At 60.8% G+C, this 56,335-nt stretch carries 52 protein-coding genes (1 of these 52 cut by a window edge); 14 read left to right on the forward strand and 38 right to left on the reverse strand.

Going from position 1 to position 56,335, the window contains the following annotated elements; genetic code table 11:
* Positions 1-165: 165 nt before the first annotated feature.
* On the forward strand, positions 166-768 hold the full coding sequence (locus tag ACXAH0_RS16490) for a LysE family translocator (protein ID WP_475192971.1): 603 nt from the start codon (positions 166-168) through the stop codon (positions 766-768).
* Between the two features lie 327 nt (positions 769-1,095).
* On the opposite strand, the gene ACXAH0_RS16495 is transcribed toward ACXAH0_RS16490, so the two are convergent.
* The 3 genes from ACXAH0_RS16495 to ACXAH0_RS16505 all read right to left on the reverse strand — a co-directional run bounded on the left by ACXAH0_RS16495 (position 1,096) and on the right by ACXAH0_RS16505 (position 4,173).
* A complete protein-coding gene (locus tag ACXAH0_RS16495; protein ID WP_475192975.1) occupies positions 1,096-2,634 on the reverse strand; it encodes a tripartite tricarboxylate transporter permease in 1,539 nt (512 codons plus the stop codon).
* Positions 2,635-2,646: 12 nt separating this feature from the next.
* Positions 2,647-3,078, reverse strand: a complete 432-nt coding sequence (locus tag ACXAH0_RS16500) for a tripartite tricarboxylate transporter TctB family protein (protein ID WP_475175701.1) — start codon at positions 3,076-3,078, stop codon at positions 2,647-2,649.
* A 105-nt stretch (positions 3,079-3,183) separates the two neighbouring features.
* Positions 3,184-4,173 (reverse strand): Bug family tripartite tricarboxylate transporter substrate binding protein, encoded by a 990-nt coding sequence (locus ACXAH0_RS16505; protein ID WP_475192979.1) that lies wholly within the window; start codon positions 4,171-4,173, stop codon positions 3,184-3,186.
* Positions 4,174-4,391: 218 nt separating this feature from the next.
* Between ACXAH0_RS16505 and ACXAH0_RS16510 the strand changes: the two genes are divergently transcribed.
* From ACXAH0_RS16510 to ACXAH0_RS16520, 3 genes are read left to right on the forward strand one after another with little or no spacing between them, the layout of a single operon-like run.
* Positions 4,392-5,063 (forward strand): response regulator, encoded by a 672-nt coding sequence (locus ACXAH0_RS16510; protein WP_475175692.1) that lies wholly within the window; start codon positions 4,392-4,394, stop codon positions 5,061-5,063.
* Positions 5,050-6,468, forward strand: coding sequence for a sensor histidine kinase (locus ACXAH0_RS16515; RefSeq protein WP_475192984.1), 1,419 nt, complete (start codon positions 5,050-5,052; stop codon positions 6,466-6,468). The genes ACXAH0_RS16510 and ACXAH0_RS16515 overlap by 14 nt, the downstream gene beginning before the upstream one ends.
* A complete protein-coding gene (locus ACXAH0_RS16520; protein ID WP_475192990.1) occupies positions 6,465-7,535 on the forward strand; it encodes an ABC transporter substrate-binding protein in 1,071 nt (356 codons plus the stop codon). Before ACXAH0_RS16515 ends, ACXAH0_RS16520 begins: the two co-directional genes overlap by 4 nt.
* 57 nt (positions 7,536-7,592) lie before the next feature.
* On the opposite strand, the gene ACXAH0_RS16525 is transcribed toward ACXAH0_RS16520, so the two are convergent.
* Positions 7,593-9,719, reverse strand: coding sequence for a TonB-dependent hemoglobin/transferrin/lactoferrin family receptor (locus ACXAH0_RS16525; protein WP_475192996.1), 2,127 nt, complete (start codon positions 9,717-9,719; stop codon positions 7,593-7,595).
* A gap of 252 nt (positions 9,720-9,971) precedes the next feature.
* Between ACXAH0_RS16525 and ACXAH0_RS16530 the strand changes: the two genes are divergently transcribed.
* From ACXAH0_RS16530 to ACXAH0_RS16545, 4 genes are read left to right on the forward strand one after another with little or no spacing between them, the layout of a single operon-like run.
* Positions 9,972-11,060, forward strand: coding sequence for a hemin-degrading factor (locus tag ACXAH0_RS16530; RefSeq protein WP_475193004.1), 1,089 nt, complete (start codon positions 9,972-9,974; stop codon positions 11,058-11,060).
* Complete coding sequence (locus tag ACXAH0_RS16535; RefSeq protein ID WP_475193010.1) at positions 11,057-11,953, forward strand: heme/hemin ABC transporter substrate-binding protein; 897 nt, start codon at positions 11,057-11,059, stop codon at positions 11,951-11,953. Before ACXAH0_RS16530 ends, ACXAH0_RS16535 begins: the two co-directional genes overlap by 4 nt.
* A gap of 8 nt (positions 11,954-11,961) precedes the next feature.
* A complete protein-coding gene (locus ACXAH0_RS16540; RefSeq protein ID WP_475193013.1) occupies positions 11,962-13,095 on the forward strand; it encodes a FecCD family ABC transporter permease in 1,134 nt (377 codons plus the stop codon).
* Between the two features lie 14 nt (positions 13,096-13,109).
* Positions 13,110-14,015: a heme ABC transporter ATP-binding protein gene (locus ACXAH0_RS16545; protein ID WP_475193020.1), complete on the forward strand. Its 906-nt coding sequence runs from the start codon at positions 13,110-13,112 to the stop codon at positions 14,013-14,015.
* Here ACXAH0_RS16545 and ACXAH0_RS16550 read toward each other — a convergent pair.
* The 13 genes from ACXAH0_RS16550 to ACXAH0_RS16610 all read right to left on the reverse strand — a co-directional run bounded on the left by ACXAH0_RS16550 (position 13,997) and on the right by ACXAH0_RS16610 (position 28,490).
* A complete protein-coding gene (locus tag ACXAH0_RS16550) occupies positions 13,997-15,466 on the reverse strand; it encodes a mannitol dehydrogenase family protein (RefSeq protein WP_475193025.1) in 1,470 nt (489 codons plus the stop codon). The genes ACXAH0_RS16545 and ACXAH0_RS16550 overlap by 19 nt on opposite strands.
* 3 nt (positions 15,467-15,469) lie before the next feature.
* Positions 15,470-16,243, reverse strand: a complete 774-nt coding sequence (locus ACXAH0_RS16555) for an L-iditol 2-dehydrogenase (RefSeq protein WP_475193030.1) — start codon at positions 16,241-16,243, stop codon at positions 15,470-15,472.
* Positions 16,240-17,244: an ABC transporter ATP-binding protein gene (locus tag ACXAH0_RS16560; RefSeq protein ID WP_475193035.1), complete on the reverse strand. Its 1,005-nt coding sequence runs from the start codon at positions 17,242-17,244 to the stop codon at positions 16,240-16,242. The genes ACXAH0_RS16555 and ACXAH0_RS16560 overlap by 4 nt, the downstream gene beginning before the upstream one ends.
* A 14-nt stretch (positions 17,245-17,258) precedes the next feature.
* Positions 17,259-18,089, reverse strand: a complete 831-nt coding sequence (locus ACXAH0_RS16565; protein ID WP_475193038.1) for a carbohydrate ABC transporter permease — start codon at positions 18,087-18,089, stop codon at positions 17,259-17,261.
* Positions 18,090-18,102: 13 nt separating this feature from the next.
* Complete coding sequence (locus ACXAH0_RS16570; protein ID WP_475175651.1) at positions 18,103-18,969, reverse strand: carbohydrate ABC transporter permease; 867 nt, start codon at positions 18,967-18,969, stop codon at positions 18,103-18,105.
* 97 nt (positions 18,970-19,066) lie between these two features.
* Complete coding sequence (locus ACXAH0_RS16575) at positions 19,067-20,368, reverse strand: ABC transporter substrate-binding protein (RefSeq protein WP_475175647.1); 1,302 nt, start codon at positions 20,366-20,368, stop codon at positions 19,067-19,069.
* Positions 20,369-20,530: 162 nt separating this feature from the next.
* Positions 20,531-21,487, reverse strand: a complete 957-nt coding sequence (locus tag ACXAH0_RS16580; protein ID WP_475175643.1) for a sugar-binding transcriptional regulator — start codon at positions 21,485-21,487, stop codon at positions 20,531-20,533.
* A gap of 1 nt (position 21,488) precedes the next feature.
* A complete protein-coding gene (locus tag ACXAH0_RS16585; protein WP_475193043.1) occupies positions 21,489-22,166 on the reverse strand; it encodes an HAD family hydrolase in 678 nt (225 codons plus the stop codon).
* Positions 22,167-22,285: 119 nt separating this feature from the next.
* The gene (locus tag ACXAH0_RS16590; protein WP_475175636.1) at positions 22,286-22,954 is read right to left on the reverse strand and encodes a DUF1523 family protein; all 669 of its coding nucleotides are present in this window, start codon (positions 22,952-22,954) and stop codon (positions 22,286-22,288) included.
* A complete protein-coding gene (locus tag ACXAH0_RS16595; RefSeq protein WP_475193046.1) occupies positions 22,954-24,318 on the reverse strand; it encodes a DUF6638 family protein in 1,365 nt (454 codons plus the stop codon). The genes ACXAH0_RS16590 and ACXAH0_RS16595 overlap by 1 nt, the downstream gene beginning before the upstream one ends.
* On the reverse strand, positions 24,315-26,243 hold the full coding sequence (locus tag ACXAH0_RS16600; protein WP_475193051.1) for an AAA family ATPase: 1,929 nt from the start codon (positions 26,241-26,243) through the stop codon (positions 24,315-24,317). The genes ACXAH0_RS16595 and ACXAH0_RS16600 overlap by 4 nt, the downstream gene beginning before the upstream one ends.
* Before the next feature lie 29 nt (positions 26,244-26,272).
* Positions 26,273-27,403 (reverse strand): hypothetical protein, encoded by a 1,131-nt coding sequence (locus tag ACXAH0_RS16605; RefSeq protein WP_475193057.1) that lies wholly within the window; start codon positions 27,401-27,403, stop codon positions 26,273-26,275.
* A gap of 10 nt (positions 27,404-27,413) precedes the next feature.
* Positions 27,414-28,490, reverse strand: a complete 1,077-nt coding sequence (locus tag ACXAH0_RS16610) for a hypothetical protein (RefSeq protein ID WP_475193060.1) — start codon at positions 28,488-28,490, stop codon at positions 27,414-27,416.
* Between the two features lie 631 nt (positions 28,491-29,121).
* On the opposite strand from ACXAH0_RS16610, the gene ACXAH0_RS16615 reads away from it, so the two are divergent.
* The 3 genes from ACXAH0_RS16615 to ACXAH0_RS16625 all read left to right on the forward strand — a co-directional run bounded on the left by ACXAH0_RS16615 (position 29,122) and on the right by ACXAH0_RS16625 (position 32,210).
* Positions 29,122-29,952, forward strand: a complete 831-nt coding sequence (locus tag ACXAH0_RS16615) for a GNAT family N-acetyltransferase (RefSeq protein WP_475193063.1) — start codon at positions 29,122-29,124, stop codon at positions 29,950-29,952.
* A gap of 209 nt (positions 29,953-30,161) precedes the next feature.
* Positions 30,162-30,584 (forward strand): hypothetical protein, encoded by a 423-nt coding sequence (locus tag ACXAH0_RS16620; protein ID WP_475193068.1) that lies wholly within the window; start codon positions 30,162-30,164, stop codon positions 30,582-30,584.
* A 78-nt stretch (positions 30,585-30,662) separates the two neighbouring features.
* Positions 30,663-32,210, forward strand: coding sequence for a polyamine aminopropyltransferase (locus ACXAH0_RS16625; protein ID WP_475193071.1), 1,548 nt, complete (start codon positions 30,663-30,665; stop codon positions 32,208-32,210).
* Between the two features lie 23 nt (positions 32,211-32,233).
* Here the strand turns inward: ACXAH0_RS16625 and ACXAH0_RS16630 are convergent, their stop codons facing one another.
* The 17 genes from ACXAH0_RS16630 to ACXAH0_RS16710 form a co-directional block, all read right to left on the reverse strand.
* Positions 32,234-32,629 carry a RidA family protein gene (locus tag ACXAH0_RS16630; protein WP_475175604.1) on the reverse strand — a complete coding sequence of 132 codons (396 nt, stop codon included), beginning with the start codon at positions 32,627-32,629 and terminating at the stop codon, positions 32,234-32,236.
* A 20-nt stretch (positions 32,630-32,649) separates the two neighbouring features.
* Positions 32,650-33,336: an ABC transporter ATP-binding protein gene (locus ACXAH0_RS16635; RefSeq protein WP_475175602.1), complete on the reverse strand. Its 687-nt coding sequence runs from the start codon at positions 33,334-33,336 to the stop codon at positions 32,650-32,652.
* Positions 33,333-34,082: an ABC transporter ATP-binding protein gene (locus ACXAH0_RS16640; protein ID WP_475193073.1), complete on the reverse strand. Its 750-nt coding sequence runs from the start codon at positions 34,080-34,082 to the stop codon at positions 33,333-33,335. Before ACXAH0_RS16640 ends, ACXAH0_RS16635 begins: the two co-directional genes overlap by 4 nt.
* Complete coding sequence (locus ACXAH0_RS16645; protein ID WP_475193078.1) at positions 34,075-35,058, reverse strand: branched-chain amino acid ABC transporter permease; 984 nt, start codon at positions 35,056-35,058, stop codon at positions 34,075-34,077. Before ACXAH0_RS16645 ends, ACXAH0_RS16640 begins: the two co-directional genes overlap by 8 nt.
* Positions 35,055-35,975: a branched-chain amino acid ABC transporter permease gene (locus ACXAH0_RS16650; RefSeq protein WP_475193082.1), complete on the reverse strand. Its 921-nt coding sequence runs from the start codon at positions 35,973-35,975 to the stop codon at positions 35,055-35,057. Before ACXAH0_RS16650 ends, ACXAH0_RS16645 begins: the two co-directional genes overlap by 4 nt.
* Positions 35,976-36,262: 287 nt before the next feature.
* Positions 36,263-37,885, reverse strand: coding sequence for an AMP-binding protein (locus ACXAH0_RS16655; RefSeq protein ID WP_475193085.1), 1,623 nt, complete (start codon positions 37,883-37,885; stop codon positions 36,263-36,265).
* Between the two features lie 3 nt (positions 37,886-37,888).
* A complete protein-coding gene (locus ACXAH0_RS16660) occupies positions 37,889-39,043 on the reverse strand; it encodes an acyl-CoA dehydrogenase family protein (protein WP_475193089.1) in 1,155 nt (384 codons plus the stop codon).
* On the reverse strand, positions 39,043-39,843 hold the full coding sequence (locus ACXAH0_RS16665; RefSeq protein WP_475193091.1) for an enoyl-CoA hydratase family protein: 801 nt from the start codon (positions 39,841-39,843) through the stop codon (positions 39,043-39,045). The genes ACXAH0_RS16660 and ACXAH0_RS16665 overlap by 1 nt, the downstream gene beginning before the upstream one ends.
* Positions 39,836-40,306, reverse strand: a complete 471-nt coding sequence (locus ACXAH0_RS16670; RefSeq protein ID WP_475175581.1) for a MarR family winged helix-turn-helix transcriptional regulator — start codon at positions 40,304-40,306, stop codon at positions 39,836-39,838. Before ACXAH0_RS16670 ends, ACXAH0_RS16665 begins: the two co-directional genes overlap by 8 nt.
* Positions 40,303-41,046 carry an SDR family NAD(P)-dependent oxidoreductase gene (locus ACXAH0_RS16675; RefSeq protein WP_475193093.1) on the reverse strand — a complete coding sequence of 248 codons (744 nt, stop codon included), beginning with the start codon at positions 41,044-41,046 and terminating at the stop codon, positions 40,303-40,305. Before ACXAH0_RS16675 ends, ACXAH0_RS16670 begins: the two co-directional genes overlap by 4 nt.
* A complete protein-coding gene (locus tag ACXAH0_RS16680; RefSeq protein WP_475193097.1) occupies positions 41,043-43,340 on the reverse strand; it encodes a bifunctional salicylyl-CoA 5-hydroxylase/oxidoreductase in 2,298 nt (765 codons plus the stop codon). Before ACXAH0_RS16680 ends, ACXAH0_RS16675 begins: the two co-directional genes overlap by 4 nt.
* 323 nt (positions 43,341-43,663) lie before the next feature.
* Entirely contained in the window at positions 43,664-44,866 is a 1,203-nt protein-coding gene (locus tag ACXAH0_RS16685) for an ABC transporter permease (protein ID WP_475175572.1), read from the reverse strand.
* Between the two features lie 2 nt (positions 44,867-44,868).
* Entirely contained in the window at positions 44,869-46,011 is a 1,143-nt protein-coding gene (locus ACXAH0_RS16690) for an ABC transporter permease (RefSeq protein WP_475193100.1), read from the reverse strand.
* Positions 46,011-46,718, reverse strand: coding sequence for an ABC transporter ATP-binding protein (locus ACXAH0_RS16695; protein WP_475175567.1), 708 nt, complete (start codon positions 46,716-46,718; stop codon positions 46,011-46,013). Before ACXAH0_RS16695 ends, ACXAH0_RS16690 begins: the two co-directional genes overlap by 1 nt.
* Complete coding sequence (locus tag ACXAH0_RS16700; protein ID WP_475193102.1) at positions 46,715-47,827, reverse strand: efflux RND transporter periplasmic adaptor subunit; 1,113 nt, start codon at positions 47,825-47,827, stop codon at positions 46,715-46,717. Before ACXAH0_RS16700 ends, ACXAH0_RS16695 begins: the two co-directional genes overlap by 4 nt.
* 93 nt (positions 47,828-47,920) lie before the next feature.
* A complete protein-coding gene (locus tag ACXAH0_RS16705) occupies positions 47,921-49,075 on the reverse strand; it encodes a helix-turn-helix domain-containing protein (protein ID WP_475193105.1) in 1,155 nt (384 codons plus the stop codon).
* A 133-nt stretch (positions 49,076-49,208) separates the two neighbouring features.
* On the reverse strand, positions 49,209-50,105 hold the full coding sequence (locus ACXAH0_RS16710; protein ID WP_475193110.1) for a LysR substrate-binding domain-containing protein: 897 nt from the start codon (positions 50,103-50,105) through the stop codon (positions 49,209-49,211).
* A gap of 114 nt (positions 50,106-50,219) precedes the next feature.
* Here ACXAH0_RS16710 and ACXAH0_RS16715 point away from each other — a divergent pair, with 114 nt between their 5' ends.
* On the forward strand, positions 50,220-51,275 hold the full coding sequence (locus tag ACXAH0_RS16715; protein ID WP_475193114.1) for a saccharopine dehydrogenase family protein: 1,056 nt from the start codon (positions 50,220-50,222) through the stop codon (positions 51,273-51,275).
* Between the two features lie 19 nt (positions 51,276-51,294).
* Positions 51,295-52,794 carry an L-piperidine-6-carboxylate dehydrogenase gene (gene amaB, locus ACXAH0_RS16720; RefSeq protein ID WP_475193116.1) on the forward strand — a complete coding sequence of 500 codons (1,500 nt, stop codon included), beginning with the start codon at positions 51,295-51,297 and terminating at the stop codon, positions 52,792-52,794.
* Between the two features lie 39 nt (positions 52,795-52,833).
* Here amaB and ACXAH0_RS16725 read toward each other — a convergent pair whose 3' ends face one another.
* Genes ACXAH0_RS16725 through ACXAH0_RS16740 form a run of 4 tightly spaced genes read right to left on the reverse strand, consistent with a single transcriptional unit; the run spans position 52,834 to position 55,859 of the window.
* Entirely contained in the window at positions 52,834-53,667 is an 834-nt protein-coding gene (locus ACXAH0_RS16725) for an amidohydrolase family protein (protein ID WP_475193120.1), read from the reverse strand.
* A complete protein-coding gene (locus ACXAH0_RS16730; protein ID WP_475193124.1) occupies positions 53,664-54,092 on the reverse strand; it encodes an RbsD/FucU family protein in 429 nt (142 codons plus the stop codon). Before ACXAH0_RS16730 ends, ACXAH0_RS16725 begins: the two co-directional genes overlap by 4 nt.
* Positions 54,082-55,134, reverse strand: a complete 1,053-nt coding sequence (locus tag ACXAH0_RS16735) for an aldo/keto reductase (RefSeq protein WP_475175549.1) — start codon at positions 55,132-55,134, stop codon at positions 54,082-54,084. The genes ACXAH0_RS16730 and ACXAH0_RS16735 overlap by 11 nt, the downstream gene beginning before the upstream one ends.
* Complete coding sequence (locus ACXAH0_RS16740; protein WP_475175547.1) at positions 55,131-55,859, reverse strand: GntR family transcriptional regulator; 729 nt, start codon at positions 55,857-55,859, stop codon at positions 55,131-55,133. Before ACXAH0_RS16740 ends, ACXAH0_RS16735 begins: the two co-directional genes overlap by 4 nt.
* A gap of 111 nt (positions 55,860-55,970) precedes the next feature.
* On the opposite strand from ACXAH0_RS16740, the gene ACXAH0_RS16745 reads away from it, so the two are divergent.
* Positions 55,971-56,335: the start of a UxaA family hydrolase gene (locus ACXAH0_RS16745; protein ID WP_475175546.1), read on the forward strand. The gene runs 1,159 nt beyond the window's last position; only the first 365 of its 1,524 coding nucleotides appear in the window; its start codon is at positions 55,971-55,973; its stop codon lies beyond the right edge, outside the window.

Below are 56,335 nucleotides of genomic sequence, written 5' to 3' on the forward strand. Positions count from 1 at the left end.
CCGGACTGCTTCTGCGCGAAACTCCGCGCCGTGACGTGATGCCATGAACATTCTCCTTTGTGGCAAAATACCAAGTCAAAGGAGCGGTACAAATCCGGGACAGGTCCAGATGCAAGTGATCGCAGGCGACGCCACCAGCTGAACAATCAGACGGACACCAACCTCATGGACATCTCTCACCTTGTCACGTTCAATCTCGCGCTGCTCGTGGCAATCGTTAGTCCAGGCCCCGCTCTCCTGATTACAATGCAGAACTCTTTGTCCTCTGGAAAGTGGGCGGGCATTGCGACAGGGGCCGGCTTGGGGGTGGTGGGGGCTCTTTGGACCGCCATCGCCTTGCTTGGGATGGATGTGATTTTTGCAACCGCTCCATGGGCTTATCTGGTTATCAAAACCATCGGCGCTTCGTATTTACTCTATGTCGCCTATTGCATGTGGCGTGGCGCATGCACCACTGCTGTGGCTGATGTCAAACCCAAGTCCCATGCGTTCAGGCAGGGTATGGCAATCAATGCGCTCAATCCGAAGACGGTGTTGTTTGCCGCCGCCATTCTGGCGGCAATATTTCCCTCGAACCTGACCGTTTCCGAGAACCTCGCCATCATCGCCAACCATTTTATATTTGAGATAGCCTTTTATTCGGCATTGGCATCGGGAGTGAGCCGCAAAGCCGTGCGTGACGGTTACTTCGCCGCAAAGTTCTACATTGACCGTATCGGGGCAATTGCTTTGGGGGGGCTGGGCGCCAAATTGCTCCTCAGCAAGTAGCTCGCCGTACTCATTGCAGACGGACAAACAAGCCGCGGCATCGGTTGGAATGGGCTCGAAACGCTCCTACGCTGCGTACGACGCGAACCGCCGCTTTTGGGCCGAGAGCAATTCTCAGCCCGTGCGCTTCCATCTCAGCCCTTCACCGCGATCGCAATGGATTCCGCTGCCGGGATTGGCCCGCGACGCAGCCCCACCCGACAAAACGGCTCGGGACGGGTCTCACCAGCCGCCCGATTGGGCGCGTGCCATCCAACCGGCCCCCAACGCAAAAAACGCCCTCTCCATCCGGACAGGGCGTTTTCTGCGGTGCGGATGTGTGTGCCGTCAGTCGGTGGTCGAGCCTTCCTCGTCCTTGGCCATGCGCATGCGGGATTTCAGGACCCGGCCGAACAGGATCGGCAGCACGAAGCCGATAATGGCGAGGCTCCACAGGACCAGTGACAACGGGCTGTCGATCAGGGTCCACCAGTCACCATTGTCGATGGTGATCGCCCGGCGCAGGTTGTTTTCCATGGCATCGCCCAAAAGCGTTCCCAGAATGATCGGCACCAGGGGCACATCCAGCTTGCGCAGCACCCAGCCCATCACCCCGAAGCCGATCATGACCATCAAGTCGAAGGACGAGCCGGAAATGCCGTAGATCCCGACAAAGCTGACCATGGCCACGATGGGCATGAGGATGCGCGGCGGAATCAAAAGCACCCTTGTGAACAGGCCGATCATCGGAATGTTCATGGCCAGAAGCATGAAATTGGCGATGAACAGGGCGGCGATCAGCCCCCAGACCACATCCGGCTGCTGGGTGAAGAGCAGCGGGCCAGGGGTGATGTTGAGGGCGAGCAGGACCGCCAGAAGCACGGCGGTCGTGCCGGAGCCGGGAACCCCGAGGGCCAGCATGGGCACCAGAGCGCCGCCCGCAGCCGCATTGTTGCCCGCTTCAGGTGCGGCAACCCCGCGCGGATCGCCGGTGCCGAAGGTCTTGTCCTTGTCGACCAGCTTCTTTTCCATGGTGTAGGAAATGAACGAGCCAAGGGAAGCGCCCGCGCCTGGCAGAACCCCGGCGATGAAGCCAAGCACACTGGTGCGCAGCACGGTCGGGGTGCAGGATTTCAGCAGCTGAAAGCTGGGCATCAGCCGCCCGACCGAGACCTTGTGGGCGCTGGCATCCGCGTTGCCATGGCGGTGTTCCAGAAAGAGGAACACTTCGGAGAGGGCAAACAGGCCGACAATCGCGACCAGGAAGTCGATGCCGTCATAAAGATGGACTTCGCCAAAGGTGAAGCGGGGTACGCCGGTCTGGGTGTCGACGCCAACGGTGGCCAGCCCGATGCCGAGGGCGGCCGCAAAGGCGGTCTTGGCCTGGTTGGTGGAGGCAACCCCGCCAAGGGTGGCAAAGGCAAGGGTGAAGAGGGCGAAATATTCCGCCGGGCCGAACAGTAGCGCGATCTTGACCAGTTGCGGGGCCAGCAGGATCAGGCCCCAGGTGGCCAGAAAGGCGCCGACAAAGGAGGCAATTCCGGACAGCGACAGGGCCTCGCCAGCGCGCCCGTTGCGGGCCATGGGATAGCCGTCGAGACAGGTCATCATGGCCGGTTCGTCGCCGGGAATGTTCAGCAGGATGGAGGAGATCCGTCCGCCATACATGGCCCCGTAATAGACCGAGGTCAGCAGGATCAGAGAGGGGGTGGCGCCAAGCCCGAGGGTGAAGGCGAGCGGGATCAGGATGGCAACGCCGTTGGACGGGCCAAGACCCGGCAGGGCGCCCATCATGGTGCCGAGAAAACAGCCGAGCAGGGCCAGCAGCAGGTTCTGCCAGGTCAGGGCGATGACAAAGCCGTCGGCCAGGGAAGAGAGAGTGTCCATGAAAGCCTCCCGTCAGAAACCGAGGGGGCCCTTGGCCAATGACAGGCCGAGGGCAAGGTGGAAGACGGCATAGATGCCAATGGAGGTAAGGCTACCGGTAACAACCGAGGCCAGCGGGCCGGAGCCGAGGCGCCAGGTCAGGTAGGTCGCGGCAAGGGCGGTGGCAAAGACGAACCCGATCACCGGCAGCAGCTGGGCGTAGAGGATCATCACCACCACGGCGGCGGCCACTTCCACGAGGCGGCCGAGGCTGGGCCAGTCCGGCCCCGTGTCGGGCTTAAGAATGATAACGAGAGACGACAGTCCGAGAACTGCTGCGATGATGAGTGGGAAAGCCTTGGGACCGACCGCGTCGGACAGGAAGCTTTCTTGGATCAGGAGCGCGGCCCAGGCATATCCGAGTGCAAGGAGAAGCCCGACCACTCCGAAGATGCGGTCGCTCATGGATACCTTCCAGCGGCGGCGCGCCGGACGGGGCCGCCTATTCAGGAGCTGAGAAAAAGAAACGGGGGGCACGGCCGGTGCCCCCCGAGGCTGGAGATGGCAATTTTATTTGATGATGCCGATCTCTTTGGAGATGTCTTGGATCTGTTTCACGGATCCGGCGACGAATTGCTCGAATTCTTCGCCCTGCAGGTCGAGCGAGGCAAGACCATTGGCAGCCATCACGCCTTTCCACTCGTCGCTCTTATACAGATCGGAGATCTTGTTCACCCAGGAATTATAGGCGTCGTCGGACATTTTGCCGGGGGCGTAAAAGCCGCGCCAGTTGGCGCCGATGGCGTCGATGCCCTGTTCCTTGGCGGTCGGGAAGTCGGAAAATTCACCGGGAAGACGCTCCGGCGCAAGAACGGCAATCACCTTGATGTCGCCGCTGTCGACAAATCCTTTCGCTTCGGAAATGTCGCCGGTGAAAGCCTGGACCGACCCGGCGAGCAGCTGAGTCACAGCTTCGCCGCCACCATCAAAGGCGATGTATTTGACCGAGCGCACGTCCTTGATGCCATAGGCATTGGCGGCGATCAGGACCTTCAGATGATCCCAGCCGCCAACGGCAGAGCCGCCTGCCACAGACACGGAGGTCGGATCGGCCTTGATCTGGTCCAGAAGCTCGGGAAGCGTGTTGACCGGGCTATTGGCGGCAACTGCAATCACGCCATAGTCGGCGCCGATGGACGCCACCCAGCGGACCTGGTCCATGGTGTTGCCCGGAAACGCGCCTTGGGCGAGGCGGGTGGCTGTTGCGGATGATGCGGCAACGATCAGGTCGTTGTCACTGTCGCGCTTGTTCACCACTTCGGCAAAGGCGACCCCGCCGCCGCCGCCAGCCAGGTTCACCACCTGCATGGTCTTGCCGATCAGCTTGAGATCCTGGAGAGATTTGCCCACCTGGCGGCAGGTGAAGTCCCAGCCACCGCCCGGATTGGCCGGAGCGATACATTCCGGATTTTCCGGCTTGTAATCGGCAGCGGTGGCGCCGAAAGCGGACGCGCCAAGAAGGGCCGCCGCCAGAAGAAGGCGGGTGGATTTGAATGCCATGATGTGTTCCTCCACAAAGTCAGGCGTTTGATGCCTTTTTCAAATTCGCTGAACCGTCCGGGTGCAGGGCTTCTGGCATCAGCCTGAGGCAAGCCGGGCCGGTTGGCGAATATTTCAACAGCCTAGCGCCAAACCCTGTCACCAACCTGTCAAGCTTTGCCGCCGCGCTTGCATGGGGCGCTCAGGCGGGCAATGTTTGGGGCTGGGAGGAACCTTACGTGCGCCTTTTGCTCGTTGAAGACACATTTGACATGGCCGAGGCCATTATGATCCGCCTGGAGCGGAGCGGCATGGCCTGTGATCTGGCCAAGACGCTGGAAGAAGCGCGTGCCTGCCTGGAAGTGCAGCGCTATGACGTTCTGGTGCTGGATATCAATCTGTCGGACGGTTTGGGCACGGATCTTCTGAAGGAGCTGCGATCCCAGGGCGACCGGACGCCCGTTCTGATGCTGACGGCGGAGTTTTCCGTCGACGAGCGGGTGTCTTCGCTCAATTCCGGGGCCGATGACTATCTGGTCAAGCCGTTTGACCACCGGGAGCTGGAAGCCCGTCTCCGTGCGCTCTACCGGCGGGAACAGGGGGACAAGGCGGAGGAAGTCACGCTTGGCAATCTGAGTTTCAACGCTTCGGCCCGGGTGGTGCGGGCCGATGGCAGTCCGTTGACGCTCACCCGCCGGGAATTCGCGCTGCTGGAGCTTTTGATCCACAACCGCGGCAAGACCTTGAGCAAGGAACGCCTGTTTGAGGGGCTGTTCAGTTTCGAGGAGACGGATGTGGGCATGAATGCGCTGGAACTCTATGTCGCCCGGCTGCGCAAGAAGCTGGCCGGCTCGTCGGTACGGATCGAGACCCAGAGGGGCCTCGGCTACAAGCTCCATGTTGAGGCCTGATTTCCTGCGCGCTCTGGCGCCAAAATCCCTGACCGCCCGGGTGGCGCTCGGGGTTGCCTTCCTTTTGATCTTTGGGGGGATGCTTGTGGCGATTGCCGCCTTTGCCTATGGGCGCGAGGCGGCGCGGACCGCCTATGACAGGCTTCTGCTTGGTGCGGCCAATGACATTGCAGCCTCTATCACCGTGCAGAATGGCAAGCCAGAGCTGGAACTGCCCGTCTCCGCGTTTGATCTGCTGGGTTTTTCCAAGGATGACCGGATCGGCTACCGGGTCATCGGCACCGATGGCGCGACCCTGACCGGCTATGACGGCATTTCTCTGCCCGATGGCCGCAAGGCGGTTCAGAACGGGTTTTTTGATGGTGTGTTTTTCGGCGAAGCGGCGCGTTTTGCCGTTGTCTCGCGCCGCTTTGCCGAACGCAGACTGAATGGTACGGTGCAGGTGATCGTCGGCCAGACGCTGCTGGCGCGCGATGCCATGGCCTATGACATTACCCGAAAGGCGCTTTATGTGCTGGCGGCGTCCGGATTGGCCATGGCGCTGCTTGCGGGCCTTGTGGTCCGCTCCGTGCTGCAGCCTTTGGAAAAGATCACCAGACGCCTGACAGGCCGCGATCCCCATGACCTGACGCCCATGGACACGGATGTGCCCCGGGAAACGGCTGTCCTGATCAGTGCCCTTAACGGGTTCATGGCGCGGCTGGACCGGCAGATGATGTCCATGCGCCACCTGATTTCCGATACGGCCCACCAGCTGCGCACGCCGGTCGCTGCGCTGCGGGCGCAAGCGGGCCTGTTGGCCGAGGAAACGGATCCGGTGCGTAAGGAGAAGATCGCCGGGCGCCTGCAAACCCGGTCCGTCAGCCTCGGGCGTCTGCTGGACCAGATGCTGAGCCAGGCTCTTGTCATCCATCGCGGCGACAGCGCGCGCCGGGAAGAGGTGGATTTGCGGGACATTGCGCTGGATGTGACCGATCAGGACGACCATGGGGTTCTTTATCCGGAGATGGATGTGGGGCTGGAGATCGGCGAGGCCCCGGTTCTGGTGACGGCCGACGCACCATCCTTGGAAGAAGCTCTGAAAAACCTTTTGGCCAATGCGCTCAAACACGGGCGCTCCCCGGTGCGTGTGGGCGCAGGTCATGTGGAGGGACATGCCCAGCTCTGGGTGCAGGACGCGGGCCCGGGCCCGGCACCGGAGATCGTGTCCGGCCTCGGCAACCGCTTCAACCGGAAGGGACCGGCGCGCTCCTCGGGCTCCGGACTGGGGCTTGCCATCGCCCATGCGGCCGCTGATTCCTTTGGCGCGCATCTGGTCCTGGAGCCAGGGCGAGATGACGGGTTCCGTGCAGCTCTTGTTTTCGGTCAGTCTTCAGTACTGGCGCCGGAGCGGGGGCGCTCATGAGATGCCTCAAGGTCTTGCGGGCGGGTCTGGCCGGTCTGGGGCTGCTGCTGGCGGCAACGCTTGCGCAGGCCCAGGAAATGACGGCCCGGTTCGGGGAGCCCTCTGCCGCAACGGTGCTGCTGTTGCGTTCCACTACGGATCTTGCCGTCTTCGCTCCGGTCGTGGAGGCCTTCGTGCGCACCCGGCCGGGCACCGGATTGATCTATGAACAATGGGGCTCGAATGCGCTTTATGATCTGACCTTGAAGGAGTGCCGGGAGGGACAGAGCGGCGCGGATCTGGTGATCAGTTCCGGGGTCCACCAGATGGTCAAGCTGGTCAATGATGCCTGCGCGGCGTCCTACCGGTCGCGGGCAACGGAACGGCTGCCGGATGCGCTGCGCTGGCGCGATGAAATCTGGGGCATCACCCGTGAACCGGCGGTGATTGTCTACAACAAGGATCTGGTGCCGGAGGGGGACGTGCCGCAGTCGCGCTTTGATCTGCTTGATCTGTTGCGGCCCGTCTATACGCCCTATGCGGGCCGGGTTGCCACCTATGATATCGAGCGGTCGGGGCTTGGGTATCTGTTCGCCTTTTCCGATGCCCAGGAGGCGTCAACCTTTGGCGCGCTGCAGGAATCTTTCAGCCGCTCCGGCGCCGTCTCCACCTGCTGTTCGGCGGACATTATCCGCGGCGTTGCGGAAGGGCAGTATCTGATCGCCTATAATGTGCTCGGATCCTATGCGCAGGGCTATCAAAAGGAAGATAGCCGCATCGGCATTGTCCTGCCTTCCGACTATACGCTGGTGCTTTCGCGGGCGCTGATGATCCCCAAACAGGCGGCCCACAAAGGAACGGCGCAGGACTTTCTGGAGTTTCTGCTGTCGCCGCAAGGCACGATCGAACTGCGCAAGGCGCTGCTCATCAGTCCGATACTGGAAGCGGCGGAGGGCGGGGAGGGCGAGGCCATCAGCCTGACGGCGCTGCGTCCCATCGGCCTTGCACCGTCGCTGATGGTGGCACTGGACAAGATGACCCGAAACATGTTTCTGCGCCGCTGGCGCTCCACCTTTCCCGGGCCGTAAGCGTCAAAAGAAACCGCCGCCCGGAGAGGGCGGCGGCAGAGCGTTGCCAGGCGACTTTTACCAGCTGAACTGCTTTGCCATGGTCAGCTTGAAGGTGCGGCCCGGAGCCGGGTCGCCGGCCAGATTGTTCTGGTACTGCTTGTCGAAAATATTCTCGACGGAAGCTCTCAGCTCATAGCCGGACATCAGGCCTTCCTGGGGTGTCCAGTTCGCAAAGATGTCATGCACGCCGTAGCCGGGGAACGGCCCGTCCGTCGTTCCGGTTTTCATGCCTGCCGCAAAGAGGCCGCGCCAGCCGAACTCGACATTGTGGTCCGGCCAGCGGCCGCCGAGGGTCATTGCCAGTGTATCGGCTGGAATGGAGCTGAGTGTTTCGCCCGTCTCCTTGTCTTCACCACGGATCACGCTGTATGCGAGAGACGCAAAGACATAGTCGGCATCATAGGCTGCTTCCACCTCAACACCATAAATCTCCGCTTCATCGATATTGACGTAATAGACAACCGGTGTGCTCTGGCCGGTATTCGGGTTGGCTGCAATGAGATCGGTCAGATCATTGTAAAAGCCGGTGGTTTTGAGCTGGAAACTGTCATTGTTCGCCACAATGTCCATGAAGGAGAGGGAGAAGCCCGCTTCAACAGAGTTGGACTGTTCCTTTTCAAGATCAAGGCTTGCAAAGCGGCCGCCGGGATAGGTCCTGTTGGCGCCGGTGGAAAACAGTTCATCCAGGGTTGGTGCCCGCTCCGTGTGAGCGACAGATCCGAAGACAGCCAGATTGTCATTGATCTTGAAGAGCGCGGCCAGTTTGGGAGAGAATGCGACTTCGAACTGGTCTGAGGCGTCTTCAATCGAGCTGTCGGGCTGCAGGTTGATCAGGTCAACACGCGCACCAGGGGTGATGGTGAGGCGGTCGTTCCAGATGAACTCGTTCTGGGCAAAGATCCCGAGTTTCGTATCTGTTCCTTCCGGATGGAACCCAATGGACCCGCTTTCCGCGTTGGCGATTCGTTCCTGATAGGATAGCTGCGTTCCTAAGGTCAGGAAGTTCTCAAAACCAGTGCCGGAAAACGCGAACGTATTGTCGATTTTACCTTGCCAGGTCCGATAGCTGTAATCGGAATCTTCAAACAGAACCGAGGGTGTGGTTGAGGACGCGTCTTCCTGATCCACGGCCGTGTCAGAGAAGGACAGGGCAACGTTCAGATCCAGGAAAGGATTATCCGATGCCGGGTTGTCATAGCTGAACACAACTGTCTGATCAGTGATGTCACGGTCGATGGTTCCGAAGGCCGAGATCGTCCCGGTCTGCGAATATTGGGTGTCATCCAGATCGCTTTGCCAGCGTTGGTAGGACAGGCGGATGGATTGCTCTTCATTGTCACCAAAGTGATGGATCACCTTCGCCAGACCGGATGCGGATTCAAAGCCTGACCCCAGGATTGTCGAGCCGTCGCCAGTCTCGTAGTCCGATGCGCGCCGGAAGGTGCCGTTCAGCAGATATTCTGTCCGTTCGTTGATCCGCCCGGCAACAATGCCGGAGGACATGAAGCCGTCCTTGTTGGAATCGAACATGCCCTTGACCTTGACGGCCAATCTTTCACCGTCCTCAAGGAAGTCACTGGCGTCTTTGGTGGTGAAGTTGATCACGCCGCCAAGAGCGCCCGCCCCATAGAGCGTTGAAGAAGCGGATCCGCGCAGGATTTCAACCTGTTTGTAAAGTTCCGGATCGGAGAAAAACGACCCGACACGGTACTGTTCAAAGAACTTGTTTGCTCCGTCGACCGTCACGATGATTTTCGATTCATCGGAGGCGTTCAGATCCCCGATCCCGCGAATGTTGAAGGACTGGCCGCCGACACGGTTGCTGCCCGTCATGGTCACGCCGGGGACCTCCCGGAACAGGTCGCCGATTGTGACGGCTTGCTCGGAATCGATGGCTTCCTGATCCAGAACCGTCACGGCCTGGGGTGTGTCATAGGCCACCTTGTCGACACCGGCACCGACCACAATCAATTGCAGCTTTGTATTGGCCGTTTCCGCCGTCTCATCCACGGCGGTTTCCGGCGTTTCTGAAACCGGTATGTCTTCGCTCAGGTCCTGCGCGCTGGCAAGACCGGTATTAACAAGAACCCAAAGCGCTACACCGCTCGCTAGCCGCGAACGGTTCGATTTAATTCGCCCCATAAATTTCTCCAAGAATGCGGGTGGCCGCGTCCTTGCCCCGTCCCCTCAAACGGTGCTTAAAATGAGTTGTTAACTCAAGTATTGAATTTCATATGAAACATGAATATAGGAGTCAAGTATTAAGCGGTGCCTTTCTGGATCCTGTCCTAGATTGGAAGGGTTCAAAAAAGATGTTTCTTTTCAATCCTCTGTTGGGGGTTTTGGAACAGGTTCGCTTGTGAGTTCGGTCGAAGTCAACGAAGGCAAAAGTTCATGAATGCCGGTCACGGTTCTCCTGAAAACAAACCGAGTGCTGCCGAGATACGGGACGCACGCACCCGCAACCCGAAAGCGCGTGAGCGGGATCTTGCCCAGTCCCTGGGGATCTCTGAAGCGGAACTTGTGGCCGCCTTTACCGGCCACGGCGTCACGCGGATTGCGCCCCGGTTCGAGGTGCTGTTTCCCGGCCTCAAGGGGGTGGGCGAGGTCATGGCCCTGACCCGCAATGACAGCGCGGTGCATGAAAAGATTGGCGTCTTCGACAATTTTGTAAATGGCGAACGGGCCGCTCTGATGCTGGGGGACCAGATCGACACGCGCATGTTCCCGGCCAAATGGGTCCACGGCTTTGCGGTTGAAAAGACCGATGGCAAGGATATCCGCCGGTCGCTGCAGTTCTTTGATGCGCACGGGGATGCCGTGCAGAAGATCCATGCGCGCCCGGCAACGGATCTCGCCGCCTGGCGCAGCCTGATTGCCCGTTTGGCCCTCGACGACCAGAGCGCCGATGGCCTTCCGGACCTGGCGCCGGCCCTGCCGTTTTCCCGCAAACCGGTGGCCGACGGCGTTGCCGCGAAATTGCAGAGCCGGTGGCAGGGTCTGACCGACGTGCACCAGTTCCACGGGTTGTTGAAGGAGTTGGATCTTGACCGGCTCAGTGCTTTTGAACTGGCCGGAGAGCGCTGGGCCTGGCCGCTGGATCTGGGGGCTGTCTCCGCCATGCTGCGGCTTGCCGCGTCCGAACGCATTCCGATCATGTGTTTTATCGGCAACCGGGGCTGCATCCAGATCCATTCCGGCACGATTGAAAATGTCGTCAGCAAAGGCCCCTGGATCAATGTCATGGACCCGACTTTTCACATGCATCTGCGCACAGACCATATCAGCGATGTCTGGGTGGTGCGCAAACCGGCGGATGTGGGCCATGTGACCTCGCTGGAAGCCTATGACAGCATGGGCCAGCAGATCATCCAGTTCTTTGGCCTGCGCGGGGAGGGCAATGCGGAGCGGGCCGACTGGCGAGGCCTTGCCGAAAACCTTCCCAAACTTGACCGGGCCGTTGCCCTAGGAGCCGCAGAATGAACTTTTTCAACCGTCCCCAGATCCTGGGCCTCACTGCCGCCATCTCTTTGACCGCCGCAGCCGTGTTCTTCCCGGCAAGCTCGCTCTTTGCGGCCGATGTCTCTGGAGCCGAAGCCAAGCGGATCGTATCCGTTGGCGGCTCCGTGACCGAGATCGTCTTTGCCCTTGGCGAAGAGGACCGGCTGATTGCCCGGGATTCGACCAGTGTCTACCCGCGCGAGAGCTTCAATCTGCCCGATGTCGGCTATATGCGTGCGTTGTCACCGGAAGGGGTTCTGTCGGTCGAGCCGGACCTTGTGCTGCTTTTGAAAGGCAGCGGACCGGAAGAAACGCTGGATGTCCTGAAACAGACCGGACTGCCCATTGCCGATGTGCCTGAAACCTATACGGCCGAGGGGATTCTGGACAAGGTGCGCACGGTGGGCCATGTGCTTGGCGTTGACAGCAAGGCTGAAGCGCTTGCGGTCAAGCTGGGCCAGGATCTGAAGGCAGCGGAAGCGGCGGCGGCGGATCTGTCCTCCGGCAAGCGGGTGCTGTTCATCCTGTCGGTCCAGGGCGGGCGGATCATGGCCTCGGGCACGGGCACGGCGGCCGATGGCATCATCCGTCTGGCCGGGGCGGACAATGCCCTGACTGGCTTTTCCGGTTACAAGCCGCTCAGCGACGAAGCGCTATTAAGCGCAGCGCCGGATGTGATCCTGATGATGGACCGCAGCGGCAATCATGGCAGTTCGGCTGAAGACCTGTTCAGCCATCCTGCGCTGGCCCAGACCCCGGCCGGGCAGGCAAAACGGCTGATCAAGATGCCGGGCCAGTATCTGCTCGGCTTCGGTCCGCGCACCGCCGGTGCGATCCGGGAGCTGGCCGAAGAGCTGGCCAAGACAGAGGGCTGACCGGCACCATGAAGGACGTGGCCCCCGCCCTGCGGCAGACCCCGCCGCGCGGCTTTCCCGGCCTGAGGCTGGTCAGGAATGGCAACCGGGAAGGTCTGGCGCGGGCCGTCATCGCCGCACTGGTGGGCCTTGTGCTGGCCATGATGCTTGCCAGCCTTGCGATTGGTCCGATCCCGGTGAAGGTGTTTGACATCTTACCCCACGCCGCCGGTTATTTTTTGCCGCCACAATCCGGGGCCCCGGACGGGGTGTCCTTGCGCGACTGGATTGTCGTCATGGAAATCCGCCTGCCGCGTGTGGTGCTCGGGGCCCTGATCGGGGCCGCGCTGGCGGTCTCAGGTGCCGTTATGCAGGGGCTTTTCCGCAATCCGCTGGCCGATCCGGGCATTGTCGGGGTTTCCGCCGGGGCCAGTCTCGGCGCTGCGTCCTTCATCGTTCTGGGGGGATCGGTGCTGGCCCCGGTGGTGGCCGTTCTGGGACTGTTTGCCCTGCCGCTTGCCGCCTTTGCCGGTGGACTGGTGACCACACTTCTGCTCTACCGGATCGGCACGCGCGGCGGCATCACATCGGTGGCAACGGTGCTCCTGGCCGGGATTGCCCTTGGCGCGCTCGCCTTAGCAGCCACCGGCCTGCTGATTTATATGGCGGACGATCAGCAGCTGCGGGATCTGCAATTCTGGATGCTGGGCTCGCTGGCCGGATCAAACTGGCAAAAGGCGCTGTCCTGTGCCCCGGTCATCCTGATCATGCTGGCCTTTGTGCCATTTCTGGCGCGGGGCCTGAACGGGCTGACCCTGGGCGAGGCTGCCGCTGCCCATACCGGCATCCGGGTGCAGCGGCTGAAGAATCTCTGCATCCTGATGGTCGCCGGAGCCACGGGCGCGTCGGTGGCCGTCAGCGGGGGCATCGGCTTTGTCGGCATCGTTGTGCCCCATCTTCTTCGCCTGACCATCGGACCTGATCACCGCTATCTGCTGCCCGCATCCGCCCTTTTGGGGGCGTGCCTGTTGCTGGCCGCCGACACGCTCAGCCGGACGGCCGTGGCCCCGGCGGAATTGCCCATCGGCATCATCACGGCGTTTGCCGGGTCTCCGGTCTTCCTCTGGATCCTGCTGCGCAAGCGTGGTCTGACCGGGCTTTAGGAGAGACAGGAAAGATGACGGTGGCACAGGTGGCAGATCAATCCGGCGGATCCGCACATGATGAGGTGCGATGCCTGAGTGTGAACCAGCTTTCGGTCACCATTGGCAAGGCACAGATCGTGTCCAGCCTGAGCTTTGAGGCCCGGGCCGGTGAGCTTCTGGCAATCATCGGCCCGAGCGGGTCCGGCAAGACCACCTTGCTGAAGGCGGTCACCGGAGAATTGCCTTATCGCGGTCAGGCCGTGCTGGCGGGGGCGGACATTTGCGGCCTGACGCCGGAAGCCCAGGCAGACCGGCGGGGCGTCTTGCCTCAGATCAGCCAGATCGCCTTTGCCCTGACGGTTGCCGAAGTGGTTTCGCTTGGCCTGAGCGGGCTGCGGCTGGACCGGCCGGGCAAGGCCCGGCGCATTGGCGAGGCGCTTGAGAAGGTCGGTCTTGGCGGGTTCGAGGCGCGCAGCTATCAGGATCTGTCCGGCGGCGAACAGCAGCGTGTCCAGCTGGCCCGGGTTCTGTGCCAGGTCTGGGAGCCGGTGCCGGATGTTGGGCCGCCGCGCTGGCTGTTTCTGGATGAGCCTGTCTCCAGCCTCGACATCAAACATCAGTATCAGATCATGGCGCTGGCTCGGGACTATGCCGTGCGGGGCGGTGGGGTGGTCGCGGTCATGCATGACCTCAACCTGACAGCCGCCTTTGCCGACAAGATCCTGGTGATGCAAAAGGGCCAGCGGCTGGCCTTCGGCGCACGGGACGAAGTGATGCAAGCGGATCTTTTAAGCCGTGCCTATGATTTCCCGCTGGCGCTCGTGCCGTGTCACGAAACCGGACGCCCGGTTGTCGTGCCAAGGCACCAGGGTGAGGGGCACAGGAGAGGACAGGCCCGGCTCACTGACACAGGGCAGGCCTATCCGCCGTCAGCGTAATCCATCAGGGTTTTGCCGACGCCGTGTGTTTTCAGTTTGCTGACAGCTGCCTGAAAGGCCTCCAGATAGGCCGGGTGGGTCCCGAGTGCACCAAACAGGGCGGGCATCTCGGCGTCATTTCCACCCGTAAAGACCTCGCGGGCCCAGTTGTTCAAAAGGCCGGCCTTTTCGTCTTCCAGCACCAGATCCCGCCCGGCCTCGTCATGGCCGAGGCAATAGCGGCACCACAGGGCGGTTTCCAGTGCCAGACCGGTGACTGGCAGGCCTTGATCCAGCCGGTCCTGAAGTGTTGGCAGAATGAATTTCGGTTGCCGGTTGGAGCCGTCGAGGCACAGCCGGGGGATTGTGTCCCCAACGGCCGCATTGGAAAACCGCCCGGTGATGGTGCTGAGGTAATCCTTGAAGCTGACGCCTGGAATGGCTGGGACCGTTGGCAGGATTTCCTCCGTTTCCAGTCTGGTGAGATAGGCCGCAATGCGCGGGTCCGCCATGGCGTCATGAACAAAATGGTGTCCCAGAAGCGCGCCGGGATAGGCAATGGCCGCGTGGCCACCATTGAGTATGCGCAGCTTCATCAGCTCATAGGGGGCGACATCCTCCACGAATTCCACGCCGACTTTCTCAAGTGCAGGACGCCCTTGCGGGAAGGTGTCTTCAAGCACCCATTGGCGGAAGGGTTCGCAGACCACCGGGGCGGCATCGGTGAGGGCAAACAGATCGCGCACCAGGGTGCGTTCCCGGTCCCCCGTCGCAGGGGTGATGCAGTCGACCATTCCGTTTGGGAAGGCAACATTGTCTGAAATCCAGCTGGCCAGCTCGTTTGAAATTGCCTGGGCATAGCCGGTCACGGCCTGCCGGGCGACATGGCCGTTTTCCGGGAGATTGTCGCAGGACATGACGGTGAAAGGGGCAAGGCCTTTCTGGCGCCTGTGGTCAAGGGCGGCTGCCAGAACGCCGAATACGGTCTCCGGTTGATCCGGTTGGCTCAGGTCTTTCACAATCGCCGGATCTTTGATGTCAAACCCGCCATTGTCCGGATCGACAAAATAGCCGCCCTCCGTGATGGTGAGCGAGACGATGCGGATATCCGGCGCGCACAACCTGTCAATGAGAGCTGCAGGCTCGGCTGCAACAAAGTCGATCATCGAGCCGCAGATCTGCGCGCTCAAGGCGGCCGGATCGAGCTCGACCACCGTTGTCAGCCAGTCCTGGCCTTGAAGGCGGGTTCTCATTGTGGCGTCGGACGGCATGAGACCGGCGCCGACAATGGCCCAGTCGAGATCTTCTCCCAACGCGAACAGCCGGTTCAGATAGATTGCCTGATGGGCGCGGTGGAAATTGCCGACACCGATATGCACGATGCCGGGGCTCAGGCGGCTGCGGTCATAGGGCAGCGTGACCACGGTGTCAGGCAGCTGATCAAGGGTGCTTGCGGTCAAGGTGATGGTCATGGTTCAGCTCATCCAGTTGCCGCCGTCGACATTGTATGTCTGGGCGACGATGTAATCGGCGTCGGAAGAGGCGAGGAAGACGGCCATGCCTGTCAGATCATCCGCCGTGCCCATGCGGCCGAAGGGAACGGTCTTGCCGACGGCCGCTTTCTTTTCCCCCGGTCGCAAACCTTCATGCTGCGCAAAAAGAGCATCAACCCCGTCCCAATGGTCGCCATCCACGACGCCGGGGGCGATCGCGTTGACGTTGATCCCGTGGTCGATCAGGTTGAGCCCGGCTGACTGGGTCAGGCTGATGACGGCTGCCTTTGTCGCACAATAGATCCCGACCAGCGGTTCGCCCCGCCGCCCTGCCTGGCTGGCCATGTTGATGATCTTGCCGCCCTTGCCCCGGGCGATCATCGATTTTGCCGCTGCCTGCAGCGTGAACAGGGTCCCGGCCACATTGATATCGAACAGCCGGGCATAGCTGTCCCGGGTGATGTCCACGATGGGGGCAAGATCAAACAGCGCGGCATTGTTGATCAGGATGTCCAGGCCGCCAGCGGTCTCTTCGACTTGGGAGACAGCGGCGTCGATGGACGCCTGATCCGTGACATCAAGAGAGACGGCATAAGCGCCTTTGCCGATCTCCGCCGCCGCAGCTTCCGCGCCCTGCCGGTTGATATCGGCAAGGGCGACTGTTGCCCCCTCGCGCACATAGCGGGCCGCAAAGGCTTTGCCGATGCCGCGCGCTGCGCCGGTGATGAGTGCGGACTTTCCTTCAAGGCGCATCATGCGATCCTCAATCCCTGTGTGTCGAAACGATGGATCTTCTCCGGATCCGGTGTGAGGTGGACCCGGTCGCCATGGCGGAAGGCAATCTCGCCGGTGGAGCGCACAGTGACCGGCGTGTCCAGCCCGTCAATGTCGACATATAAAAACGTATCGGAGCCCAGATGTTCGGAAACGCCCACGGTGCCGGCCCATGGGCCGTCCTGCGGGGAGGCGGTGATATGCTCGGGCCGGATACCGATCGAGTCGGCCTTGTGACCGGTGGAAAAGGCCCCGCTCAGAAAGTTCATTTTCGGGGAGCCGATAAAGCCCGCCACGAAGCGGTTGCGCGGCGTGTGATAGAGGTCGAGCGGGGTGCCGACCTGTTCGATCAGGCCGTTTTGCAGGACTACGATCTTGTCTGCCATGGTCATGGCCTCAACCTGATCATGGGTCACGTAGATCATGGTGGTTTTCAGCGACTGGTGCAGTTCGGAGATTTCCAGGCGCATATTCACCCGCAGGGCCGCATCCAGGTTGGACAGGGGCTCGTCGAAGAGAAAGGCGGCGGGTTCGCGCACGATGGCCCGGCCAATGGCGACCCTCTGGCGCTGGCCGCCCGAGAGCTGGCCCGGGCGCCGGTCCAGATAGTCCGTCAGGTTCAAGACCTGTGCTGCCGCTTCCACCTTGCGGTCCTGCTCTGCCTTGTCGAGGCCGGCCATTTTCAGGGGAAAGGCAATGTTCTTGCGCACGGACATATGCGGATAAAGCGCATAGGACTGGAATACCATGGCCAGGCCGCGCTTCGCCGGCGGGGTGCCGGTCGCGGTCTGGCCGTCAATCACGATCTCGCCGGAAGTAACATCCTCCAGACCGGCGATCAGCCGCAGCAAGGTGGATTTGCCGCAGCCGGAAGGGCCGACAAAAACGACAAATTCGCCATCGTCAATCTCAAGGTCGAGCGGCGGGATCACCTTAACGTCGCCGAAGCTCTTTGTGATCTGTTTGAGTGTGATCTGACCCATGTGTCTACGATCTCCTATTTCACGGCGCCGAAGGTCAGGCCACGGACGAGCTGTTTCTGGCTGAACCAGCCAAGGATGAGAATGGGGGCAATCGCCATGGCCGAGGCTGCGCTCAGCTTGGCGTAAAACAGGCCTTCCGGGCTGGAATAGCTGGCGATGAAGGCGGTGAGGGGAGCGGCTTTTGCAGCTGTCAGGTTCAAGGTCCAGAAGGCTTCGTTCCAGGCCAGGATGATGTTGAGCAGCAAGGTGGAGGCAATGCCCGGCAGGGCCATGGGCGTCAGAATGTAGAGAATTTCTTCTTTCAGTGTCGCCCCGTCCATGCGGGCGGCCTCCAGGATCTCCCCGGGGATTTCCTTGAAATAGGTGTAGAGCATCCAGATGATGATCGGCAGATTGATCAGCATCAGGACCAGCGTCAGCCCGAAGCGTGTGTCCAGAAGATCCAGCTTGATGAACAGAAGATAGATCGGATAGAGCACACCAACGGCGGGCAGCATCTTGGTCGACAGCATCCACATGAGGATGTCCTTGGTCCGTTTGGACGGGACAAAGGCCATGGACCAGGCGGCCGGAATACCGATCAGAAGGCCCGCAAGCGTGGACCCGCCGGCCAGGATGACCGAGTTCCAGAGATAGCGCATGTAGTCGGACCGCTCCTGAACGACCGCGTAATTGTCCAGGGTCCAGTCGAAGAAGAAAAACAGGGGCGGATCATTGATCGCCTGGGCTTCTGTCTTGAAGCTGGTCAGGATCGTCCAGAGGATCGGAAAGAAGATCAACAGACCGATGGCCCAGGCGGCCAGGGTATTCATCATCTTGCGGCGGGATGTGACAGCGCGGGCCATTTGCGTTCCCTCCTCAGGCGTCCAGGTTCTTGCCGACAATGCGCATCAGGAAAAGTGCAATGATGTTGGCGAGGATGATGGCGTAGACACCGCCTGCCGACCCGAGCCCCACATTCTGGCTTTCCAGAACCCGTTGGAAGATCAGGTAGGTCAGGGTGCGGGTGCCGAAGGCGCCGCCGGTGGTGACGAAAATCTCTGCGAAGACCGCCAGCAGAAAGATGGTCTGGATCAGAATGACGATCGTAATGGCGCGCGCGAGATGGGGCAGCACAATATAGATGAACCGGGCGAGGGGCGGCGCCCCATCCATCTCGGCTGCTTCCAGCTGCTCCGTGTCCAGGGACTGGATTGCGGTCAGCAGAATAAGGGTCGCAAAGGGCAGCCATTGCCAGGAGACAATCAGAATGATCGAAGCCATCGGCGCATCACTGAGCCATTCAACCGGCTGGGCTCCGAAGGCTTTCCACAAATGGGCAAACAGGCCGTTGACCGGGTCCATGAACATGTTTTTCCAGACCAGGGCCGACACGGTGGGCATGACAAAAAAAGGCGCGATGACCAGGATCCGGACGATGCCCTGTCCCCACATGGGCTGATCCAGCAGCAGCGCGAGCAAAACGCCGAAGACGATGGTGATCACGAGAACGCCGCCCACAATGACCAGCGTGGTCTGAATACTGGGCCAGAAGGCACTGGAGGAAACAAAGCGGGCGTAGTTGCTGAAGCCCACCCAGCCGAGATCTCCCCCCCGCAACGGCAGATATTTCTTGAAGGAGAAATAGAGCGTCATCGTCAGGGGGATGAGCATCCAGCCGAGCAAGAGGATCACAGCCGGGGCCATCATGATGCGCGCAGCGGAGCGGGAGTGCCGGGTCGCCATGGATACCTGACCTGTTGACCGGAGACCGGTCCTGCGGGTTCTTTTCAAAGGATGCGGATGTTCGGGAGGGCGGGGTTTCCGCCCTCCCGGCGGCGGCTCAGTAGCCGGCCGCTTCCATTTCTTCAGCCGTGATGGACTGCGCCTTGGCCAAGGCTTCTTCAGCGCTTTGCTGTCCGGCAAGGGCTGCGGAGAATTCCTGACCGACCTGGCTCGCAATCCCGGCAAATTCGGGAATGGCCACGAACTGAATGCCGATATAAGGGACAGGCTTCACGGTCGGCTGGGTCGGATCAGCGGAGTTGATGCTGTCCAGGGTCATCTTGGCAAAGGGCACTTTCTGGTATTCCGGGTTCTCGTAAAGAGACGTCCGGGCGCCGGGGGGGACATTGGCCCAACCTTCTTCGGAGGCGACCAGCTCGATATAGTCTTTGGAGGTGGCCCATTCGATGAACTGCTTGGCGGCGGCTTCCTTCTTGGTGCCAGCGGGGATCGCCAGGGCCCAGGCCCAGAGCCAGTTGCTGCGCTTGCCAAGGCCATTGTCGGGGGCAAGGGCAAAGCCGACCTTGTCGGCAACCGAAGAGTCTGCCGGGTTCGTCACGAAAGAGGCGGCTACGGTCGCGTCGATCCACATGCCGCATTTGCCCTGCTGGAACAGGGACAGGTTTTCATTGAAGCCGTTGGTGGAAGCACCTGGAGGGCCGGCTTCCTTCATGAGGTCGAGATAGAAGGTCAAGGTTTCCTTCCATTCCGGGCTGTCGAATTGCGGCTTCCAGTCCTCATCGAACCAGCGGGCACCGAACGAGTTGGAGGTTGCCGTCAGGAACGCCATGTTCTCGCCCCAGCCGGCCTTGCCGCGCAGGCAGATGCCGTAGATCTCATTGTCCTTGTCGGTCATCTTGCGGGCCGCATCCGCCACGAAGTCCCAGGTCGGCGCGTCCGGCATTTTCAGTCCGGCCTTTTCCATGAGGTCCGTGCGGTACATGATCATCGAGCTTTCGCCATAAAACGGCGCGGCATAGAGCGTGCCCTCCACTGAGAGCCCCCCGCGCATGGCTGGCAGAATGTCGTCTATGTCGTAGGACGCGGGCAGGTCGTTCAGGGAGACCAGCCAGTCCTGTTTGCCCCAGATCGGCGTTTCATACATGCCGATTGTCATGATGTCGAACTGGCCACCCTTGGTGGCGATATCCTGTGTGACCCGCTGGCGCAGGACATTTTCCTCCAGCGTCACCCATTCAACCGTATGTCCGGTTTTTTTGGTGAAATCCTCGGTCAGACCCTGCATGCGGATCATGTCGCCATTGTTGACCGTTGCGATTGTAAGTGTTTCTGCAGATGCCGCAGCGCTCAAGGCCACGACCGCACATGCGCTGAGCAGCGCACGGGTATGAATTGCCATATTGTCCTCCCAGGCGAGATTGGGCATTTGCCATTCTTGCGGGCAAATACTCGCTTGAGGGCCGCGCAGGAGTCAAGGGTGACGTTCGCAGAAAACCTCACCAATCTTGCTGCGCTGCAAAAAGCTTCTTGGTTTCAGATGCTTATTAATATGAGCAAATGCTCAATTCTTGAGTAGCTGCTCTGCGGTCGCTTCATTTGTGATCAGGCGATTGACAAACCGGCCTTTCAAGGCGCCCATCATGGCGGCGACTTTGCCATCACCTGCAGCGACCCCGTAGACGGGCTTGTCCCCGGCGGGGCGCAAGGGGGCGCTGGCCACAAGGGCATTGGTCAGCCCTTCGACCAGGGCCCCTTTTCTGTCGAACACCCAGCTGGTGATTTCCCCCACCGCGTCGGCCTTTTCCAGGGCGCGCATTTCGTCCAGTGAGACAAACCCATCCATGGCCAGCGGGGCCGTGGGGCCCATATTGCCAATGCCGACAAAGGTGGCGTCCGCCTGGCGGGTCAGTTCGAGAATATTATGCACGGCCTCCTGATTGTGCATCAACTGTAGCTCTTCGCGGGTGCGCGCAAAAACGGGCAGAGGCATCGGATAGTGGCGCGCATTGATCCGGTCGGCCAGCCGGATGATCACGTTATAGGCGGAGGCGGAGCCGTCGGACATCATGTTGCCAAGCAGGGAGACGACCCGGTGTTGCGGACAGTCCATTGCGGGCAGCTGATCGACGGAGGCGCGCAGCGTCCGGCCGGTGCCGAAGGCGATCACCTTCGGCTGCGGGGCTCGGAAATGGCGTTCCATTTCGGCCGCGGCCGCCTGGGCAAGCCCGAGCGGCGAGCCGGGTGCGTCCGGATCGCTGGGCACGACCTCGCAGGCGCTCAGGCCAAACCGGTCCATCAGCCTGCTGCTGAGCTCCATGCAATGGGCAATCGGGTGGTCCAGCCGCACCTTGATCAGGCGTTCGCTCACCGCAAGGGACACGAGTCTTTGCGCCGACTGCCGGGAAACGCCAAGTTTGCGCGCAATCTCGTCCTGGGTGTTGCCGGCGACATAATAAAGCCATCCGGCCCGCGCCGCATCGTCCAGCCGGGAAGTTTCACTCGTGTTTTTCTGTTTCATATCAGCTGCTGCCCAATCGGTAATCAGGTCTAAGCTGGAAGAATTCGCTGAAAGATGCAAATGCGAGGTCAGCCCCGGCGGCCGCATCCTGTGTGCCGGACAGGGCGGTCAGATGAGCGCCACCGGTGAACCGCCACACGGTCATCCCGGCGGCAAGGCCCGCCTTGATGCCGTTTTCGCTGTCTTCGATGATCAGGCAGCGGCCGGGGTCCACCTTGCGTTTTTGCGCCGCCAGAAGGAAGAGGTCCGGGGCGGGCTTGCCATTTTTAACCTCCGCCGCCGTGGTGATGCGGTCATGAAACAGGTCGGTGAGACCGGCTATCTCCAGGGATTTTGCCAGCCGCAGCGGGCTGGAACTGGTGGCTAGGCAGTAGTCCACGCAAAGGCTCCCGATGGCGTGCCGGACACCGGGAACAGCCTTGAGGTCCCGTTCAAAGGCGGCCAACAGGCTGGCCCGGTAGCGGTCTTCAAATTCGGGGGGCAGGTCAACACCGAATTCCCGGCGGATTTGTTCCAGCACCACCGGGTAGCTGCGCCCCAGAAAATGCCGGGCCACATAGTCCATGGTGATGGTGACGCCGCGCGTTGCCGTTTCGGCCACCAGCATGCGCGCGCTGATAACCTCGCTGTCAATCAGGACACCGTCGCAGTCGAAGATGACAAGATCAATGCCGGACAAGTCCGGGCCGCGCTTGTCAGGGGCAGACGGGTTTGTCCCAGAGTGCAAAGGGCTAGAAGGCGCGGGGCCGGAAGACACGGGATGGAACCCCTTTCATTGGTCTGAGGGCTTGCGCCGGATCAGCCGAACCAGCGCTTGAACCAGCGGCGGAGGCCGCTTGTGGCCTCTGTCACATGTTTTTCCGCCTGGGCGCGGGCCTCTTCCGCATTGTCGCCGACATCTTCCATGAACTCGTCGATATTTTCCACGACCGGATCGATGCGCCTGCGCTTGAAAGCCCGCAAGGTGCGAAAGACAAGATAGGCTATGACGCCGAGTACCAGAAAGAAGATGATGTTGAACCACGGGATCAGGAACACATCGGGGCCGGAGACTTCCTGAATGCTGATCACGTTCGGAAAGATCGTGAAAAGCTGGATGCGCCAGCCGTAATGGGTAACAGCCACCCAGACATCCCCCTGTTTCTTGGCCAGGTCCTGGGCCTTTGCGGTGATGTTGCTGCTGTCAAATTTGAAATAGGGCGGCCAGCCCCAGTCGGTGTCCTCATTGCGGTAGACCCGCGGGTTGCCGTTTGGCCAGACCGCATTGATAAAGCGCACGTCCCGGGTCCAGCTTGTATTGGTGCCCGCATCCGGGGACGCCCAGAACAGGGACGAGGAGCCGATGTCCATGCGTTTGACCTCGGTGCCGACAATGCGCACCACATCGCGGCCCGGCAAGGTGTAATGGGCAAACAGGACCACAACCAGCACCAGCGGGATGCCGACAATCCACTTAACATATGTCATCAATCGTCGTCATCCTCATCCATCTCCGGGATGGCGCCCCACGGGCCCCTGTTGCGGCCGAAACCATAGTCTGTGTCCGGATCCTCGCCCGACATTCCAGGTTCTGGGCCGAACAGTTCAGCCCGGGTGCCAACCTTGTCAACCGCATATTCCTCAGCCAGAAACCGGGCCGTGTAGGCTTTCTTCGCCTCGCTCCAGCTCTGGTATTGGGCATAGAATGCGTCCTTGTGGCAAATGAACAGCTGCCGGAAATCCAGCGGGGTCAGTTGCGCCAGCAGCATGTTGATCAGCTGCTTGTCCGGGTGGTTGCGGGAGCGCAGCAGATAGAAAAAGGCCGGATTGTCCGCTTTAAGGTCCGGCAGGCCGCTGCCTTTGGAGATCCGGCGCACCACCTGTTCCAGCGCGTGATATTCCTCCGGCAGATCGCGGTGGTATTTGCGCTTGAGGGCGCGCATGTCTCGCCTTGACATGCCGGACAGATCCTCGCCTTGTGTTGCCGCGGCATCGATGACAATGAAGTCGAGCTTCTGTTTCAAGATGCTGTGCGCAAGAGGGCGGTCCGCAGCATAAATGGGCTCTACCAGTTTATTGCGGGTGAGAAAGCTTGCCACCCCGGCCCGGTCCTCCAGAGGGATGACCGCGTCGACCGGAAGCTCCCCGTCATGGTCCAGCGGGATGGTGGTGAGACAGGCCGTGCGTTTCACATCCCGGAAAATATAGAGGCCGCCATAGTGGCTGGTGTGAAAGTTGCCCTGCTCATAGCTTTGCGGCTTGAGGTCAATGGGCGTGCGGATAATGTCGCCGGTGTGTTTGGCCAGCTCTACCATCTCGGCAATCAGAATGTCGTCCCACCAGCCGTCCGGCTCGTTGATGAACCTGTCGATTTTTTCCACCAGCTCGTCATGGGCTTCCACATGGCCGCCGACCGTATCGGCTTCCACGTCAATGGTGCGGATGTCAAAAAGATCAAGCGGTGAGCGGATCGAAATGACCGTGTTGACCAGCTCTCCGACCACCGCGTCGCGGATGGACAGGGCAAACAGCTGCTCTTCATTGGCCTCGATGAACCGGCGCAGGATCGAGCGGGACGTGGAGAAATGCGCATTGAGAAGCGGCGCGCTTTTCTGGGCGTTGCTCAGCAAGATGAACTGGCGGTTACAGCCATTGGGGTTGAGATAGGTCTGATCGTTCAGCTCCTCACCGATTTCCGGCGAAAAGCCTGAGATATCGATGTGAAATTCCTGCAGTTCGGTGCGCTTGCCGGTCAGATGCTCCAGCGCCCGGTTGTAGCGGCCAACCATGGAGGCGGAGGTAACCTCCATCAGATTGCCATACATCAGTCCCTGTCTGACCAGACGCATCATGGGCGGGACAGCTCCATATACCGGCGTTTGGCCTCGTCCATGCGCTGCATGTCGCGAACCGCATTTTCAATGGCGACCTCGTCGGACTTGTCCGCATAACGGAACTCGCTGTCCGCATAGCGGTTGATCTCCTGGATCACCATGTCAACGGTGATCGGCTGTGCCAGATCAGCAATCATGGCTTTCTTGGTGTCATAGTCCTTGAAGAGGAACAGGTCCGGCTCTTCCATCCACGCGTCCGGCAATTCGAAATCCATGGCCCGGACCTTGATCGCATCGGTAATGTTCTTGATCGCGCGGCCGGTAAAACGCTCGTCCGCTTCCTGGATCGCCTTCAAATAGGCGCCGAGTTTGGCCAGCGTGTCGAGGGCGCCAATCTCGCTGTGGACCTTTTCAAACACCTGGATCAGGGCGTCTTCCTTCGGCTGCGCATGGCTTTCATAGGAGGCGGCGACTGCTTTCTGGATCACCTGTGCGTCAAAGAGGGCGTGATCGCCCACCGGAATGCCGTGGTTCTTGCCCATCAGGAGATAGAGAATGTCGATATAGTCTTCCCGGGTCTGCGGGCCGTCGACCAGAAACCGGGCTCCGGCGCGCTGGCGCAGGGCATCGTCCACATTTTCCGGATAGTTGGAGAACATGCCGAAGGTGCAGTTACCGCGCACCACGGTGTTCGCGCCGGCAAAACTCTCCATCAGGACAGCGGTGATTTCCAGCTGACCCGCAGAGGATTGCCGGTCGCCGCGTTTTCCCGCCAACTGGTCGATATCGTCAATGGTGCCGAAGCCGATGACATTCGGATCGGTGACCGTGCGGATGAAGGCCTTGGCGTTTTGCGCCGACTTGCCCTGGTAGCTGTCAATGCTCTCCGTCGAAAGGTTCTGATAGCGGAAGGTGTAGCCGGCATGGCTGCAATAGTCGTTGATCATGCCGGCCATCATCTGGATCAGTGTGGTCTTGCCGGTGCCTGGTTTTCCGTCGCCCATGAAGGTGAAGATGAAGCCGCCCAGCTCGGCAAATGGGTTGAGCTTGCGCTCAAAATCATAGGCCATCAGCATCTTGGCAAGTTTCATCGCCTGATATTTGGCAATGTGGTTGCCGACGACTTCCTCCGGCTTTTTGAACGCCATGGTCAGAGATGTCGAGCGGGCACGGGCGGCCGGGGTGAAGCCGGTGATTTCGAAATCATCTGCCTCGACCCGGTAGCGGGCCTCGGTAAAGGGCTGCGCGGCTGCGGCACCTTCCGCCCTCAGGGTCACCTTTTCCATCAGCTGTTCGCAGAACGAGATGATGAGCGTGACCAGCTGGGTCTCGGTTTCAAGGGCAGCTGCGGCGATTTCCTGATCCAGCTCCCAGAGGGCTCCCTGCAGCGCGAGCTGGTCATTGTCGAGGAGGATTTCCTCCACCTCGCCGCATTGCAGCTCGCCGTTTCCGGTCTCTGCCACAAGGCCGGTGATCAGGAAGTCGGTCATATTGGCAAAGACATGCAGCGAAATCAGCGCGGAGGCGGACAGAAGCTCCTGGAACCGGTCTTTTTGGGTTGCGTCCAGCGTTCCGGCCAGATTGCTGCGCTTCAGGTCGGCCAGGCCGGTCTGCTCGGCAAACTGGTCGCAGGTGACCTGGGCCACGGACACGGCCCGGCGCAGGGCCCTGAGGAGGGTCGCCTGAATGGGGGTGGTCAGCGCGTCGTCATCGCTTTCCAGAATGCGGGTACTCAGCTGGACGCCTTCCGGGCGGGCGGTAGAGCGGGTGACAAGGCCCGGCGTGGTGGAGCGGAAGCGGCGCCGGGTGCCAAGTCCGGGAGAACGTTCGGGGGCAGGGGCAGGCTCGCGCTTGGCGGCGATGCGCGGCGTATGGTCAAACCCTGCGAGCATGGCTTCCGCGCCCGCATATTTTTCGCGGATCTTGTCTTCTTTCAGTTCCATGAGGTCATTTGAAAAGGTCACGCTGAAACCTATTTGTAGCTAAGGATTTTGCCGCTCGGACTGACGGCATATTTACGGATCGCGGCAAAGCCCGGGGGGGCCATTTCTTCCAGAACCTGATAGGGCTTTTGCGGCAGGATGAGCGAGCGCTGCCGCCGGGTGTGCCCGGCGGTCTCGTCGCTGTCCCTGCCGGCACTGAACGGATCTAACTCATAGACCTGCCGTTCCACGGAAGAAAAGAAGCCGGTTGATTCCTGTTCGGACCCCGAGGCCACAAGCGTTTCCGTGGTCCAGGCCAGGGCCCAGTCTTCCCCGGGCGTCCGTCCTGCCTGCGCCAGAACATCTCGCAACGGGCCACTCTGTTCGGTGAAGGTGTGACTGTACATCGGCCCGATATAGAACCGGCGCAGCCGCTTGGGGTGAAGGTCGGCAAAGTCGTGGTCGAAGCCGCGGGCAATGGTCAGCAGCTTCAACCCGGCAGAGGACTGGGCGGTCAGATGCGCCTGGACCCGGGGCCAGCGCCGTTCATCCTTGGCAAGGGGCCTCTTGCCGGTGTCTTCCAGATCCATCACATAGATCAGCGGAATATTCTGCAAGCTGTCATAGACGGCCCAGTGCACCCGGTATCTGCGGCGGGTTTCATCCACATTCCCGAACCAGGCAAGGCGCGGGTCGTTGCGGGCCCAGAACAGGGGCCCTTCCGTGAGCTGCTCGTAATATTGCCGTTCTGCGGTGGCAAATTGCAGGTTGGTCGGGCAGGACTGCTCTCTGAGAATGTGATTGAGCATACCCAGTTTGAGATCGCGCATGCTGGGCAGGGACCGCAAATGGGTCTTGGCCTGCATGGCGTTATTGGCCATTTCCAGAAGTTCCTGATAGATCGGAAAGCCGCTTTCCTGGCGGTCGATGCTGAGCAGGTTGGGCAGCTTGTCGGAGACCCGGCCCGCCAGAAGATACTTGTAGGACAACGCGGTGAATGTTCCGGCCAGTGCCTCGAGATACTGTTTCAGAAGCGGAATTTCCGAAAAGAGCGCCGTGTCTTCCGATACGACGCTGTCCGCAACGCCTTGCAGGTGCGAGATGATGCGTTCGAATTTGGCGAAGTAGCGCCGGGTTTCATGCGCTTCTTCCAGAACCCTGTGGTCGAGTGTCAGATCCAAGGTTCAGCCCTCAGGCTCCGTAGGCGTTTTTGTCGTGCTTTTCGATAATCTTCTCAAACCGGCGGGCAAAGCGCTCGTCCGACTTGGCTTTTTCTTCCAGGACCTTGCGGGCAAAGACCATGTGATCTTCATGGGCTTCCATCATGTCGGCCATGCGCTGGTTGGTGGCCGAGCCGATGGCGGCCATTGCCGACTGGGCTTCCTTGTCGGTTGCAACCCCGATCTCGTTGATCTTGTGGGCAACGTCCTGCTGCTGGGCGGTCTTGAGCGACTTGACCAGCGCGTCATAAAGCACCACGCGCTGCTTGGTGTCCGTTTGCAGCTTGTTGATCAGGACCATCTGGGTGGCGGCCTGGTTCTGCAGGCTGTCAACCCAGGTTTTTCCTTTTTCGATATAGCGTTCCAGGGTCTGGCTTTCGGCCAGCTTGACCTGCTCTTCCTGGGCAAGGCGATTATAGTCCGCATTCACCTCGGCAAGTTCGCTCTCCAGCTTGGTGCGTTTCGCAGCATCCGTTTCCACCGAGATCTTGTTTTCTAGCGCGATGATTTTCGGATCCATGTCCAGAAGCTGCTGCTTGATGGTCTCAAGAGAAGCGACGGCGTCTTCCCGCTTGGTCAGGGTCTCGCTGAGATTGCTTTCAACCCGTTTGCTGTGCTCATTCAGCGTGTTGAGCTGTTCCTGAAGCAACTGGCCGATGACATTGGACTTGGAGATCAGGTCCTGAAGCTTGTCGTCGATGCTGGCGCTGCGCATGCGCTCCTGGCGGATGCTGTCGGACCGGGCCTTGGAAAATAAGCCGACAAAGGACTCCCAGCCTGTCTTCGAACGCATGGCGTCGAAATCCTTGGAAAAGGTGGCGGTGACGTCATCCAGGCCCATGATGAGTTCGGCGATATTCGCTCCCATCAATTCCGTATGGGCATGAACGTCATCCAGCGTCGCGTTCTCAATATCAATCGAGATATCCTCACCCGCGTCAAGCTTTTTGCGGGCAGTCTCGAACCGCATGGTGAACTCACCGATTTTCTGCCGTGCAGCTGTGACTTCCTGCATGGACTTGTCAATCTGAGCGCTGAAATCTGCCATTTGCCCCTTCCTGAATATTTCACAATGTAACCAATTGTATGTAGCGACTGTTCGCCGAAATACAATTCCAAACACACCCCCGGACCAGACTTTCGGTAAGCCGGTAAAGAAAAGCTTCTGCCCGCGCTGTCCCGTTTTCAGGTCTGTCGTAAATGAAGGGCTTGCCCGCGCTGCGTCACTTGGCCGGGTGTCTCCCGGCCTGGACGTCTTCCGTCAAAAAAGGCGGTTGAAATCTCAGCTTTAGAGTGTTTTTCGATTGTGGCCTTGCTGCCGCCGTATTCGAGAGTAGTCTTCGCGCCTTGGAGGAGAGACGGACGGTTTCTGACGGGCGGATCTCTTTGAAAATGCTTGATTTCCGCGCTTTGGGCCAATTTTCCGGCCCGCCAGCCAATCCTGTGACAGTTCGAAGAAAGCTGTGCCTTCCGGTAGAAAGGACATTATTTAAGGTTGAATGAAACGTTTCTGCAATAATATTGCTATTAGTAATTGTTCCAGTGTTTCCAGGTAAGTCGCAAAGCGTCCTTCTGTTTCCAATTTTCGTGCGGAGCGCCGCGCGCCATTCCGCCATTTCTTTGGCGCCCCACCGTCTGCCGCATCTATTCCGTTTGTTTTCAAAGGCCTCGAAGTCCTGATGTTCAAAAGCCTGTTTGCCGACAATACACCGCGCCTGAAAGCGATGGAGCCCAAGCACATTGAGCGGGCGGTCGACATTATCTCGCAAACAGACGAGGACGATGCCGAAGAGGCTTTGGCGTCGTTCAATACGGGCGGGGTCGGCAACAAGTTCGTTCTCATGCGCAATGGGGTGGTTGTCGGTATCACTGGCTACGCGGTGGACGACCATGTTGATGATGTGGCCTGGCTGTGCTGGCACTATCTCGATCGCAAACTGACCGGCCATGGCCTTGGATCCCAGATGTTTGAAGAGCTGCTGGGCCATCTGAACAACGCCGGTTTCCGCCTGCTTTTGATTGAGACCAGCGACTACCAGGAAGACGGTGCGCCGCTCTATGGGGCCGCGCATCGCATGTATGAAAGGTTCGGCGCCAATTTGAAGGTCACAGTGCCGGACTATTACGCGCTGGGGGAAGCCAAGCTGATCTACGGTCTGGAAAACCAGGACCGGCCCGCCCTTGATCCTGCGGCCCGTCTGGCGGGCAAGACACTGTCGATTGCAGGCCTGGACGCCGATCCGGAATGCGACGGGGTTCTGGGAATCCGCTGGGAAGAAGGGGAAGGTGCCGGCAGCGGTCCGGACGGTGGCCCCAATGCCGAGGCTCTCAGGAATGCCGTGGCAGAGGCAAGAGCGCAGCGGGCCAGATCCCTCGTTCTCATTCTGCCGCAGGACCTGTCGGAGGCGAATGAAACGGCCATTAGCGGTGCCGGCTTCCGCCCGTGCGTTCAGCTCGCCGATTTCTACGCCAAGGGCGAAGATCAGGTCTGGTGGAGTCAGACCCCTTGAAGATGCAAGTGCATAAAGATCTCAAAGTCAGAAGGAATTCGAGATGTTCAACAATTTAAAGATGGTCGGGATTGTCGCCGTGCTGGGCTTCATTGCCTATAGCGTCTTCCTGAAGGGTCCAAGCGTGCAGACGGCGGACCTTGGACAGGTGCTCGACCGCACGGAATTTGCGATCAACAAATACCAGAACTATCTGGGCAGCCAGGGGGGTGGATGGTGCGTCCGACACGCAGCTTCAGGAATTCTCGCTGTATCTGGCCCATACCCTGAACACCGACCCCCGGTTTTACGACAAGCCGCTCGGCATTGCCGTGGAACCTGACGGCAAGTTCCTCGGGTTTGCGGATGACAATGCCAATGATGTTCAGGACAGCGACGAAGCTGATGTGTTCACTGTCGAAGTCGATGAAGCCAACCGGCGTCTGATTGCGACCGATGTGGCCGGGAATAGCTCGGGTATGCATTTCTCCGGCACCGGGCTCCTCGCCGGGGCCTTGATTGGCACCCTGCTCAACCGCCAGCGTGGTGCGGGGATCACCCCGTCCAGCTTCAACAACCGCACCGTGACGCCGCGCGCCAGCTACCGTGCGCCTTCAAGCGCCCGCTCCGGTGGTCTGCGCCTAGGTAAATAATCGGGGACCATCTTCTCCCCCGTTCAGGAAAAACCCGGATCTGGCGAGGCTCCGGGTTTTTTGGCTCAAGGGAATTCCATGGATCAAGTGTCCCCAACTAGCCGGTATGAGCACCTGCCGAAAAAACAGGGGGCTATTTTGCTGGCCTCCATTCTCGTGGTTGCGCTGTGCGGTATTGTCTATGAACTGATTATCGGCACCGTTTCCAGCTATCTGATTGGCAATTCGGTCTATCAGTTTTCCATGACCATCGGCTTTTTCATGTTTGCCATGGGCATCGGCTCGTATGTGTCGCGCTTTATTGACGGCAACCTGATCCAGACTTTCGTCTGGGTCGAACTGATGCTGGCGCTGACGGGCGGCCTGTGCAGCATTACTCTGTTCATGCTGTTTCCGATGGCGCCCTGGTTCTATACCACGGGCATGTTCGGGTTCATCTTTGCTATCGGTTTCCTTGTCGGTCTGGAGATCCCGATCCTGACCCGGGTTCTGTCGGAAGGGGCAACGCTGCGGGAATCGATTTCAGGGGTCCTGTCTCTCGACTATCTGGGGGCCCTGATCGGGTCCGTGGCCTTTCCTCTGCTGCTCTTGCCTTCGCTCGGGCTGATCTCCTCGTCCTTCGCCATCGGGCTGACCAATGCTGCGGTTGCCCTTTTGAATGTCTTCTGGCTCTGGGACTATCTCGACCGGCCGCGCCGGATGCTGGGCTTTGTGATCGGCACCGTTCTTCTGCTCATCGTCCTGACCCTGACGGCGGGCCGGATCACCGCTTACGCCCAGGACCACCTTTATTTTGACCGGATCATCTGGAAAAAGCAGTCCGCCTATCAGACGATGGTGGTGACGAACACTTGGCGAAAGGACGAGGTGCGGCTGTTCATCGATGGGCACCTTCAGTTTTCGCAAGCGGATGAATACCGTTACCATGAGGCACTTGTGCATCCGGTTCTGTCCTGGGGACACCCGCCGAAGCGGGTTCTGGTCCTGGGGGGCGGGGACGGTCTGGCGGTGCGGGAGGTCCTGCGCCATCCCGGCATTGAAAAGATCGATCTTGTCGATCTGGATCCGGCCATGACGGAGCTAGGCGAACGTTTTGAACCGGTTGTGCGCCTCAATCAGGGCAGCATGCACAGCCCGCTTCTGACCGTCCACAACAAGGACGCCTTTGTCTATGTGAAGGAGACGGGCGAGACCTATGACAAGGTTATCATCGACTTTCCAGATCCGCACAACGAGGTTCTGGCGAAACTCTATTCGGTGGAGTTTTACGCAATGGTGTCCGCCCTTTTGACCGAAGACGGCACGCTTGTGACCCAGAGCAGTTCGCCCTTTTTCTCACCCCATACCTACTGGACAATTTCCCGCACGCTGGAAGAGATTTTTCCCCAGGTGGTCAATTATCAGATCGCGGTGCCATCCTTCGGCATCTGGGGGTTCAATCTTGCCAGCAAGACGCCCGGCCAGAAGCTGGGGCCGTTTCCCCAGGGATTAAGATCCCTCACGCGGAAGGGGTTTGAAGCCGCCCTGAATTTTTCGCAGGACCTGAAACCGAGGCGCGAGCTTCAGGTCAATTCCATCTTCAATCCGGTCCTCTACGCGGAATATGAGCAGGACGTTTTGAACTGACATGACCGGATGTGGCGGGGAGGTCAGTCGAGCTGGGCCGTGGCCTCGATCTCGATCAGCGCCTCGTCTTCGATCAGGCCGGCGACCACGACAACGGACATAGCCGGGAAATGCTTGCCGAAGACCCGCCGGTAGGCCTGGCCGACATCCTTTTGCCGGGCCAGGTATTCCTTTTTGTCGGTGATGAACCAGGTGAGTCGGACAATATCGGTCACCTCGCCGCCTGCGGTGCGGACAATGGCGGCGATGTTGGCCAGTGTCTGTTCCATCTGGCCGACAAAATCGTGGCTTTCAAAGACCTGATCCTTGTTCCAGCCGATCTGCCCGCCAATATGCAAGGTCCGTCCCTTTGTCAGCATCCCGTTTGCGTAGCCCCTGGCGGGCGCCCAGCCGTCCGGCTGGATGAGTGTTGATGGCATTTCCCGTTTCCCTGATGTCTTTAAACGCCGATATGGGCCGTTGTGATGTCGTCGGTCAGATCCGCGACCGGACCGGACCAGACGGTTTGGCCCCGTTCCAGAATGGCTGCGCTGTCGCAGACTTCCCGAAGCTCTTTTAAGGATTTGTCGATGACCAGAAGGGCCAGTCCGGTCTCCGCCTTGAGGGTGCGGATTACCGACCAGATCTCCTGACGAATGATCGGGGCAAGGCCTTCTGTGGCCTCGTCCAGAATAAGCAGTCTTGGATTGGTCATCAGCGCCCGGCCGATGGCCAGCATCTGCTGTTCGCCGCCGGAAAGGGAGGCGGCCTGCTGATGACGCCGCTCGCCGAGCCTTGGGAACAGGCCGGTGACCCGGTCAAATGTCCACTCGCCCGGGCGGGAGGCGGCGGTCAGGTTCTCGTGCACGGTGAGCGCGCCGAAACAGCGGCGGCCTTCGGGCACCAGACCCAGGCCCAGCCGGGCGGCCCGGTGGCTGGGCAGCGCGGACAGGTCGTGGCCGTCAAAGCGCAAGGTGCCCTTTGCGGCCAGCATGCGGCAAATACATTTGACGGTGGTGCTCTTGCCCATGCCATTGCGTCCGAGCAGAGCCAGAACCTCGCCTTCGTCAAGGCTCAGGTCGACGCCGAACAGCGCCTGGCTGGCGCCGTAGGAAGCGGTCAGTCCGGACAGGGTTAAAAGGCTCATCCTTCTTCTCCCAGATAGGCTTCCCGCACGGCGGCATCCTTGCGGATCTCGTCGGCCGTGCCGGTTGCGATGATCTGACCATAGACCAGAACACTGATCCGGTCGGCGAGGGCAAAGACCGCATCCATATCGTGTTCTACCAGCAGGATCGGCGCTTCTGCGCGCAAGGCGTCCAGAAACCCGGTCAATTGTTTGGAGCCTTCCGCGCCCATGCCCGCCATGGGCTCATCCATGATGAAGGCCTTGGGGCTCAGCGTCAGGGCAACGGCTACCTCCAGCTGGCGGCGCTGGCCATGGCTGAGTTCGGCGGTGCGGGCACTGGCGAGATCTGTCAGGCCAACCCGTTCCAGCGCGTCTTCGGCGGTGGCGCGCAGATCCGCATCGCCAAAGGCGCTGCCCCAGAAACGCCAGGGTGTTCCGGCGGCTCCGAGCGCGCCCAAAAGAGCGTTTTGCAGCACCGTGTCTTCCATTGCCAGGGCGGAGATTTGAAAGGTGCGCCCGAGGCCGCGCCGGGCCCGCGCGCGGGCGGGCTCCAGAGTGACATCTTCCCCCAGAAGGTGAACCGATCCGGCATCCGGGGACAGCGTCCCGCAGATCTGGCCGATCAGGGTGCTTTTACCGGCTCCGTTGGGGCCGATCACCGCATGGATCTCCCCGGCTTTCAGGCCGATGGAAATGTTGCGGCTGGCCGCCAGCGCTCCGAAACTCTTGCTCAGGTTCCGCGTTTCCAGAACGAAGTCAGTCATGAAGGGCTGCCTTTCCCGAGATCATCCCGATCAGGCCGCCGCGTCCGAACAGCACGATCCCCAGCAAGAGAAGGCCAAGATAAATATGCCAGTAGTCGCTCAAGCCTCCGAGCCAATGTTCCAGCGCGACAAAGGCCAGCGCGCCGATCACCGGGCCATAAAGGCGGCCGACACCGCCCAGGATCAGGAAGATCATGATTTCTCCGCTGGTCTGCCAGCTGAACATGGTTGGGCTGACGAACCGGTTCAGGTCGGCAAAAAGGGCTCCGGCCAGCCCGGTGACGGCGCCGGAAATGACAAAGGCGGTCAGCTTGAGCCGGGCCGGATTGAGGCCAATGGTCTCCACGCGCATAGGAGTCTGCCGGGCCGCATTCAGCGCCAGGCCAAAAGGGGACTTTGCCAGCCGTGAGGCGCCAAGCAGAACGAGACACAACAGTGCGAAGCAAAGGCCATAGAACTGGACCGGCACCAGCGTGTTGAGTCCGGGAAAGCTATTGCGGACATAGATCGACAGGCCGTCTTCACCGCCATATTCGGCCCAGGAAATGGCGAAGAAAAAGAACATCTGCCCGAAGGCCAGCGTGATCATGATGAAATAGACACCGGCCGTGCGCAGCGACAAGGCGCCGATCACCAGAGCGGCAAGCGCTGACACGGCAATGGCGGCCAACCAGATCACGGGCATGGATTTGGTGCCCTCCAGCACCAGTGGCCACTCGGCCAGCGGCGTATAGGTCTGGGCGTGATGGGCCAGTATGCCCATTGCATAGCCGCCGATGCCGAAAAACACCGCATGGCCAAGACTGACGAGGCCGCCAAGGCCGAGCGCAATGTTCAGGCCGGTGGCTGCCATGGCGAAGATCACGGCCCGGGTCATCAAGGTGATGGTGAAGGGTTCGTCCGCCAGCAGCGCCCAGCCCGGGATCAGCACGAAGAGGGCAAGGGTTAAGGCATTGAGTGTGCTTTCCCGGATCATGCGCGCGCTCCGAACAGGCCAGAGGGACGCAGGATCAGGACGGCCGCCATCAGGATATAGATGGACATGGAGGCCAGCGACGACCCGAGTGACGTAGCCGTGGCAGGCTCAAGCACCAGTTTCAGTGCTTCGGGCAGAAAAATTCCGCCCAGCGTGTCGGTCAGGCCCACGAGTATGGCACCGATCAGGGCGCCCTTGATCGAACCGATGCCGCCGATCACGATGACAACAAAGGCAAGGATCAGCACCGGCTCGCCCATGCCGACCTGCACCGACTGTATGGCTCCGACCAGGGCGCCAGCCAGACCGGCGAGGGCGGCGCCGAGGGCAAAAACGATCGTGTAGAGTTTGGCAATGTCAATGCCGAGGGCTGCAATCATCTCCCGGTCGTTTTCGCCTGCACGGATCTGGATGCCGAGCCGGGTTCTGGAGATCAGCCCGTAAAGGGCAAGGGCAACGGCCAGGCCAACAACAATCAGGGTGAGGCGGTAGAGCGGATATTCGATTCCGCCGGGCAGGGTCACCGGGCCGGAGAGGGCTTCGGGCACATCGAGAAAAAGCGGAAAGGAGCCGAACAACCAGCGGGTGCCCTCTGAAAAGATCAGGATCAGGGCAAAGGTTGCCAGCACCTGATCCAGATGGTCCTTGTCATAGAGGCGGCGAATGACAAGAAGCTCCACCAGCGCGCCTGCGGCGGCGGCTCCGGTCAGGGCTGCGATCAGGCCGAGCAGGAAGGAGCCGGTGGCTGCGGCTGCGGTGGCCGTGCAAAAGGCGCCGATCATATAAAGCGATCCATGGGCCAGATTGATCAGACCCATGACGCCGAACACCAGCGTCAGGCCGGCGGCCATCAGAAACAGCATGATGCCAAATTGCAAACCGTTCAGCACCTGCTCAATGAGCAGTATAAATGACATGTCCCTTTGCCCCTCTGGGAAGTGTTTTGGACATTTTACATCTTGCTTTGGGCGGCATAAGCGCCCGTGTGGCCGTTCAAGCCTGGTTCCAACAGGTTTGTTGGGGGCGAAACCGCTTCCGGACTGTCCCCTGGCGGCTCAGTTCAATCAATGCGATGGTCCTGTCCGGCTTTCCCGTTCGCCGGATATCGTCCGGCGGCTTCGGCGGTCTTTTTGTCCTGTCACGAAGCGGGAACGCACTTTTGGTTATCTAAGGGTCCTTTCAAGCTGCCGATGGGGCCTTTGTGTCATGTGTCTTCCGCGCGCAGGCGGAAGCGTTGAATCTTGCCGGTTTCCGTTTTGGGCAGCGTCTGCGGAAAGACGATGGACCGTGGATATTTGTAAGGGGCGATGGTGGCCTTCACATAGTCCTGCAAGGTTTTGCGCATGGCCTCGTCAGGCTCATGTCCTTCGTTGAGGACCACATGCGCTTCGACAATCGCGCCCCGGCTTTCGTCCGGGATGCCGATAACCGCGGATTCCTGCACCGCCGGATGGGCCAGCAAGGCGGCCTCCACTTCCGGTCCGGCGATGTTGTAGCCGGCAGAGATGATCATGTCGTCGTTGCGGGCGGCAAAGTGCAGATGTCCATCTTCGCTCATGCTGAAACTGTCGCCGGTGATGTTCCAGCCGTCCTGCACATAGCCGTGCTGGCGGTCATCTGCCAGATAGCGGCAGCCGGTCGGGCCGCGCACGGCCAGACGACCGACCTCGCCGGTTGGAACGGGCGCTCCCTCAAGGTCGATGATCTTGACCTGATAGCCGGTGACCGGTTTGCCGGTGCAGGCCGGTTTATGGTCCTCGAACCGGTTGGAAATGAAGATATGCAGCATTTCCGTTGCGCCGATGCCGTCGAGCATGGGTTTGCCGGTCTTGGCCATCCAGGCATCATAAACGGGGGCGGGCAGGGTTTCGCCGGCCGACACGGCCGCGCGCAAGGAAGACAGGTCCGCACCGTCTTCCATCGCCTGCAGCATCACACGGTAGGCGGTGGGGGCGGTGAAACAGACCGTGGCTTTGTATTTCTGGATGATCTCGATCATCTTGGGCGGCGTTGCCGTTTCCAAAAGCGTGGCAGCTGCGCCAAAGCGGAGCGGGAAGATGGCCAGACCGCCGAGGCCGAAGGTGAAGGCCAGGGGAGGCGAGCCGACAAAGACATCGTCCGGGGTCACGCCCAGCACCTCGCGCGCATAGCCATCTGCAATGATCAAAAGGTCCCGGTGAAAATGCATCGTGGCTTTGGGGGTGCCGGTGGACCCGGACGTGAAGCCGAGCAGGGCAACGTCGTCGCGGCCGGTGCCGACCGCCTGGTAGACGACCGGCTTTTCGAGGGCGAGACGGTCGAGTTCCGCGTCATGGTTGGAGGTGCCGTCAAAGCCGATCACCTTTTTCAGGAAGGCAGAGCCCTTGGCACAGGTGACCAGTTCTTCCATCAGCCTGGTGTCACACAGGGCGAATTCTACCTCGGCCTTGTCGACGATCTTTGACAATTCGCCTGCGCGCAGCATCGGCATGGTGTTGATCACCACGGCGCCGGCTTTGGTGGCTGCCAGCCAGCAGGCCACCATGGCCGGGTTGTTGGCTGAGCGGATCAGGATGCGGTTGCCGGGTTTGACAGCAAGGTCATCTGTCAGCGCATGGGCAAGACGGTTGGTCCAGTCCGCAAGTTCCTTGTAGGTTCTGCGCCGGCCATTGCCGATCAGGGCGGTGTGGTCGCCAAAACCCTGTTCGACCATTTTGTCCGTCAGTTCGACCGCCGCATTCAGCCGGTCGGGATAGCCGAACCCCTCAAGCAGAAAGTCCGGCCAGGTGTTTTCCGGCGGCAGATTGTCCCGGGTGAAGGTGTCCACATGTGCGGTCGGGCCAAGCATGGATCAGTCTCCTTCAAAAGCGCCAAGGGTCTGGCGGGCAATGATGACTTTCTGAACATCCGACGCGCCTTCATAGATGCGCAGGGCGCGGATTTCCCGGTAGAGCCTTTCAACGGCGCTGCCGGAGCGCACCCCGTCCCCCCCGTGAAGCTGGACGGCGGTGTCGATGACCTTCTGGGCCTGGTCGGTAGAGAACAGCTTGGCCATGGCCGCTTCCCGGGTCACCCGGGGCGCGCCGCTGTCCTTGGTCCACGCGGCCCGGTAGATCAGCAGCGCGGCAGCGTCGATATCCAGCGCCATATCGGCAATGTGGCCTTGCACCATCTGAAGGTCGAACAGCGGCGCGCCCTGGATCGTGCGGGTCGTCACCCGGGCCAGCGCTTCGTCCAGGGCCCGGCGGGCAAAACCGAGGGCGGCAGCGGCCACGGTGGAGCGGAAAATGTCGAGCACGGACATGGCGACCTTGAAGCCTGCGCCGGGCTTACCGATCAGGGCGGAGCGCGGCACCCGGCAGCCGGTGAAACGCAAGGTGGCCAGGGGATGGGGCGCGATCGTCTCCAGCCGCTCCACCACCTCAAAACCTTCAAGGTCCGGCGTCACGGCAAAGGCCGAGAGGCCTCGGGCTCCGGAGCCTTCGCCGGTTCTGGCAAACAGGGTGTAGAGATCGGCAATGCCGCCATTGGAGATCCAGGTCTTTTCGCCGTTCAGGACATACCCCTCGCCATCGGCCGTGGCGGTCATGGTGGAATTGGCCACATCGGACCCGGACTGCGGTTCCGTCAGCGCAAAGGCGGCAATGGCCTTGCCGCTGCGGGTCAGCGGCAGCCAGCGTTCTTTCTGGGCGTCGCTTCCAAACAGGGAAATCGCACCGGTGCCGAGCCCCTGCATGGCAAAGGCAAAATCGGCCAGCCCGTCATGGCGGGCCAGGATCTCGCGGATCAGGCAAAGGCTGCGCACATCCAGAACACCGTCCGGTGATCCGGATCGGCGCAGGAACCCGGCGTCTCCGAGCATCGCAACCAGCTTGCGGCAGAGCGCATCGGTGTCCTCATGGGGCAGAGCTGACAGATGGGCGGCGGCCCAGCCTTCCAGTTTCTCGGCGAGAGCCCGGTGGTGATCGTCAAAAAACGGCCAGGTGAGGAAGCTCGTATCGGCCATCAGTCGCCCTCGAAAACCGGTTTTTCCTTGGCGGCGAAGGCTTCATAGGCGCGCCGGAAATCATTGCCCTGCATGCAAATGGCTTGGGCCTGGGCTTCTGCCTCAATTGCCTGCTCCAGGCTCATGGACCATTCCTGGGCGAGCATGGTCTTGGTCATGGCGTTGGCAAAGGTCGGTCCGGCGACAACGCGCTCTGCCATGTCAAGGGCGGCTGTTTCCAGCGTGTCTGCGCTGGTGATCTGGTTGAAGAAACCCCAGGCATGGCCCTCTTCAGCCTTCATGGAACGGCCAAGATAAAGGAGTTCGGCGGCCCGGCCCTGGCCGATGATGCGGGGCAGGATGGCACAGGCGCCCATGTCGCAGCCGGCAAGGCCGACCCGGTTGAACAGAAAGGCAACCTTTGCGTCTGGGGTGGCGAGGCGCAGGTCGGAGGCCATTGCCAGAATGGCCCCCGCCCCGGCGCAGACACCGTCGACTGCTGAAATGACGGGTTTGCCGCAGCCGATCATTGCCTTGACCAGATCGCCGGTCATGCGGGTGAAGGCCAGAAGCTGCTTCATGTTCATGGTTGTCAGCGGGCCGATAATGTCATGCACATCGCCGCCGGAACTGAAATTGCCGCCATTCGGCAGGATCACCACCGCATGAACATCTTCGGCATAGGCAAGATCGCGGAACCAGTCGCGCAGCTCCGCATAGCTTTCGAAGGTCAGCGGGTTTTTCCGTTCAGGCCGGTCCAGCCGGATCCTGGCAATGCCGCTCTCGATCTCGCAGCGGAAATGGGTGACGTCGCTACGCATCGGACAGTTCCTTTTCAGTGCTGTGGGCCAGAACCTGCTCCAGCGTGCCGGACAGGGTGTCCAGGTCCTCGAATGTCAGACCTCCCAGCAGGCCGTTGATCCAGCTTTCATGTTCGACGGCAAGAATTTCAAACTCGGCCCGTCCCTTGGGGGTCAACCGGGCGATCTGGGCGCGTTTGTCGCCGGGCACCGCAACGCGCAGGGCCAGCCCGTCCCCGGTCAGCTTGTCGACAATGCCGGTGACATTGCCGTTGGAGACCTTCAAGTAGGTGGACAGATCACTCATCTTCAGCCCGTCCGGGAACCGGGCCAGGGCGGACATGACGTCAAAGCGCGGCAGGGTGGTGGTGTGATGATCACGCAGCTTGCGACGGATTTCCGCTTCGATCTCATTTGAGGTTTTCAAGAGTTTCAGCCACACCCGCAGGCGGGCCTTTGACAGGGGTTCCGCGGCTGTGTTCATAGCTCGCCTCCCGACAGGCTGAGAGCCTGGCCGGTCACGGACCGGGCCGCCTCCGAACACAGCCACATCGCCATCTCCGCCACCTCTTCCGGCTGAATGAAGCGGCCTTGCGGGTTGTCCGCTTTCAGGGTCTGTGCCGCCGCCTCCCGGCTCATGCCGGTCTTCTCGCAAATCGTATCGATGGAGCGTTCCAGCATCGGTGTTTCGACATAACCGGGGCAGATGGCATTGACGGTGATGCCCGTGCGCGCGAGCTCCTTGCCGAGCGACCGTGTCAGGCCGACCACCGCATGTTTGGCCGCGCAATAGCCGCTGACATAAGGATAGCCCCTGAGACCTGCGGTGGAGGCAATGGCGATCATACGTCCCCGTCCGGCGGCCTTCATATCCGGCAAGGCCGCTTGCCAGACATTGGAGACACCGATCAGATTGACGGAGAGCATCGCCTGAAGCGTCTCTGGCGTCATCCTTGAAAACGGCACGCTCTCCACGGCCCCTGCATTGGCGACAACCGTGTCCACGGGCCCTGAGGTGTCCCGGGCAGCCTTGAAAGCGGTGTCAACGGCAGAAGGATCTGTGACGTCACAGATCTGATAGGGCAGGGCCTGGGCAGCAAGGCTGGACTCCGTGCGGCCGATAACCGTCACGCGCGCCCCGTTTTGCGACAGAAGCCGGGCGCAGACCGCACCAACGCCGCTTCCGCCGCCCGTTACGATGATATGCCGGTCCTGAACACTCATGCGCGCAAGGTCTCCGCATCCCGGTCGGCCAGGCGCCAGGCCTGATCCCGTCCGGCCAGATAGGGCGGGGGCCAGTCGGGCGCAGCGCGGTCGCCGATCCGGCCGGCTTCGTGCAATGTCCAATAGGGATCGGCCAGATGGGGCCTGCCAACGGCCACAAGATCCGCCCGTCCGGCCATCAGGATGGAATTGGCATGGTCTGCCTCATAGATGTTGCCAACCGCCATGGTCTTGAGCCCGCCTTCATTGCGGATCTGATCGGAAAAGGGGGTCTGGAACATGCGCCCGTAGACAGGCTTTGCCTCCGGTGTGGTCTGACCGGCTGAGACGTCGATCAGGTCCACTCCGGCGTCGCTGAAGAGGCGGGCGATCTGAACCGCGTCTTCCGGCGTGACCCCCTCTTCACCCACCCAATCATTGGCGGAAATGCGCACCGACATGGGCTTTCCGGCTGGCCAGACGGCCCGCATGGCGCTGAAGACCTCCAACGGCCAGCGCATCCGGTTTTCCAAAGAACCGCCATAGGCATCCGTGCGGATATTGGAGACAGGCGATATGAATGAAGACAGCAAATAGCCATGGGCGGCATGGAGTTCGATCATGTCAAAGCCGGCCCGCTCGGCCATTTCAGTGGCCGTGACGAACTGGTCCTTGATCTGGGCCATTTCGGCCAGCGTGATTTCCCGGGGGGAGGCGTTGCGCGATGACCAGGGCAGGGCGGAGGCGGAGACCAGCTCCCAGTTGCCCTCCTCAAGGGGCTGGTCCATGCCTTCCCAGCCGATCCGTGTTGAGCCTTTGCGGCCGGAATGGCCGATCTGGCAGCAGATCTTCGCCTCGGTTTCCCTATGGACAAAGTCAGTCAGGCGCTTCCAGACGGCCTCGTGTTCGGGAGCGTAGAGCCCCGGACAGCCTGGGGTGATCCTGCCTTCGGGGCTGACACAGGTCATTTCCGTATAGACCAGTCCGGCGCCGCCCTTGGCCCGTTCGCCATAATGGATCAGATGCCAGTCCACCGGGGTGCCGTCCACCGCCTTGTACTGGGCCATGGGGGACACCACGATCCGGTTTTTCAACGTCATGTCCCGCAATTTGAACGGGGCAAACATGGGCGGCCGCACCGGGGCATCGGCGGGGGCACCCGCCTGTTCCATGAACCATCGTTCGGCGGAGCGCAGCCAGTCAGGATCGCGAAGGCGCAGGTTCTCATGGCTGATGCGCTGTGAGCGGGTCAGGAGATTGTAGTTGAACTGCACCGGATGCTGGCCGAGATAGCGCTCCACATTTTCAAACCATTCAAGCGAATTGCGGGCGGCTGACTGGAGGCGCAGCACCTCCAGGCGCCGCTCTTCCTGGTAGCGCTGGAAAGCCTGCTGCATGTCCGGCTCGCTGTGCAGGTAGTCGGCAAGGGCAATGGCGCTGTCAAAGGCGAGGCGTGTGCCCGAGCCGATAGAAAAATGCCCGGTGGCGGCCGCATCGCCCATCAGCACCACATTCTCGTGGAACCAGGTCTCGCAGATCACACGGGGGAAATTCATCCAGACCGCCGAGCCGCGCAGATGGGCGGCATTGGACATAAGATCATGACCGCCGAGATGATTCTCAAAAATGCGGCGGCAGGTTTCGACCGTTTCTTCCTTGGTCATGTCCGCAAAGCCCCAGCCGTCCCATGTCGGCTGCAGGCATTCGACGATAAAGGTCGCGGTGTTGTCATCGAACTGGTAGACATGGGCCCAGACCCAGCCATGTTCCGTCTTTTCAAAAATGAACGTGAAGGCGTCGTCGAATTTCTGGTGGGTGCCGAGCCAGATGAACTTGCACAGGCGCCGGTCGATATCCGGCTTGAAGATGTCCGCAAATTCCGCGCGCACCCTGGAATTGATGCCGTCGGAAGCAACCACAAGGTCGAAGCCCTTCTTGTAGCTTTCCGCGTCCTGAAACTCTGTCTCAAAGCGCAGATCAATGCCCAGCTCGCGGGCCCTTTTCTGCAGGAGCACCAGCATCTGCTTGCGGCCGATCCCGGCAAAGCCATGGCCTCCGGAGACAGTGCGTACCCCGTCATGTTCAACCGCGATATCATCCCAATAGGCAAAATGGTCGCGAATGGCCTGTGTGCTGACCGGGTCATTGCCCTGCATGCGGCTCAGGGCATCATCGGACAGGACCACGCCCCAGCCGAATGTGTCATTGGCGCGGTTGCGCTCAAACACAATAATCTCGTGCTCAGGATCGCGCAGTTTCATGGAAATCGCGAAATAGAGCCCGGCCGGTCCACCGCCCAAACATGCAATTCTCATCAGATCCTCCATTGATGCGCAGGATCAGCGAACCACGATTTTCAAAATCCTTCAAGTTTAAAATTTCAATCTTAAAATGATTTCATTTTAGGCGCCTGACTGCTTCGCCCGTTTGGGAAAACAAGTGGCAAGGCACAGCTGGTTCTGCGGTGTCCCTTAAAGGGCCTCCGCTGTGAAACCAGCTGCCGAGAGTTGCCAGAAAGCTCAGGATGTGTGTCTTGAGTGAACGTCCCTCTCATGCGGGCACAAGAGAGACGCTGCGGGCGGTGATGCTCTTTGCCAATCGGTCAGTTTGGCCGTTCGTTTTGCTGGTGCGGCGCCCGTCAGGCGCGTGCCCGCAGGGCCTTTACAAGGGGCAGGCGCGCTGCGGAAAAGGCTGGCAGCAGGCCACCAACCGCACCTATCGCAAGCCCCAGGACGCCGGCTGTGGCCATCACGCGGGCATTGACGGTCAGCTGAAACGCCATGCTGGCATTGTTGGCCCCGATGGTGCTTGCCTGCCAGCCGTTGAACACAAGCCAGGAGACGGCAAGGCCGATCACCACGCCAATTGCCGCCAGAGCAAGGGCCTCGGTCCAGGTTGCGATGAAAGCAGACAAACGGCTGAAACCGAGGGCCCGGACCGTTGCCATCTCGACCGTGCGGTCGGACACCGAACTCATCATGGTATTGAGCGCGCCGGCTGTCGCGCCGAGCGCCATCAACAGCGCAAGCGGCCATCCGAACACGCGGATGAGATCGGCGGTTCTTGAGGACTGAGCCGCGTAAAGATCTGCTTCCGTCAGGGCGGTGAGGGGTGTTGTGGTGATGGTTCCAAGCGCGGCGTCAAGGTTCTTGAGGCCGTCTGCCCCTTCAAGGCGCAGGCGCAGGCTCTGGACTTGACCCTGCCTGTCGAAGGTGGAGCGGACCGCATCAAGAGGCGCCCAGATTTCAGATTCGAAAGCGCTGCCATGTGCGGAAAACTGGCCGGTGACCGTCCAGTCGACGGCACCGAGCCGCACCTTGTTTCCAACGGCAAAGGACGGGAAATCGCGAGCGAGCCGGTTGCCGACGACAATTTCACGGGCGCCGGGGGACGCGAAGCGGCCAGCCGTCAGCGTGATGCCATCGCGAAGCGAAGGGCCCTCCGCGCTCATGCCGCGCAAGGCCAGAACCTTGCGGGTGCCCGCACCATTTTGCGGCACTTCGACCGGCACAACGATTTCGCGGGACAGGACGAGGTTGCCCGATCCATTGCGCTCAACACCGATGTTTCCCGGCATGGCTTGGAGTGTGCGGATGGCTTGTGCAGGAATGTCGGACCCGGTCTCCTGGTTTGTGCCTCCGCCAAGAACAACTGCGGCGTTGGGAGACCCGGCTCCTTTCAATGCGGCTTCGAACCCTGCGGCCATGGCAAGGAAACCCGCCAGGACGCAGACGACCAGCGTCACGGACAGCACCATGGAGGCGGCAATGGCAAAGCGCCGGGGCAGGCTGAGAAGGCTGGCCCTGACCATGACGTGAATCTGTTGCAAATTGGAGGTCATCTTTATCTCACTCTGAAAGCTTTGCTGATTGGGGTGCGCATGGCGCCGATGGCCGGGAGGAGCCCGGTTGCAAGACCAAAAAACAGGGCAATCACAACGCCCTTGGCCAGCACTTCGAAAGAAAAGACAAGGCCGAGAAGCGGCCCGGTTGCGACCGTTGCAAGCTTGGCCAGCCCAAGGCCGAGTGCGCCGCCTGCCGCGAAGATCAGCAGCGTTTCCCCCAGAACCAGCAGCAGAATATGTTTTTGCGAAAAGCCCAGCGTTTTCAGGACGCCAATCTCGAAGCTGCGCTCCCTGATGGCAAAGACCATGGTGTTTATGATGATCATCAGCAGGGTAATGAAAGCCGCGCCGGTCACAAGATTGATGATCAGACCGACATCGGCATATTGGCGCAAAAAGGCTTCAAGAAACTGCTTTTCCGACTGCGTGCGCGTTGGCTGCACCGTATTGGCGAACAGGGCGTCGATCCGGGCTGCCAGCACCCCGGGGGAAAGAGCTTTTTCGGGGCGTAAGGCGAAGACATCGACCGTGTTTTCACCTGCCGCCCTTGAGCGGTTGACATAGCTGTAATTGGCCAGAATGAAATAGGTGTCGGTGCTGGCGTTTTCGCCGTCAAAGATACCGGCGATCTCAAAGGGCCAGGTGCGGTCCCCGTCTTTTCTCCGCGTGTGGAAGGCGGTGACGGTGATATGTTGTCCAACGGTCCAGCCTTGGGCCTGTGCCAGCGCCCGGCCGACAAGAACCTTGTCTCCGCTTCTGCCTAGTGCGGCGATCAGCTCTGGTGTGAGGCCAAGCTCCTTGCCGCTCACTTTGGCCATAGATGCGGCATCCACGGCGCTGACGGCGACAACATTCCTTTCCACATCGACAAATCCCCGAAGGCGTGTCGAATAGCTGACCGCAGCTACGCCCGGCATGGCGGCAATCCGGGGCAGATAGGCCATTGGCAGGGATTGCGTGCGTCCGGCCGCGTTCATCACGCCGAGCAGGTCTTCGCTTGCGCCGCTTGTGCCTTGCGTTCCGGCAAGGAAACTTCCCGTCAAACCATAAATCAGAAAAGCCACAGCGACACAGAAGGTCAGCATCAAGGTGCGCAGGGGCTTCCGCCAGGCGTTCTTTCTGGCAAGAGTGAGGAAACTCATTACGCGGCCCTTTCTGCTTCGATGAAGGCACCCTTGTCGAGATGAAGCGTGCGGTGGGCATGGAGTGTGGCCTGCGGGTCGTGGGTGACCATCACGATTGTCTTGCCAAGTTCCCGGTTGAGAAGGCGCAGCATGTCAAGAACCTCGTCTGCAGATTTCCGGTCAAGGTCGCCGGTGGGTTCGTCGCAAAGCAGAAGGGCAGGATCAGCGGCGATGGCACGGGCAATGCCGACGCGCTGCTGCTGGCCGCCCGACATGAGCGAAGGATATTGTTTTTCCCGCTCCGCAAGCCCTACGAGGTCAAGCACTGTGCTGACGCGCGCACGCCGTTCCGCCACCGAGAGCGGTTTCAACAAGAGCGGCAGCTCGACATTTTCGGCCGCGTTGAGCATCGGCAGCAGATTGTAGAACTGGAAGACGATGCCCATGTTGTGGGCCCGCCAGGCTGCGCGGGCGGCTTCGCCCATCCGGTCCAGCCGGGCGTTGCCGATGCGCAGCTCTCCGGCATCGGGGCGCTCCACGCCCGCCAGCATGTTAAGCAATGTCGATTTGCCGGAGCCCGACGGTCCCATGATGGCGACGAAGTCACCTTTCGGAATGTCGAGATCGAGTTCGGCGAAAATCGGGATCGTCTCGCCGCCGAGTGTGTAGCTCTTCCTTACAGCTTTTAAGGAGATATAGGGGGTGTCTTGGGTCAGTTCGCTCATGAGTGGGCGTCTCCGGGTTGCGTTTTGGGATTGGGAACGGTGATGCGGATGCGCGCGGCCATGCCGGGGCGGATGCCGTCCGGCGGATTGATCAAGGACAGGCGGAGACTGATCGTGCCTTTGGCCTGCGAGGCAGCCGGGGCGATCCGTTTGATTTTGACTGTGAAGGGATGGCCGGGAAAGCCGTCGAGCACGGCTTCTCCTGAAAGACCGGGCTGAAGCCGGGCAATGTTTGTTTCGGAGACATCGGCGTCGACCACCATTGCGGTGGTATCGGCAAGTGTCAGCAGGCTCTGGTTCTCCCGGACGCTGTCGGCCCGTGCGAGCACTGTGTCGCCAATATGGGCGTTGAGCCGGGTCACCGTGCCGGCAAAGGGCGCGCGCACAACCAGGGCATCTACCTGTTCTGCTGCAACCTTGACGGCAATCTCCGCCTGTTTGACGGCCTGAGCAGCCTGATCGACGGCGTTTTGTGCGGTCTTGAGGCTAAGTGCGCTGTCTTCAAGGGCTTTTACCGATATCGTTTTGCTCTTGGCCAGAATGCGATTGCGCCGCAATGAGGCTGCTGCCTGTTCAAGCGCGATTGTCTTGCCTTGAAGCACCAAGTCAGCAGAAACCCGCGCAGCTTTTGCCTGTGCCAGGGCGAGGCGGGCGGTGGCGTCGTCAAGCGTAACGAGGGTTTGTCCGGCCTCGACCCGGTCCCCGGACTCGACTGCAATCCCGGTCACCTGGCCTTCATATTTGGAAAAGACCAGTGTTGAACGGGGGGCGACGGCAAAACCGGAACCGGCCATTTCGCTTGCCGAAGGCGGCGGCGGCAGGTTGGCGGGGCGGGCGCTTCCCGTTCCGGGAGTTGCACCGGCTGGGTGCGGTTCCAGCAGGCTGTCCGGCTGCGGCGCCTGCCATTTCCCGGAGACGGCGAGCCGGATGTGGTTGGCCATCTCAGCCGGCATTATCAGAACGAGCGCTGCGATGCAGGCGGCGGCTGGAATGCCCGCCAGCCACCCTATGTGGTACTTGCGGGGAGGCAAGGCTTGCGGCACTGGCTCCAGAGAAAGCGAGCGGAGTGTTTCTGCAAGTTTGCGGTCATGTTCGTTGAGCGTGTTCATGACCCTGAGATGACCGCTTCTTCCGGTCAATCTCGACCTTGAACACGATCTGGAACGTCCTTGATCGTGATTTGGTACGCGGGAAGGGCCGGTTTAACCGGGTGAGGCGGCTGCTTGATGCTGCCGCCATTCAAGCGGTGTCATATCTGTCACACGGCGGAATTCGCGGTTGAAATTGGATTTGGTCTGAAAGCCGGCTTCAAACATGATTTCCGTCACAGGCCTGCTGGTTTCAGCCAGCAGACGGCAGGCCTCGGCAATGCGGAATTCGTTGACATATTGGGAGACATTCTTGCCGGTCGCCCGGTTGATCGCGGTGGAAATCTGCCGGGCCGGGATCAGGGCCCGGCGCGCCAGGCGGTCAAGATTGAGATCCGGGTCGCGGTAAAGATGCTTGGCCGTCATCAGGTTTGAGACAATGTCGAGCGTCTGCTTGTCTTCGGCCTCGTCGAACGCGGGGCCGGTGCCGCCTGTTGCGGTCCCGCGCTCGCCCCCGCCCTGGCTCCCAATCCCGCCTTCGGTGGAAGTCCTGCCTTGGACGACCACGAAGCCTGGAATTGAGAGCAGGACGAGGGCCAGAAGGTTGCCGAACGTCACCAGCGCGGGCGTGTATTCGCCATAGGTCCAGACGATGTCGAGAGAAACGCTGAGGTCGAGCAAGGCTGACAGGACCAGCGCCAGCGCAGCGAAGACGAGCGCGCGGTGGGCCGGGACCGCATTTTCAAACGGGGCTTTTTGCAGAACATCCGGTCCCGCCCACATGAGGCGCAGGATCGCCGCAGCGTATGAGAGAAAAAGCAACGGCAGAACGAAATCAATGGCGGCAGGCCAGGCAACCATCAGCGTCAGGATGACGGCGAAGGGGATCGCATACATGGCCAGGTGGACGGGCCGCGAAAAGCCGTCCACCCGGACAAGTTTTGAAACGCCGCTATAGATCAGCGACGGCATCAATGCGGCGCAGAGCGGGGTGATAAACCGCACAGCTTCAATTTCATATCCCCAGCGCAGGCCGGACAGGAAGGCCTGAAAGGCCGCCAGCAGGATCAGCATCAAAAAGGGCTTGTTGCGTGCAGAACCGGGGCCCGTGCTGTCTTCACTGTTCCGGGTCAGGAGCGCGAAGAGGACGACCAGCAAGATGGTGACGACAAAGGAAAGCGGGATGAAGAGCATGGGGATCCATATCAGCTGGACGCATAGTGTGACGACACCCTTGCCGAAATAATCCTCTTCCACGACCTCGAACATGTTCCAGGCCCGATTTTTGCCTCTGCGTTGAGGCTCGAAACACCTTGGGAGCTCTTTGGAACTGCCCGTCCTGTCCTGGAAGAGGAGACGGCGGGTCAGAGTTGGATTGAACTGACCGGCCGGGGCAAGGAACTCAAGGGCGGCGGCTGACCTGTTTCTTGATCCAGCCGACAAACTCATGGGAGAGCGGAGACACTTTGCCGGGCGCGGTGGCCAGATAGTATTTGTGATCGGAGCCGTCGCGCACTGGAGCAAGGACCGTAAGAGACCCGTCGGCGAGCTCGGCCTCGATTAGATAAGTGGGCAGGATGGCGGCGCCGAGGCCGCTGACGGCGGCCGAGATCACCAGCGAGAACCGGTCGAAATAGCTGCCCATCTGCACATGTCCTGCAGTCTCCGGCAAGCTGGCCTGAAACGCGGCCCAGAGATGCGGGCGCGAGGTCATGTGCAGCAGCGGCATGGCCAGAATGTCTGCCCTTTGGTCAATGGGATGCTCCGCCAGCAGGGCGGGGGCGGCCACCGCCACCAGATCTTCCGGGCAGAGCGGGCTCAGCTTGGCGCCAGGCCAGTCATTGGCGCCAAAGTGAATGGCCACATCAATGCCTTCCTCGGCAAGGTCGAACGGTTCGGTGCGGCTGTAGATCATAAGATCGAGATGGGGCCGGGCCGCCTTGAACGCGCTCAGCCGGGGCACCAGCCAGCGGGTCGCAAAAGTGGGCAGGGCAGCGATGGTCAGCAGCTCCTGGGTCTCTCCGGCGGCGACCGCCTGGCTGATGGTGTTGCGCAGGCGGGCGAGATCGGAAAACAGTCCTTCCGCAAGAGACCTTCCGGCGCGCGTGAGTCGGATGCCCCGGCCTTCCCGGCGGAAAAGGGCCGCGCCGATCTGGTCTTCCAGTTCCTTCACCTGCCGGCTGATGCCGCTCTGGGTCAGGCCAAGCTCTTCAGCGGCCGCCGTGAAGCTCTGGTGTTTGGCGGCCGCCTCGAAACAGCGCAGCACTGAAAGGCTCGGTATGGGGATGTCACGTTCCATGGGCGGTCTTTCAATCCATGAGTAATCATCATGAATATAACTCTTTTTCAGGTGTTTTAGGGCGGGTCAAGGGCGGCTAGTCTCTTTGGAGAAACATCTTCGAAGAGAGCGCTCATGCAAAAGATTGCGGTTCTTGGACTGGGAAAAGTCGGTGCGCTGGCGGGCGAACTGCTCCATGACAGCGGGTTTGCCGTAACCGGTATTGACGCTCAAGAGGTGAGTGGCCTGCCCTTTACGGCCCAAAAGGCTGACGTGGGCGATCCGGAGGTCTTGAAATCCCTGCTGTCGGGCATGGATGCGGTGCTGTCCTGTCTGCCGTATTTTGTGAATACCGGTGTGGCCGGGGTCGCCCATGCGCTGGGGCTGCATTATTTCGACCTGACCGAGGACGTTCCGACCACCAAGGCAATCATGGAGCTGTCCAAAACGTCCAAGGGCCTGATGGCGCCTCAATGCGGTCTGGCGCCGGGCTTTGTCGGCATTGTCGGCGCCAGTTTGATCGAGGACTTCGAAAACTGCCGCTCCTGCCGGATGCGGGTTGGTGCGTTGCCCCAGAACCCGGCCGGCCTGATGGGCTATTCCTTCAACTGGTCCCCGGAAGGAGTGGTGAACGAATATCTGAACGATTGTGAAGTTCTGGAAGATGGCGAGATCAAGTGGGTCTCGCCCATGGAGTGGATCGAAAAGATCGTCATTGGCGGCGTCGAGCTGGAAGCCTTCACCACGTCCGGCGGGCTTGGCACCATGTGCGACACCTATAAGGACCGGGTGCCGAACATGGACTACAAGACCATGCGCTATCCGGGCCATGTGCAGTTGATGAACTTCTTCTTTCACGAGTTGCTGATGCGGGACCGGCGTAAAGAGGCCGGGGAGATCCTGGTGAATGCAAAGCCGCCGGTCAGCAACGACATTGTCTATATCCATGTGGCGGCCGAAGGGCGGCTGGATGGGCGCATGCAGCGCAAGGAATTCGTGCGGGGCCTGAAGCCGGTCGAGATTGCCGGCAAGACCCGCACGGCGATTGCCTGGACGACTGCCTCTTCGGTCGTGGCGATCATTGAACTGGTGCGCGATGGCACCCTTCCGGCAACCGGCTTTCTGAAACAGGAAGACGTGCCGCTGGAGGCCTTTTTGAAAACGAGAAACGGCGCCCGCTATAACGGCTAGGCGCCTGCGAAAGACGGCTATGGAACATCATCAGGTTTTGAGCGCCCTTGGGTTCGAGCAAAGCGAACTGAAGGGAGGGACCCTTGCAGTCTGCTCTCCGATTGACGGCGCGGTTGCCGCCAATGTTGCGGAGACGCCGGAGGCGGATATGGCTGCGGTGATTGCAAAATCCCAGCAAGCCTTCAAGGCTTGGCGCACCCTGCCGGCGCCGCGCCGGGGCGAACTGGTGCGCCTTCTGGGCGAGGAGCTGCGGGCGGCCAAGGAGGAACTCGGCGCGCTGGTGACGCTGGAAGCGGGCAAGATCACCTCCGAAGGGCTCGGCGAAGTGCAGGAAATGATCGACATTTGCGATTTCGCGGTTGGTCTGTCACGTCAGCTTTACGGGCTGACGATTGCCTCTGAGCGGCCGGGCCACAAGATGTCGGAGACCTGGCATCCGATGGGGCCGTGCGGTGTCATCACGGCCTTTAATTTTCCCGTTGCGGTCTGGTCCTGGAATGCGGCGCTGGCGCTGGTCTGCGGCAATCCGGTGATCTGGAAACCGTCTGAAAAGACGCCTTTGACCGCGCTGGCCTGCCAGAAGATCTTCGCCAAAGCTGTGGCCCGGTTCGGCAGCGATGCCCCGGACGGCCTGATGCAGGTGGTGATCGGCGGGGCGGGCATCGGCGAGGCTCTGGTCACGTCCCGGGATGTGCCGATCCTGTCGGCCACCGGTTCCACCCGTATGGGCGGCATTGTCGGTCCGAAAGTCGCCGCCCGCTGGGGACGCCCGATCCTGGAGCTTGGCGGCAACAATGCCATGATCGTCGCCCCGTCTGCCGATCTGGAAATGGCCGTGCGCGCCATTGTGTTTTCCGCAGTCGGCACGGCCGGGCAGCGCTGCACGTCCCTGCGGCGCCTGATCGTGCATTCTTCGGTCAAAGAGGACCTTCTCGCCAAACTGGTCAAGGCCTATGAGAGCCTGCCGGTCGGCGACCCGCGCCGGGACGGCACTCTGATCGGTCCGTTGATCGACAAAGCCTCACTGGACACCATGCAGTCCGCCCTTGCCAAAGCCCGCAGCCAGGGCGGAACGGTTTATGGCGGCGCGCCGGTGACGACAGATGTGCCGGATGGCGCCTATGTTGCCCCGGCACTGGTTGACATGCCGGGCCAGAGCGATGTGGTGAAAACAGAGACCTTCGCGCCGATCCTCTATGTGATGCAATATGAGGATCTGGATGAGGCCATCGCCCTGCAAAACGATGTGCCACAGGGCCTGTCCTCCTGCATCTTCACGCTCAACATGCGTGAAGCGGAAACCTTCCTGTCGGCCACGGGGTCCGATTGTGGCATTGCCAATGTGAATATCGGCCCGTCCGGTGCGGAAATCGGCGGGGCCTTTGGTGGGGAAAAGGAAACCGGCGGTGGCCGCGAATCCGGCTCCGATGCCTGGAAGGGCTATATGCGCCGTCAAACCTCAACGGTGAATTATTCCGCTGAGCTGCCCTTGGCCCAGGGTGTTAAGTTCGACATCTGAGCGTTCAAAAGGCCCGCGCCACTGCGGGCCTTTGCCAATTCAGAGTTCCAGACGATAGGCGCGGGCGGCGGTGTGCCCGAAGATCGCGGCGCGGCCTTCGCTGTCCACGCTCCCCAGAAGCTGGTCTGTTGCCTCCACCCAGCGGTCATAGCTGCTGGCCAGAAGGCAGACCGGCCAGTCACTGCCCCAGATGAGACGGTCCGGCCCGAAGGTGGCCAGGAGATGGTTCACATAGGGGGCGAGCTCGTCCATGGTCCACTCTGCCGAGGCTTCCGTGACAAGGCCGGACAGTTTGCAATAGGCCTGCGTGCTCGCGGCCAGATCTGCCATATCGGCAGCCCAGCCGTCGAGGGCCCCGCTCCTGATGTCTGGCTTGGACCCGTGATCGATCACCACCCGCATCGTGCCGTGGCGCGCCAGCAGGGTTTTCAGATGCGGCAGGTGCCGGGGCAGGGTCAGGGCATCAAAGGTCAGCTCCTGGGCGATCAGGGCTTCGAACGCCGGTGTCAGATCCGGGCGCAGCATCCACTGGTCATCGTCAAGATCCTGGATCATCGGCCGCAGGCCGACAAGCTTGGGGTCCTTAGCCAGACCGGCAATCACGGCCGGTGCGTCCGGGCTTTCAAAATCAACCCAGCCGACCACCCCTTTGACCGAGGGGCTGGTTTTGGCGAGGGACAGCAAATAGCGGGTCTCGGCCACCGTCGGGGCCGCTTGCACGAGTACGCTGCCTGAAACACCGTGGCGCTCAAGATGGGGGCTGAGGTCACCGGGGCCGAAATCGCGGTAAATTGGCCCGAGGTCTTCAGTCAGCCAGTGATAGTCGCCCCGCTCGAGCTTCCAGAAATGCTGGTGGGCATCGATCCGGGTCACCGGATCACGCCCTTTTCCAAGATGATGTTGCCGTAAAGACGGCGCTCGCCGGTCTGAACGATCGCATAGGCGCTGGAGGCGCGTTCATAAAAGGCAAAGCGCTCCAAAGTTTTGATCTCGGCCGGGTGGTCGGCCGTGGTGTTGATGATCTTCTGGAAGTCCGCAACTGCCTCCGGGATCGTGTCCGGGTCGCCGACGACCTGCATGGTCAGGGCGGGATCGTCCACGAAGTCATCCAGCGGCATAAGGGCCAGGATCGCTTTCAGCAGATCACTGGCGCTGGAGCCATCGGCCCGGATGCAGGTGGGGCCTGCATTTTCGGCCGGGTAGTTGGCATCGGCCAGAACAATTTCGTCCCCATGGCCCATGGCACGCAGGGCATAGAGCAGTTCAGGCGACAGAATGGGATCGATATTATGCAGCATCAGCGGTCTCCGAGGGCAGGGGGGCATCAGGGCGGATCAGACCTTCGGCCCTGAGATCCGACCACAGGCCGGCGGGAATGGGCGTTTCGAGAACGGCGACATTGGCGGTGACTTCCGCCGCATTTACCGCGCCCGGAATGACGGTTTTGACACTCGGGTGGCCAAAGACAAATTGCAGGGCTGCGGCAATCAACGGCGTGTCATGGGCCGCACAAACGGCCTCGATCTTGCGCACCCTGTCCAGAATGTCTTCTGGAGCGTCTTCATAATTGTAGCGGGCGCCCGGAACAGCGCCAGTCGCCAGGATGCCGGAATTGAACGGGCCGCCCAAGATGATGCCGACATCGCGCTGCGTACACAGCGGCAGGAAACTCTCCAGGGCGTCCTGTTCCAGAAGCGTGTAGCGCCCGGCCAAGAGAAAGCCGTCGAAATCGCCGAGGCCGAGCAGCTTCTCGCATACCTGCCATTCATTGACCCCCGCACCAATGGCGGCGATTTCGCCAGCGGCGCGCAGTTCGCTCAAGGCCCGGTAGCCACCGGCGTCGAAAAGTTCCTTCACCTTGGCGTCGCTGGCCTCCTGCGACCCTTGAGAAAAAACACAGACATCATGCACCAGCAGAATGTCCGCATTGGCCACTTGAAGCCGCTCCCGGCTCGCTTCATAGCTGCGCATGACCCCGTCATATGTGTAGTCGAAGACGATCCGTTTCTGGGGCACGTCGACAAAGGCTTCCGGGGTGACTTCATGGGGCTCGCAATCGAGCAGCAGGCGGCCGATCTTGGTGGACAGTTGCAGCTGATCCCGGCCGAAACGCTTGAGCGCGGCGGAAAAGCGGGTTTCGGAACGGCCGAGCCCATATTGGGGGGCCGTATCGAAATAGCGGATGCCCGCGTCAAAGGCTGCCTGCAAGGCGGCCTGGGCGTTTTCGTCGGAGACTTTCCGGTAAAGATTGCCAAGCGGCGCACCGCCAAAGCCCATCCGGGTCAGTGGCACCGGGCGGGGCGTGCGGCTGTTCAAAAGCGTTGTGTCGGTAACTTTCATACCGGGGTCCTGATCTGGCGGGGGTGAAAGAGTTCCGGCCGGGTGGCGGCAAGGGCCTCAAGGCGCGGCATCAACTGGTTCAAATGCGCGCGCATGGCCTCTTGAGCCGCGTCCGGGTCCCGGTCAGCAATGGCGGCCATGACCTTGCTATGTTCTTCAAACGTGCAGGAGATGAGGCCGGGGGCCGGTAAAAGCAGCTTGCGCGCCCGTGTCACCTGAAGCGAGACCATGCGGGCGATGGCTTTCATGCGGCCATAGCCGGTGAATTCCATGATGAGCGCATGAAATTCCTCATCGGCCTGGTAGAAGCCGGAAAAATCCTGATCTTCCACCAGAAGGGCCTGCAGCCGCACATTCCTGTTCAGCCGGGCAAGCTGGTCTTCTGTCCGGTCGGCGGCCACCTTGGCCACACTGGCCAGTTCCAGGGCCTGGCGCACGAAGGTGCCTTCCCGGATGTCTTCCATGGAAAAATAGGCGACCCGCGTGCCCGATTGCGGGATGACCTCCACCAGTCCTTCCGTGGCCAGGCGCGCAATCGCTTCGGCAACCGGCGACCGGGAGACCCCCAGCTTCTCGCAAACAGGGCCCTTGCGGATGACCTCGCCGGGCAGAAACTGCAGCGACAGGATTGCGTCCTGCAGGGCCATATAGACCCGGTTCGCCAGCGATCCCTCAAAGCTGCTGATGTCCTTAAGTTCACTCACGTTGATATCGATACTGGTCATGTTCGCCCTATGTTGACTAACATGTTAGTTGACAGAGCTGCCAAGTCAAGCTAGTTCGTAAGCTTCAGGCCGCCAGACAACAACGGTGCTGCCGGTGCGGGAGAGACAGACATGATCGGAAGCGGCTTTATCAGGCTCGGGGCAGAGGACAACGTGGTCATCGCCTTGCAAACGCTGGCCGCCGGAACCGAGCTTGAGGGCGTGTCAGGCCCCCTTCTGTCGACAGTCCAGCCGGGACACAAGATTGCCAGCGCTCCGATTGCCGAAGGTGCAAATGTGCTGCGCTATGGCCAGGTCATCGGACAGGCGAAATCGGATATCCGGCCGGGTGAACATGTTCACACCCACAATATCGGCATGGCCGAGCACAGTTTGCAGAGCCATGAATTTGCCTCCCAGAACACCCCGCTGCCCACCATTGAGGCCAGCAGAACCTTCAACGGCTATCACCGGGCGGATGGCAAGGTCGGGACCCG

The organism is Roseibium sp. AWQ4_290, from assembly GCF_056160985.1.

Bases quoted from the DNA above. Each gene is read 5' to 3' on its own strand.
- ACXAH0_RS16490 (WP_475192971.1), top strand. From the start codon at position 166: ATGGACATCTCTCACCTTGTCACGTTCAATCTCGCGCTGCTCGTGGCA.
- ACXAH0_RS16495 (WP_475192975.1), bottom strand. From the start codon at position 2,634: ATGGACACTCTCTCTTCCCTGGCCGACGGCTTTGTCATCGCCCTGACC.
- ACXAH0_RS16500 (WP_475175701.1), bottom strand. From the start codon at position 3,078: ATGAGCGACCGCATCTTCGGAGTGGTCGGGCTTCTCCTTGCACTCGGA.
- ACXAH0_RS16505 (WP_475192979.1), bottom strand. From the start codon at position 4,173: ATGGCATTCAAATCCACCCGCCTTCTTCTGGCGGCGGCCCTTCTTGGC.
- ACXAH0_RS16515 (WP_475192984.1), top strand. From the start codon at position 5,050: ATGTTGAGGCCTGATTTCCTGCGCGCTCTGGCGCCAAAATCCCTGACC.
- ACXAH0_RS16520 (WP_475192990.1), top strand. From the start codon at position 6,465: ATGAGATGCCTCAAGGTCTTGCGGGCGGGTCTGGCCGGTCTGGGGCTG.
- ACXAH0_RS16525 (WP_475192996.1), bottom strand. From the start codon at position 9,719: ATGGGGCGAATTAAATCGAACCGTTCGCGGCTAGCGAGCGGTGTAGCG.
- ACXAH0_RS16530 (WP_475193004.1), top strand. From the start codon at position 9,972: ATGAATGCCGGTCACGGTTCTCCTGAAAACAAACCGAGTGCTGCCGAG.
- ACXAH0_RS16535 (WP_475193010.1), top strand. From the start codon at position 11,057: ATGAACTTTTTCAACCGTCCCCAGATCCTGGGCCTCACTGCCGCCATC.
- ACXAH0_RS16540 (WP_475193013.1), top strand. From the start codon at position 11,962: ATGAAGGACGTGGCCCCCGCCCTGCGGCAGACCCCGCCGCGCGGCTTT.
- ACXAH0_RS16545 (WP_475193020.1), top strand. From the start codon at position 13,110: ATGACGGTGGCACAGGTGGCAGATCAATCCGGCGGATCCGCACATGAT.
- ACXAH0_RS16550 (WP_475193025.1), bottom strand. From the start codon at position 15,466: ATGACCATCACCTTGACCGCAAGCACCCTTGATCAGCTGCCTGACACC.
- ACXAH0_RS16555 (WP_475193030.1), bottom strand. From the start codon at position 16,243: ATGATGCGCCTTGAAGGAAAGTCCGCACTCATCACCGGCGCAGCGCGC.
- ACXAH0_RS16560 (WP_475193035.1), bottom strand. From the start codon at position 17,244: ATGGGTCAGATCACACTCAAACAGATCACAAAGAGCTTCGGCGACGTT.
- ACXAH0_RS16565 (WP_475193038.1), bottom strand. From the start codon at position 18,089: ATGGCCCGCGCTGTCACATCCCGCCGCAAGATGATGAATACCCTGGCC.
- ACXAH0_RS16570 (WP_475175651.1), bottom strand. From the start codon at position 18,969: ATGGCGACCCGGCACTCCCGCTCCGCTGCGCGCATCATGATGGCCCCG.
- ACXAH0_RS16575 (WP_475175647.1), bottom strand. From the start codon at position 20,368: ATGGCAATTCATACCCGTGCGCTGCTCAGCGCATGTGCGGTCGTGGCC.
- ACXAH0_RS16580 (WP_475175643.1), bottom strand. From the start codon at position 21,487: ATGAAACAGAAAAACACGAGTGAAACTTCCCGGCTGGACGATGCGGCG.
- ACXAH0_RS16590 (WP_475175636.1), bottom strand. From the start codon at position 22,954: ATGACATATGTTAAGTGGATTGTCGGCATCCCGCTGGTGCTGGTTGTG.
- ACXAH0_RS16595 (WP_475193046.1), bottom strand. From the start codon at position 24,318: ATGATGCGTCTGGTCAGACAGGGACTGATGTATGGCAATCTGATGGAG.
- ACXAH0_RS16600 (WP_475193051.1), bottom strand. From the start codon at position 26,243: ATGGAACTGAAAGAAGACAAGATCCGCGAAAAATATGCGGGCGCGGAA.
- ACXAH0_RS16610 (WP_475193060.1), bottom strand. From the start codon at position 28,490: ATGGCAGATTTCAGCGCTCAGATTGACAAGTCCATGCAGGAAGTCACA.
- ACXAH0_RS16615 (WP_475193063.1), top strand. From the start codon at position 29,122: ATGTTCAAAAGCCTGTTTGCCGACAATACACCGCGCCTGAAAGCGATG.
- ACXAH0_RS16625 (WP_475193071.1), top strand. From the start codon at position 30,663: ATGGATCAAGTGTCCCCAACTAGCCGGTATGAGCACCTGCCGAAAAAA.
- ACXAH0_RS16630 (WP_475175604.1), bottom strand. From the start codon at position 32,629: ATGCCATCAACACTCATCCAGCCGGACGGCTGGGCGCCCGCCAGGGGC.
- ACXAH0_RS16635 (WP_475175602.1), bottom strand. From the start codon at position 33,336: ATGAGCCTTTTAACCCTGTCCGGACTGACCGCTTCCTACGGCGCCAGC.
- ACXAH0_RS16640 (WP_475193073.1), bottom strand. From the start codon at position 34,082: ATGACTGACTTCGTTCTGGAAACGCGGAACCTGAGCAAGAGTTTCGGA.
- ACXAH0_RS16645 (WP_475193078.1), bottom strand. From the start codon at position 35,058: ATGATCCGGGAAAGCACACTCAATGCCTTAACCCTTGCCCTCTTCGTG.
- ACXAH0_RS16650 (WP_475193082.1), bottom strand. From the start codon at position 35,975: ATGTCATTTATACTGCTCATTGAGCAGGTGCTGAACGGTTTGCAATTT.
- ACXAH0_RS16655 (WP_475193085.1), bottom strand. From the start codon at position 37,885: ATGCTTGGCCCGACCGCACATGTGGACACCTTCACCCGGGACAATCTG.
- ACXAH0_RS16660 (WP_475193089.1), bottom strand. From the start codon at position 39,043: ATGGCCGATACGAGCTTCCTCACCTGGCCGTTTTTTGACGATCACCAC.
- ACXAH0_RS16665 (WP_475193091.1), bottom strand. From the start codon at position 39,843: ATGCGTAGCGACGTCACCCATTTCCGCTGCGAGATCGAGAGCGGCATT.
- ACXAH0_RS16670 (WP_475175581.1), bottom strand. From the start codon at position 40,306: ATGAACACAGCCGCGGAACCCCTGTCAAAGGCCCGCCTGCGGGTGTGG.
- ACXAH0_RS16675 (WP_475193093.1), bottom strand. From the start codon at position 41,046: ATGAGTGTTCAGGACCGGCATATCATCGTAACGGGCGGCGGAAGCGGC.
- ACXAH0_RS16680 (WP_475193097.1), bottom strand. From the start codon at position 43,340: ATGAGAATTGCATGTTTGGGCGGTGGACCGGCCGGGCTCTATTTCGCG.
- ACXAH0_RS16685 (WP_475175572.1), bottom strand. From the start codon at position 44,866: ATGACCTCCAATTTGCAACAGATTCACGTCATGGTCAGGGCCAGCCTT.
- ACXAH0_RS16690 (WP_475193100.1), bottom strand. From the start codon at position 46,011: ATGAGTTTCCTCACTCTTGCCAGAAAGAACGCCTGGCGGAAGCCCCTG.
- ACXAH0_RS16695 (WP_475175567.1), bottom strand. From the start codon at position 46,718: ATGAGCGAACTGACCCAAGACACCCCCTATATCTCCTTAAAAGCTGTA.
- ACXAH0_RS16700 (WP_475193102.1), bottom strand. From the start codon at position 47,827: ATGAACACGCTCAACGAACATGACCGCAAACTTGCAGAAACACTCCGC.
- ACXAH0_RS16705 (WP_475193105.1), bottom strand. From the start codon at position 49,075: ATGTTCGAGGTCGTGGAAGAGGATTATTTCGGCAAGGGTGTCGTCACA.
- ACXAH0_RS16710 (WP_475193110.1), bottom strand. From the start codon at position 50,105: ATGGAACGTGACATCCCCATACCGAGCCTTTCAGTGCTGCGCTGTTTC.
- ACXAH0_RS16715 (WP_475193114.1), top strand. From the start codon at position 50,220: ATGCAAAAGATTGCGGTTCTTGGACTGGGAAAAGTCGGTGCGCTGGCG.
- amaB (WP_475193116.1), top strand. From the start codon at position 51,295: ATGGAACATCATCAGGTTTTGAGCGCCCTTGGGTTCGAGCAAAGCGAA.
- ACXAH0_RS16730 (WP_475193124.1), bottom strand. From the start codon at position 54,092: ATGCTGCATAATATCGATCCCATTCTGTCGCCTGAACTGCTCTATGCC.
- ACXAH0_RS16735 (WP_475175549.1), bottom strand. From the start codon at position 55,134: ATGAAAGTTACCGACACAACGCTTTTGAACAGCCGCACGCCCCGCCCG.
- ACXAH0_RS16740 (WP_475175547.1), bottom strand. From the start codon at position 55,859: ATGACCAGTATCGATATCAACGTGAGTGAACTTAAGGACATCAGCAGC.